At 68.1% G+C, this 56,583-nt stretch carries 55 protein-coding genes and 2 pseudogenes (1 of these 57 only partly in view); 24 read left to right on the top strand and 33 right to left on the bottom strand.

The genetic code is table 11. The features are described from left to right. The 5 genes and pseudogenes from EET13_RS04135 to EET13_RS04115 form a co-directional block, all read right to left on the bottom strand. Positions 1-270: the 5' portion of a DUF3592 domain-containing protein gene (locus EET13_RS04135; RefSeq protein ID WP_122441098.1), read on the bottom strand. It extends 243 nt beyond the left edge of the window; only the first 270 of its 513 coding nucleotides appear in the window; its start codon is at positions 268-270; its stop codon lies off the left edge, out of view. Next, positions 267-1,901 (bottom strand): 2-succinyl-5-enolpyruvyl-6-hydroxy-3-cyclohexene-1-carboxylic-acid synthase, encoded by a 1,635-nt coding sequence (gene menD / locus EET13_RS04130; protein WP_122441097.1) that lies wholly within the window; start codon positions 1,899-1,901, stop codon positions 267-269. Before menD ends, EET13_RS04135 begins: the two co-directional genes overlap by 4 nt. Before the next feature lie 34 nt (positions 1,902-1,935). Then, on the bottom strand, positions 1,936-2,724 hold the full coding sequence (locus EET13_RS04125; protein WP_122441096.1) for an alpha/beta fold hydrolase: 789 nt from the start codon (positions 2,722-2,724) through the stop codon (positions 1,936-1,938). After that, positions 2,721-3,637 (bottom strand): annotated as a pseudogene (locus EET13_RS04120) (o-succinylbenzoate synthase). Before EET13_RS04120 ends, EET13_RS04125 begins: the two are co-directional and overlap by 4 nt. 50 nt (positions 3,638-3,687) lie before the next feature. Next, complete coding sequence (locus tag EET13_RS04115; RefSeq protein ID WP_122441094.1) at positions 3,688-5,292, bottom strand: amidohydrolase; 1,605 nt, start codon at positions 5,290-5,292, stop codon at positions 3,688-3,690. 77 nt (positions 5,293-5,369) lie between these two features. Between EET13_RS04115 and fadD8 the strand changes: the two genes are divergently transcribed. From fadD8 to EET13_RS04055, 12 genes are all read left to right on the top strand, one after another. Further along, complete coding sequence (gene fadD8 / locus EET13_RS04110; RefSeq protein ID WP_122441093.1) at positions 5,370-6,971, top strand: fatty-acid--CoA ligase FadD8; 1,602 nt, start codon at positions 5,370-5,372, stop codon at positions 6,969-6,971. A 99-nt stretch (positions 6,972-7,070) separates the two neighbouring features. After that, the gene (locus EET13_RS04105) at positions 7,071-7,523 is read left to right on the top strand and encodes a nitroreductase family deazaflavin-dependent oxidoreductase (protein ID WP_122441112.1); all 453 of its coding nucleotides are present in this window, start codon (positions 7,071-7,073) and stop codon (positions 7,521-7,523) included. Positions 7,524-7,541: 18 nt separating this feature from the next. Further along, positions 7,542-8,444 carry a 1,4-dihydroxy-2-naphthoyl-CoA synthase gene (locus EET13_RS04100; RefSeq protein WP_122441092.1) on the top strand — a complete coding sequence of 301 codons (903 nt, stop codon included), beginning with the start codon at positions 7,542-7,544 and terminating at the stop codon, positions 8,442-8,444. Positions 8,445-8,512: 68 nt separating this feature from the next. Further along, entirely contained in the window at positions 8,513-9,400 is an 888-nt protein-coding gene (locus tag EET13_RS04095; RefSeq protein WP_122441091.1) for an SDR family oxidoreductase, read from the top strand. A 14-nt stretch (positions 9,401-9,414) separates the two neighbouring features. Continuing rightward, a complete protein-coding gene (locus EET13_RS04090) occupies positions 9,415-10,044 on the top strand; it encodes a maleylpyruvate isomerase family mycothiol-dependent enzyme (RefSeq protein WP_122441090.1) in 630 nt (209 codons plus the stop codon). 21 nt (positions 10,045-10,065) lie between these two features. Then, positions 10,066-10,473 (top strand): VOC family protein, encoded by a 408-nt coding sequence (locus EET13_RS04085; RefSeq protein ID WP_122441089.1) that lies wholly within the window; start codon positions 10,066-10,068, stop codon positions 10,471-10,473. Positions 10,474-10,570: 97 nt separating this feature from the next. Beyond that, positions 10,571-11,842 (top strand): inorganic phosphate transporter, encoded by a 1,272-nt coding sequence (locus EET13_RS04080; RefSeq protein WP_122441088.1) that lies wholly within the window; start codon positions 10,571-10,573, stop codon positions 11,840-11,842. Then, entirely contained in the window at positions 11,839-12,123 is a 285-nt protein-coding gene (locus EET13_RS04075) for a hypothetical protein (protein WP_122441087.1), read from the top strand. Before EET13_RS04080 ends, EET13_RS04075 begins: the two co-directional genes overlap by 4 nt. Positions 12,124-12,175: 52 nt before the next feature. After that, the gene (locus EET13_RS04070) at positions 12,176-12,472 is read left to right on the top strand and encodes a DUF3349 domain-containing protein (RefSeq protein ID WP_122441086.1); all 297 of its coding nucleotides are present in this window, start codon (positions 12,176-12,178) and stop codon (positions 12,470-12,472) included. 44 nt (positions 12,473-12,516) lie between these two features. Then, the gene (gene menE, locus EET13_RS04065) at positions 12,517-13,638 is read left to right on the top strand and encodes an o-succinylbenzoate--CoA ligase (protein WP_122441085.1); all 1,122 of its coding nucleotides are present in this window, start codon (positions 12,517-12,519) and stop codon (positions 13,636-13,638) included. Further along, the gene (locus tag EET13_RS04060) at positions 13,635-14,987 is read left to right on the top strand and encodes a hypothetical protein (protein ID WP_122441084.1); all 1,353 of its coding nucleotides are present in this window, start codon (positions 13,635-13,637) and stop codon (positions 14,985-14,987) included. The genes menE and EET13_RS04060 overlap by 4 nt, the downstream gene beginning before the upstream one ends. 8 nt (positions 14,988-14,995) lie before the next feature. Then, entirely contained in the window at positions 14,996-16,243 is a 1,248-nt protein-coding gene (locus EET13_RS04055; RefSeq protein WP_122441083.1) for an APC family permease, read from the top strand. Positions 16,244-16,246: 3 nt separating this feature from the next. Here EET13_RS04055 and EET13_RS04050 read toward each other — a convergent pair whose 3' ends face one another. The 3 genes from EET13_RS04050 to EET13_RS04040 are packed head-to-tail and all read right to left on the bottom strand — an operon-like array spanning position 16,247 to position 19,398. After that, positions 16,247-16,909, bottom strand: a complete 663-nt coding sequence (locus EET13_RS04050) for a TIGR04282 family arsenosugar biosynthesis glycosyltransferase (RefSeq protein WP_122441082.1) — start codon at positions 16,907-16,909, stop codon at positions 16,247-16,249. Next, a complete protein-coding gene (locus tag EET13_RS04045; RefSeq protein WP_211186344.1) occupies positions 16,906-17,562 on the bottom strand; it encodes a glycosyltransferase family 2 protein in 657 nt (218 codons plus the stop codon). Before EET13_RS04045 ends, EET13_RS04050 begins: the two co-directional genes overlap by 4 nt. Before the next feature lie 33 nt (positions 17,563-17,595). Further along, complete coding sequence (locus EET13_RS04040) at positions 17,596-19,398, bottom strand: DUF7159 family protein (protein WP_122441081.1); 1,803 nt, start codon at positions 19,396-19,398, stop codon at positions 17,596-17,598. A gap of 313 nt (positions 19,399-19,711) precedes the next feature. On the opposite strand from EET13_RS04040, the gene EET13_RS04035 reads away from it, so the two are divergent. Beyond that, complete coding sequence (locus EET13_RS04035; RefSeq protein WP_122441110.1) at positions 19,712-21,298, top strand: DUF7937 domain-containing protein; 1,587 nt, start codon at positions 19,712-19,714, stop codon at positions 21,296-21,298. 3 nt (positions 21,299-21,301) lie between these two features. Here EET13_RS04035 and EET13_RS04030 read toward each other — a convergent pair whose 3' ends face one another. After that, positions 21,302-22,339 carry an NAD-dependent epimerase/dehydratase family protein gene (locus EET13_RS04030; protein WP_122441080.1) on the bottom strand — a complete coding sequence of 346 codons (1,038 nt, stop codon included), beginning with the start codon at positions 22,337-22,339 and terminating at the stop codon, positions 21,302-21,304. Further along, positions 22,336-23,112 carry an S-methyl-5'-thioadenosine phosphorylase gene (locus tag EET13_RS04025; protein WP_211186343.1) on the bottom strand — a complete coding sequence of 259 codons (777 nt, stop codon included), beginning with the start codon at positions 23,110-23,112 and terminating at the stop codon, positions 22,336-22,338. The genes EET13_RS04030 and EET13_RS04025 overlap by 4 nt, the downstream gene beginning before the upstream one ends. 64 nt (positions 23,113-23,176) lie before the next feature. Between EET13_RS04025 and EET13_RS04020 the strand changes: the two genes are divergently transcribed. Both EET13_RS04020 and fabH read left to right on the top strand, forming a co-directional pair. Next, positions 23,177-24,049: a 1,4-dihydroxy-2-naphthoate polyprenyltransferase gene (locus EET13_RS04020; protein ID WP_122441108.1), complete on the top strand. Its 873-nt coding sequence runs from the start codon at positions 23,177-23,179 to the stop codon at positions 24,047-24,049. Positions 24,050-24,152: 103 nt separating this feature from the next. Continuing rightward, on the top strand, positions 24,153-25,169 hold the full coding sequence (gene fabH, locus EET13_RS04015) for a beta-ketoacyl-ACP synthase III (protein ID WP_122441079.1): 1,017 nt from the start codon (positions 24,153-24,155) through the stop codon (positions 25,167-25,169). A gap of 8 nt (positions 25,170-25,177) precedes the next feature. Here the strand turns inward: fabH and EET13_RS04010 are convergent, their stop codons facing one another. Beyond that, the gene (locus tag EET13_RS04010; protein WP_122441078.1) at positions 25,178-25,528 is read right to left on the bottom strand and encodes a DUF4229 domain-containing protein; all 351 of its coding nucleotides are present in this window, start codon (positions 25,526-25,528) and stop codon (positions 25,178-25,180) included. Positions 25,529-25,583: 55 nt separating this feature from the next. Here EET13_RS04010 and EET13_RS04005 point away from each other — a divergent pair, with 55 nt between their 5' ends. Further along, the gene (locus tag EET13_RS04005) at positions 25,584-25,730 is read left to right on the top strand and encodes a hypothetical protein (RefSeq protein ID WP_122441077.1); all 147 of its coding nucleotides are present in this window, start codon (positions 25,584-25,586) and stop codon (positions 25,728-25,730) included. A 16-nt stretch (positions 25,731-25,746) separates the two neighbouring features. Here EET13_RS04005 and EET13_RS04000 read toward each other — a convergent pair whose 3' ends face one another. The 7 genes from EET13_RS04000 to hemL all read right to left on the bottom strand — a co-directional run bounded on the left by EET13_RS04000 (position 25,747) and on the right by hemL (position 33,028). Continuing rightward, the gene (locus EET13_RS04000; protein WP_122441076.1) at positions 25,747-27,036 is read right to left on the bottom strand and encodes a MinD/ParA family ATP-binding protein; all 1,290 of its coding nucleotides are present in this window, start codon (positions 27,034-27,036) and stop codon (positions 25,747-25,749) included. A gap of 48 nt (positions 27,037-27,084) precedes the next feature. After that, positions 27,085-28,059 carry a c-type cytochrome biogenesis protein CcsB gene (gene ccsB / locus EET13_RS03995; protein WP_122441075.1) on the bottom strand — a complete coding sequence of 325 codons (975 nt, stop codon included), beginning with the start codon at positions 28,057-28,059 and terminating at the stop codon, positions 27,085-27,087. Next, positions 28,056-29,600 carry a cytochrome c biogenesis protein ResB gene (locus tag EET13_RS03990; protein WP_122441074.1) on the bottom strand — a complete coding sequence of 515 codons (1,545 nt, stop codon included), beginning with the start codon at positions 29,598-29,600 and terminating at the stop codon, positions 28,056-28,058. Before EET13_RS03990 ends, ccsB begins: the two co-directional genes overlap by 4 nt. 113 nt (positions 29,601-29,713) lie before the next feature. Further along, the gene (locus EET13_RS03985; protein ID WP_122441073.1) at positions 29,714-30,493 is read right to left on the bottom strand and encodes a cytochrome c biogenesis CcdA family protein; all 780 of its coding nucleotides are present in this window, start codon (positions 30,491-30,493) and stop codon (positions 29,714-29,716) included. Then, positions 30,490-31,092, bottom strand: coding sequence for a TlpA disulfide reductase family protein (locus EET13_RS03980; protein WP_244603750.1), 603 nt, complete (start codon positions 31,090-31,092; stop codon positions 30,490-30,492). Before EET13_RS03980 ends, EET13_RS03985 begins: the two co-directional genes overlap by 4 nt. Continuing rightward, positions 31,089-31,697 carry a histidine phosphatase family protein gene (locus EET13_RS03975; protein WP_122441072.1) on the bottom strand — a complete coding sequence of 203 codons (609 nt, stop codon included), beginning with the start codon at positions 31,695-31,697 and terminating at the stop codon, positions 31,089-31,091. Before EET13_RS03975 ends, EET13_RS03980 begins: the two co-directional genes overlap by 4 nt. Continuing rightward, on the bottom strand, positions 31,697-33,028 hold the full coding sequence (gene hemL / locus EET13_RS03970) for a glutamate-1-semialdehyde 2,1-aminomutase (RefSeq protein WP_122441071.1): 1,332 nt from the start codon (positions 33,026-33,028) through the stop codon (positions 31,697-31,699). The genes EET13_RS03975 and hemL overlap by 1 nt, the downstream gene beginning before the upstream one ends. A 744-nt stretch (positions 33,029-33,772) precedes the next feature. On the opposite strand from hemL, the gene EET13_RS03960 reads away from it, so the two are divergent. Genes EET13_RS03960 through EET13_RS03950 form a run of 3 tightly spaced genes read left to right on the top strand, consistent with a single transcriptional unit; the run spans position 33,773 to position 35,194 of the window. Next, positions 33,773-34,264, top strand: coding sequence for a YflT domain-containing protein (locus EET13_RS03960; protein ID WP_122441069.1), 492 nt, complete (start codon positions 33,773-33,775; stop codon positions 34,262-34,264). A 38-nt stretch (positions 34,265-34,302) separates the two neighbouring features. Then, positions 34,303-34,869 (top strand): peroxiredoxin-like family protein, encoded by a 567-nt coding sequence (locus tag EET13_RS03955; protein ID WP_122441068.1) that lies wholly within the window; start codon positions 34,303-34,305, stop codon positions 34,867-34,869. Between the two features lie 4 nt (positions 34,870-34,873). Further along, positions 34,874-35,194 carry a glutaredoxin family protein gene (locus EET13_RS03950; RefSeq protein ID WP_122441067.1) on the top strand — a complete coding sequence of 107 codons (321 nt, stop codon included), beginning with the start codon at positions 34,874-34,876 and terminating at the stop codon, positions 35,192-35,194. Here EET13_RS03950 and EET13_RS03945 read toward each other — a convergent pair. Beyond that, positions 35,191-35,484 (bottom strand): DUF427 domain-containing protein, encoded by a 294-nt coding sequence (locus EET13_RS03945; RefSeq protein WP_122441066.1) that lies wholly within the window; start codon positions 35,482-35,484, stop codon positions 35,191-35,193. The genes EET13_RS03950 and EET13_RS03945 overlap by 4 nt on opposite strands. Before the next feature lie 102 nt (positions 35,485-35,586). On the opposite strand from EET13_RS03945, the gene EET13_RS03940 reads away from it, so the two are divergent. Together EET13_RS03940 and EET13_RS03935 are read left to right on the top strand one after the other, a co-directional pair. After that, entirely contained in the window at positions 35,587-35,982 is a 396-nt protein-coding gene (locus EET13_RS03940; RefSeq protein WP_122441106.1) for a nitroreductase family deazaflavin-dependent oxidoreductase, read from the top strand. Positions 35,983-35,991: 9 nt separating this feature from the next. After that, positions 35,992-36,488: pseudogene (locus tag EET13_RS03935) on the top strand (enolase-like domain-containing protein); the annotation flags it as partial. 138 nt (positions 36,489-36,626) lie between these two features. On the opposite strand, the gene EET13_RS03930 reads toward EET13_RS03935, so the two are convergent. The 9 genes from EET13_RS03930 to EET13_RS03890 all read right to left on the bottom strand — a co-directional run bounded on the left by EET13_RS03930 (position 36,627) and on the right by EET13_RS03890 (position 48,246). After that, positions 36,627-37,622 carry an Rv1681 family radical SAM protein gene (locus EET13_RS03930; RefSeq protein WP_122441105.1) on the bottom strand — a complete coding sequence of 332 codons (996 nt, stop codon included), beginning with the start codon at positions 37,620-37,622 and terminating at the stop codon, positions 36,627-36,629. Beyond that, complete coding sequence (locus EET13_RS03925; RefSeq protein WP_122441065.1) at positions 37,619-38,443, bottom strand: Rv1680 family SBP-like protein; 825 nt, start codon at positions 38,441-38,443, stop codon at positions 37,619-37,621. Before EET13_RS03925 ends, EET13_RS03930 begins: the two co-directional genes overlap by 4 nt. Positions 38,444-38,451: 8 nt before the next feature. Beyond that, positions 38,452-39,573: an Rv1679 family acyl-CoA dehydrogenase gene (gene fadE16 / locus EET13_RS03920; protein ID WP_122441064.1), complete on the bottom strand. Its 1,122-nt coding sequence runs from the start codon at positions 39,571-39,573 to the stop codon at positions 38,452-38,454. Further along, positions 39,573-40,481: an Rv1678 family membrane protein gene (locus EET13_RS03915; RefSeq protein ID WP_122441104.1), complete on the bottom strand. Its 909-nt coding sequence runs from the start codon at positions 40,479-40,481 to the stop codon at positions 39,573-39,575. The genes fadE16 and EET13_RS03915 overlap by 1 nt, the downstream gene beginning before the upstream one ends. A gap of 36 nt (positions 40,482-40,517) precedes the next feature. Then, on the bottom strand, positions 40,518-41,945 hold the full coding sequence (locus EET13_RS03910; protein WP_122441063.1) for an amino acid permease: 1,428 nt from the start codon (positions 41,943-41,945) through the stop codon (positions 40,518-40,520). Between the two features lie 112 nt (positions 41,946-42,057). Next, complete coding sequence (locus tag EET13_RS03905; protein ID WP_425294222.1) at positions 42,058-44,772, bottom strand: cation-transporting P-type ATPase; 2,715 nt, start codon at positions 44,770-44,772, stop codon at positions 42,058-42,060. Between the two features lie 101 nt (positions 44,773-44,873). After that, positions 44,874-45,752 carry a universal stress protein gene (locus EET13_RS03900; RefSeq protein ID WP_122441062.1) on the bottom strand — a complete coding sequence of 293 codons (879 nt, stop codon included), beginning with the start codon at positions 45,750-45,752 and terminating at the stop codon, positions 44,874-44,876. Positions 45,753-45,954: 202 nt separating this feature from the next. Further along, positions 45,955-46,698, bottom strand: coding sequence for a class I SAM-dependent methyltransferase (locus EET13_RS03895; RefSeq protein WP_122441061.1), 744 nt, complete (start codon positions 46,696-46,698; stop codon positions 45,955-45,957). A 405-nt stretch (positions 46,699-47,103) separates the two neighbouring features. Then, a complete protein-coding gene (locus EET13_RS03890; RefSeq protein ID WP_122441060.1) occupies positions 47,104-48,246 on the bottom strand; it encodes an LLM class flavin-dependent oxidoreductase in 1,143 nt (380 codons plus the stop codon). Positions 48,247-48,576: 330 nt separating this feature from the next. Between EET13_RS03890 and EET13_RS03885 the strand changes: the two genes are divergently transcribed. Both EET13_RS03885 and EET13_RS03880 read left to right on the top strand, forming a co-directional pair. Then, positions 48,577-49,437, top strand: coding sequence for an alpha/beta hydrolase (locus EET13_RS03885; protein WP_211189023.1), 861 nt, complete (start codon positions 48,577-48,579; stop codon positions 49,435-49,437). A 7-nt stretch (positions 49,438-49,444) separates the two neighbouring features. Further along, positions 49,445-51,622 carry an acyltransferase family protein gene (locus tag EET13_RS03880; RefSeq protein ID WP_122441059.1) on the top strand — a complete coding sequence of 726 codons (2,178 nt, stop codon included), beginning with the start codon at positions 49,445-49,447 and terminating at the stop codon, positions 51,620-51,622. Positions 51,623-51,886: 264 nt separating this feature from the next. On the opposite strand, the gene EET13_RS03875 is transcribed toward EET13_RS03880, so the two are convergent. Both EET13_RS03875 and EET13_RS03870 read right to left on the bottom strand, forming a co-directional pair. Next, on the bottom strand, positions 51,887-52,546 hold the full coding sequence (locus EET13_RS03875; protein ID WP_425294221.1) for an Rv0518 family GDSL lipase: 660 nt from the start codon (positions 52,544-52,546) through the stop codon (positions 51,887-51,889). Positions 52,547-52,638: 92 nt separating this feature from the next. Then, the gene (locus tag EET13_RS03870; protein ID WP_122441057.1) at positions 52,639-53,919 is read right to left on the bottom strand and encodes an acyltransferase family protein; all 1,281 of its coding nucleotides are present in this window, start codon (positions 53,917-53,919) and stop codon (positions 52,639-52,641) included. A 374-nt stretch (positions 53,920-54,293) separates the two neighbouring features. On the opposite strand from EET13_RS03870, the gene EET13_RS03865 reads away from it, so the two are divergent. Then, positions 54,294-54,743, top strand: coding sequence for an STAS domain-containing protein (locus EET13_RS03865; protein WP_122441056.1), 450 nt, complete (start codon positions 54,294-54,296; stop codon positions 54,741-54,743). Here the strand turns inward: EET13_RS03865 and EET13_RS03860 are convergent. From EET13_RS03860 to hemB, 3 genes are read right to left on the bottom strand one after another with little or no spacing between them, the layout of a single operon-like run. Next, positions 54,727-55,020: a hypothetical protein gene (locus EET13_RS03860; RefSeq protein WP_122441055.1), complete on the bottom strand. Its 294-nt coding sequence runs from the start codon at positions 55,018-55,020 to the stop codon at positions 54,727-54,729. The two genes, EET13_RS03865 and EET13_RS03860, sit on opposite strands and share 17 nt — an antisense overlap. After that, positions 55,017-55,556: a DUF3093 domain-containing protein gene (locus tag EET13_RS03855; protein WP_122441054.1), complete on the bottom strand. Its 540-nt coding sequence runs from the start codon at positions 55,554-55,556 to the stop codon at positions 55,017-55,019. Before EET13_RS03855 ends, EET13_RS03860 begins: the two co-directional genes overlap by 4 nt. An 11-nt stretch (positions 55,557-55,567) precedes the next feature. Continuing rightward, positions 55,568-56,548: a porphobilinogen synthase gene (hemB, locus tag EET13_RS03850; protein WP_122441101.1), complete on the bottom strand. Its 981-nt coding sequence runs from the start codon at positions 56,546-56,548 to the stop codon at positions 55,568-55,570. Positions 56,549-56,583: the final 35 nt, after the last annotated feature.

The raw sequence follows: 56,583 nt of genomic DNA, 5'->3' as shown, positions 1-56,583 counted from the left end.
GGTGATCCGCTCGGGTGTGACGAACTCGATGGTGGACCGGCGCGGGCCGGCACTGAGCACCTCGGCCTGTGCGACGCCCATGTTGCGTTCGATGGCCAGGTCGTTGCGCCAGGCACCGGCCACCAGCAGCACCGACTGCAGGGTGACCAAGGCGGTGATGATCAGGACGGTGATGCGGACCCACCGCACCACCCGTCGCGGCCAGGTGTCCGGCAGGTCTTCGCTGGTGCCGTGGATCAGGATGCGCAGCAAGATCTTTGGCGAAATCACAGGGCCGCCTTGATGGCGGCGTGCAATTGCCGCAGGGACGATCGGTCGGCCTTGACCTCGAGGACCCGCAGGCCCGGGTTGGGGTCGTCCAGCGCGGCCCCAAGCTGTTCGGCTTCGATCTGGCGGCTTTCCACGTGGTAGGCGCGACACAGCGCGCCCACGTCGACGTCGTGTGGGGTGCCGAAGATGCGCGACGACACGTCGGAGAACCGCGGGTCACCCTGCTCCAGCAGTTCGAAGATGCCGCCGCCGTTGTCGTTGGACACCACGATCGTCAGGCGCTGCGGTGCCGGTTCGGTGGGGCCGATCAGCAGCCCGGAGCTGTCGTGGACGAAGGTCAGGTCTCCGATGAGAGCGATGGTGCGACCTTTGTGTGCGGTCTCGTGAGCTAGGGCCGCGCCGATGGCCGTGGAGACGGTGCCGTCGATACCGGCGACGCCGCGGTTGGACCGGACCCGGATGCCCCGGGTGTTCAGCCCGACCAGGGCCGCGTCGCGCACCGGGTTGGACGCGCCGAGAACCAGCTGGTCACCCGGTCGCAACGCCTCGGCCACAGCAGCGGCGACGTGCAGGCCGGTGGTCAGCGGATGTGCCGCCAACTGTTCGCGCACCGCGGCGAGCGCGTGGCGGTTCAGGTCCGCACAGCGGCGCAGCCACTTCGGGTTGGGTGTGCCGGTGACGACCGCCCGGGTGCCGGTGGCCTGCGAGTTGCCCGAGACGTCCGGCCAGCGCGGCCCGGTGGTCAACGCGTAGACCGGCACTTCGGGATTGGCCAGCAAGGCCGAGACCGGGCGATGCAGCGTCGGGCGGCCCAGCATGATCACCTGCTGGGGACGCAGCAGCGGCAGTGTGAGTGGATGCAGGGGGTTGGGCGCGTAGGGCGCCGTCGGCTCGGCGACGGTGGGCAACTCGGCCAGATTGGGGTGCACCCCGGCGCCATGTCCGGCGATGACGACGGTGTCTGCCGACACATCGATGTCCAGCGGCTGATCGAAGGTGACCGGCGGTGTGTAGGTCCACGGTTTGCCCTCCGGTCGCCCCGGCGGCACGGCGCCGTGGGGCTCCGGGTCGGGAACCAGCGGTTCGCGCAACGGGATGTCGAAATGCACCGGTCCGGCGTTGGCGGTACGAGAACCTTTGGCGGCCACCAATACTCGGCAGGTCGCTGATCGCCACGTCGCGTTGAGGGCCGGTAGGCGCTCCGGCGCATCCTCGGCCAGACCCAGGCTGATGGTGGCACGGACCTGGGTGCCGAAGTAGCCCAACTGCTCCATGGTCTGATTGGCCCCGGTACCCAGCAACTCATAGGGTCGGTTGGCCGACAGCACGATCAGCGGCACCCGGGCGTAGTTGGCCTCCACCACGGCCGGGCCGAGGTTCGCGACGGCCGTGCCCGACGTCATCGCCACACAGACCGGCGCGCCTGCCCCGGTCGCCAGTCCGATCGCTAGATAGCCCGCGGTGCGTTCGTCGATGCGCACATGCAACCGGACCCGGCCGGACCGGTCGGCGTCCTGCAGCGCGAATGCCAGCGGCGCATTTCGCGACCCCGGACAAAGAACCACGTCGCGAACACCGCCGCGAATCAGCTCGTCGACGACCACGCGGGCCTGGGTCGTCGAGGGGTTCACCAGTACAGGGTGTCACAACCGGCGGTCAAGGCGTTCAGGCCTTGACGCTGGCGAAGAACTTCAGCACCGCGGCGTTGACGGGCTCCGGCCGCTCGAAGAAGCCGAGGTGTCCCGCGTCGGGGATCTGCAGGTACCGGCCGTTGGGCAGGGCGTCGGCAACCTCTCGTCCCAGATGCGGCGGCGTGACGATGTCGTCGGCGAAGCCGATCACCAGTACCGGCGCGGCGATGTTGCGGTAGGCGGGCAGCCGGTTGGTCTGCGGCGAGCAGTCGAGTTGGCAGCGAAGCCCCGGGGTTGGCTTGACCGGCCACATGGAGAACATCGCGATCCAATCCGCCACGGCCGTGTCGTCGTTGAGCGTCTTGCGCGAAAAGCTTTCCAGCAGGCGAGCTCTCGCATCGTAGGCGGGCGGCAACCGGGTGCCCGAGTCATACAGTTCGGCCTCGGAGCTGCGAAAGAATTCGCGTGCGCGGTCCAGGCGGCCACGGGTGGCCATCAACACCGCGGAGCTGACCAGCTCGGGCCGCACCACCATCAGCTCCTGAGCGATGTAAGCGCCCATGGACACCCCGACAATGCGCACCGGGGCGATGCCCAGCGATTCGATGAGCGCCGCGGTGTCGTTGACCATGGTCTGCGTGGTGAAACCCTCGGCGTTTTCGGTGGCGCCGATGCCCCGGTTGTCGAAGGTGATGCACCGATAGCCGGCGGCCAGAAATGCCGGGACTTGATGGGGATGCCAGGTGCGTCCGGCGCCGCCACGACCGGCGATAAAAAGGACCGGCTCACCGGTCCCTTTGTCGTCGTAAGCCAGGTTGATCACCCGAACGACGGTACAGCAGCGGGTAGCAGGCCTTGATCCGATCGATCCACCACTGCCGCCGCTGCGATGGCGCTGCCAGGGCATGCAGGCGTGCCGGGTCGGGCGCGACCGGCCCGACGGCCAGGGTGCCGTCGACGGGTCTGACGGTCTCGGCGACATCCTCGACGAACAGCCCCCCGGTGCCCAGCCCGCACGCGTGCTGAAGTTGCGGTAGCGCCCCGGCGGCGATGAGCCCGGTGCCTATGCCCACGGCCGAATCCAGCGCGCTGGAGATCACCACCGGGATGTCGATCTGCCCGGCGATGTCCAGTAATGCCGAAACCCCGCCCAGCGGAGCAACTTTGAGCACCGCGATATCGGCTGCACCGGAGCGGACGACGGCCAGCGGGTCGTCGGCCTTGCGGATGGATTCATCGGCGGCGATGGGCACCTCGACCCGCCGGCGCAGCTCAGCAAGCTCGGCGACGGTGGCGCAGGGCTGTTCGAGGTATTCCAGCGGCCCGTCGGCGGTCAGTGCGGCAGCCGCCTCGACGGCCTGGGCGACGCTCCAGCCGCCGTTGGCGTCCACTCGCACCGTCGGGACCAGCTGCCGCACCGCGTTGACCCGCTCGACGTCGTCGGCCAGGGTCTGCCCGGGCTCGGCGACCTTCACCTTGGCGGTGCCGGCGCCGGGGAACCGGGCCAGCACCGGGGGCACCTCGGCGGCGGCGACGGCCGGCACAGTGGCGTTGATGGGGACGCGGTCGCGCCGCACCGGCGGCGGCTCGCGATAGCCCGCCTCTAGGGCCGCGGCCAACCAGGCGACGGCTTCCGGGGGCTGGTACTCGACAAAAGCGCCGAATTCGCCCCAGCCGGCCGGGCCGTCGATCAACGCTACTTCGCGGGTGGTGAGGCCGCGAAAGCGCACCCGCATGGGCAGCGCCACGACGTGAACGCGGTCCAGCACGTCCGCCAGCGCGGGCGTCACTGCCGATAGACCTGCCGGCCCGCCAGAAACGTGGCCCGCACCTCGAGATCGGCTATCTCCTCGGGCGGCACCGTCCGCGGATCGGCCGACAGCACCACTAGGTCGGCGTATTTGCCCACCTCCAGGGAGCCGACGACGTCGTCGGCGAACATCTGCCAGGCGGGATCGATGGTCTGCGCACGGATCGCCTGCTCGACCGTCAAACACTCCTCGGGGCCCACCACCCGGCCGCTTGGCGCCACCCGGGTCGCGGCCACGCTGATGTTGCGCAGCGGTTCTTCCGGGGTGACCGGCGGGTCGTTGTGCAGCGAGATCCGCATGCCGGTGGCCACCGCGGACCCGGCCGGCATCCAGCGGGATCCGCGTTCCGGCCCGAACAGGCCGTCGACCACCACGTCACCCCAGTAGTGGATCTGATCGACGAAGATGCTGCACGTGACGCCAAGTGCCGCCGCCCGCCGCAGCTGGTCGGGCCGGATGGCGCCGACGTGCTCAAGCCGCAGCCGGTGATCCTCGCGCGGGTGCGCGCGCAGGACGCCTTCGTAGACGTCGAGGATGGTGTCCACGCCGGCGTCGCCCTGCACGTGGCAGGCCATCTGCCAGCCCTTGGGGAAATAGGCGTGCACGATTTCGGTGAGCTGTTCGCGGGTGTAGTTGGCGCAGCCGCACGAACCGGGTGGCACACCGATGGTGCGGGTGGCGGCGGTGTCCAGGTAGGGAAAAGACAGGTCGATGTTGCCAACATAGGGCGAGCCGTCCACCCAGATCTTGATTCCCACCTGACGCAAGATGTCGTCGCCCTGGCCGGGCGTGGCGTCGGTGGACATCCGCGCATTGGACATCTCGTAGGTACGCAACCGCACCGTCAGGTCGTTGCGCAGCTGCTCGACCAGCGGCCCGAACTCGGGATCGAAGGCCATTTCCGAGCACATGGTCAGCCCGGCGCGGTTGAGCCGGGCGCATTCGGCGCGCAGCATTCCCGGGTAGTCGCTGGGCTTGATCGCGTCGCCGAGCAGGGAAAACACTGCCCCGATCTCCACGGCGGTGCCGTCGAGCTCACCGTCGGCGTCGTGGCCGTAGCTCGAGCCCTTGGGATCGGGAGTGTCGCGCGTCAGCCCGTTGACGCGGGCGGCATGCGAATTGAAGAAGGCCTTGTGGCCGGAGTTGTGGATGATCACCAGCGGCCCGTCGGGGGCGGTGGCGTCGAGCCAGGCCAGCGTCGGCTCCGGGAGTCCCGACTGCAGCAGCGGGTCCCAGCCATTGAAGTAGGCGCCGCCGGCGCCGCGCCGGGCGACCTCGGCGCGGATCGCGTCGACGACGCCGTCCGCCCTGCCGATGGTGACCGGGCGGATGTCGACGAACCGATCCGACAGAGCGAGTGCCTCCATCAGCGGATGACCATGTGCCTCGACGAAACCCGGCATGACACAGCCCGAACCCAGATCGATGGTGCGAGTGTCGGGACCGATCAGCTCGTTGATCTCGGACCGGTTGCCGACGGCGACGATCCGGCCGTTGGCGACGGCGAGCGCTTCGGCGGTAGGCCGCGCCTCATCGACGGTGAGCACGGTTCCGGTGATGACGAGATCTGCGGGGGCCATGAGCGGCGATCCTAGTAATAGGTGAGGCCGGCGAGGGTGCGGTAAGCCCGAATTGCAACACGTTCTAGTCTTGCCACATGAGTGACGATTCGTTGCGCAACCCGGTCCACAACGGCCATCTGCTGGCCGGCGCGCTCAAGCGCCACACGAACAAGCCGGTGTTGTTCCTGGGCGACACCACCCTGACCGGCGGCCAGCTGGCCGACCGGATCAGCCAGTACATCCAGGCGTTCGAGGCGCTGGGCGCCGGTACCGGCGTAGCCGTCGGCCTGCTGTCACTCAACCGACCCGAAGTGCTGATGATCATCGGCGCCGGCCAGACCCGCGGCTACCGGCGCACCGCGCTGCACCCGCTGGGATCGCTGGACGACCACGCCTACGTGCTCTCCGACGCCGGGATCAGCTCGCTGATCATCGACCCCAACCCGATGTTCGTCGAGCGCGCGCTGGGGCTGCTGGAGAAGGTAGCGTCGCTGAAGCAGATTCTGACCATCGGGCCGGTGCCGGACGCCTTGAAAGAGGTGGCTGTCGACTTGTCCGCGGAGGCAGCCAAGTACCAGCCGAAGCCGCTGGTGCCCGCCGACCTGCCGCCGGATCAGGTCATCGGGCTGACCTACACCGGGGGCACCACGGGAAAGCCCAAGGGCGTGATGGGGACCGCGCAGTCGATTGTCACCATGACATCGATTCAGCTCGCCGAATGGGAATGGCCGGAAAACCCGCGGTTTCTGATGTGCACGCCGTTATCGCACGCCGGTGCAGCGTTTTTCACCCCGACGGTGATTAAGGGCGGCGAAATGGTGGTGCTGGCCAAGTTTGATCCGGCCGAGGTATTGAAAGTCATTGAGGAGCAACGCATTACGGCCACCATGTTGGTGCCTTCGATGCTGTATGCACTGCTAGACCACCCGGATTCGCGCACCCGCGACCTGTCGTCGCTGCAGACGGTCTATTACGGCGCCTCGGCGATCAACCCGGTGCGGCTGGCGGAGGCGATCGCGCGGTTCGGGCCGATCTTCGCCCAGTATTACGGCCAATCCGAGGCGCCGATGGTGATCACCTACCTGGCCAAGGGCGATCACGACGAGAAGCGGCTGACCTCCTGCGGACGGCCGACCCTGTTCGCGCGGGTGGCGCTGCTGGGCGAGAACGGCAAGCCGGTGCCGCAGGGTGAGCCGGGCGAAATCTGCGTCAGCGGACCGCTGCTGGCCGGTGGCTACTGGAACCTTCCCGAAGCCACGGCCGAGACGTTCAAAGACGGCTGGCTGCACACCGGCGATATGGCCCGCGAAGATTCCGACGGCTTCTACTACATCGTGGACCGGGTCAAGGACATGATCGTCACCGGCGGGTTCAACGTGTTCCCCCGCGAGGTCGAAGATGTGATCGCCGAGCATGCTTGCGTTGCCCAGGTGTGTGTGGTCGGTACGCCCGACGAGAAGTGGGGCGAGGCCGTCACGGCGGTGGTGGTACTGCGGGCCGACGCCCCCCGCGACGAGGCGGCCATCGAGGCGATGACCGTCGAAATCCAGACCGCGGTCAAGGAACGCAAGGGCTCGGTGCAGTCGCCGAAGCGGGTGGTGGTTGTCGGCTCGCTGCCGTTGACCGGGCTGGGCAAGCCGGACAAGAAGGCGGTGCGGGCGCGATTCTGGGAGGGTGCGGGCCGCGCCGTCGGCTGATGCTGGGCTGGTGCGGCGCCGAGCGTGACGCTGCAGGCGCGTTCGCGGTCGGGCGTGACTGTGGCGTCACGCTCGGGCGTGGTGACTACTGTGGCAGCCATGACTGGTGACCGGGTCCGCCCGCCGTGGTGGCTGAGGGCGATCAACAAGGTCATGATGGCCGTGTCACGCCTGGGCCTGGCTTACGGCAAGGAAGGCCCGGCGGTGTTGACGGTGCCCGGCCGCAAGTCCGGCATCCCGCGATCTACCCCCGTCACGCCGATGACGGTCGACGGGACCAGTTATGTCGTGGCCGGCTTCCCGGGCGCCGACTGGGTCGAAAACGTCCGTGCCGCAGGCCAAGTCACTCTGACCCGCGGCCGCAGCTCCGAGCGTCTGCGGCTGGTGGAGCTGCCGCCCGACCAGGCCCGTCCGATCCTGCGCGCCTTCCCGGCCCACGTGCCCACCGGCGTGCGGGTGATGAAGCAATGCGGCCTGATCAGCCAGGGCAGCCCCGACGAACTCGAGGCAATGGCCGGGCGCTTCGTCGTCTTCCGGTTCGAGCCCGCGTGAGAACGGAGTCCACAAGACTTGAGCGACAACCCCTTTGACCCTCACGTATGGGGGCCGGCCGGCGGATTCGACGACCTGACCGACATCACCTACCACCGCCATGTCAGCGATGCCACGGTGCGGGTGGCGTTCAACCGGCCCGAGGTGCGCAACGCCTTTCGGCCGCACACCGTCGACGAGCTGTACCGGGTGCTCGACCACGCGCGGATGTCCCCCGACGTCGGCGTGGTGCTGTTGACCGGCAACGGACCGTCCCCGAAAGACGGCGGCTGGGCGTTCTGCTCCGGCGGCGACCAACGCATTCGCGGGCGCAGCGGCTATCAATACGCCTCCGGCGAAACCGCGGACACCGTTGACATCGCGCGCGCCGGCCGGTTGCACATCCTCGAGGTGCAGCGGCTGATCCGGTTCATGCCCAAGGTGGTCATCTGCCTGGTCAATGGCTGGGCCGCCGGCGGCGGGCACAGCCTGCACGTGGTGTGCGACCTCACCCTGGCCAGCCGTGAACATGCCCGCTTCAAGCAGACCGACGCCGACGTCGGCAGCTTCGACGGCGGTTACGGCAGCGCATATCTGGCGCGCCAGGTGGGCCAGAAGTTCGCCCGCGAGATCTTCTTCTTGGGCCGGCCCTACACCGCCGAGCAGATGCACCACATGGGTGCGGTCAACGAAGTCGTCAACCACGCCGAGCTGGAGACGGTGGGCATCCAGTGGGCGTCCGAGATCAACGCCAAATCGCCTCAGGCGCAACGGATGCTGAAGTTCGCGTTCAATCTGCTCGACGACGGGCTGGTGGGCCAGCAACTGTTCGCCGGCGAGGCCACCCGGCTGGCCTACATGACCGACGAGGCCGTCGAGGGCCGTGACGCGTTTTTGCAGAAGCGCCCCCCGGATTGGAGCCCCTTCCCGCGCTACTTCTAAGGGTGCAGCGTGGGGGGCAGGCTGACGTCGAGGTCGGCCAGGCGGCGCGCCCGCCTAGACTCCCCACGGTGAGCAAGAGCCCGCTGCGCCGGTTGGCCGAACAGATCTCGCTGGCCACCATGCGGCCGCCGGCGTCACCGCAAGTGCTGGTCAACCGGCCCGCGATCAAACCGGTCAACCTCGACGGCAAGCGGATTCTGATCACGGGCGCCTCCTCAGGCATCGGCGAGGCCGCGGCCGAGCTGTTCGCCCGCCGCGGCGCCACCGTGGCCGTCGTCGCCCGCCGCAAGGATTTGCTGGACGCCGTGGCGGACCGCATCACCACGTCCGGCGGAGCCGCGATGTCGATGCCTTGCAACCTATCCGACCTGGAGGCCGTCGACGCCCTGGTGGCCGAGGTGCAACGGCGCATGGGCGGTGTCGACATCCTGATTAACAACGCCGGGCGGTCCATCCGGCGCCCGCTGGACGAATCGCTGCAGCGCTGGCACGACGTCGAGCGGACGATCGCGCTGAACTACTACGCCCCGCTGCGGCTGATCCGGGGTCTAGCGCCGGGGATGCGCGAGCGCGGCGACGGCCACATCATCAACGTCGCGACGTGGGGCGTGTTGTCGGAGGCGACGCCACTGTTCTCGGTGTACAACGCCTCCAAGGCGGCACTGTCGGCGGTGAGCCGAACCATCGAGACCGAATGGGGGCGATACGGGGTGCATTCCACGACGCTCTACTACCCTTTGGTGTCGACTCCGATGATCGCACCGACGAAGGCCTATGACGGCGTGCCCGCCCTGACTGCGCGGGAAGCGGCCGAGTGGATGGTGACCGCCGCGCGGACCCGGCCGGTGCGGATCGCGCCGCGGATCGCGCTGGCGGCCAAGGCGCTCAACACCATCGGGCCACGCTGGGTCAATGCCCTTATGCAGCAACGCAACAATCAACTCGACGGCGACTAACCCGGGAGTGTGCCATGGGCGATATCTGGACCACCATCGCGGCCGAGCGCGGCGCGCTCGCCGACCACCTCGCCACCCTGACGCCGAAGCAGTGGGACACGCCGTCGCTGTGTGCCGGATGGACCGTGCGCGACGTCGTCGCGCACCTGTCGGCGACCGCCGCCCTCAACCCGGCCACCTTCTTCGTCGCACTGGCCCGGGCCGGGTTTGACTTCGGCAAATTCGCCGACGGCCAGATCGTCAAGCGCCGCGGCCCCGACGCGGCCGCCACCCTCAACCAATTCCGCAGTCTGCAGCAGTCCACCTCCGCCCCGCCCGGGCCGAAGACGTCCTGGCTCGGGGAGGTCATTGTCCACGGCGAGGACGTCCGCCGCCCGCTGGGCATCTCGCACTCGTACCCGCCCGATGCGGTGCGGCAGGTGATCGACTTCTACAAGGGCTCCAACATGCTCATCGGCTCCAAGAGCCGCATATCGGGGCTGGCATTACAGGCCACCGATCAGGACTGGCGGCACGGGCAGGGCGCGGAGGTCAACGGCCCACTGCTGTCGCTGCTGCTGGCGATGACAGGCCGGGGTGCCGCGTGTGCGGACCTCACGGGTCCCGGCGTGCCGACCCTACGAAGCCGGTGCACCCCCGACTGACGACGTGATAGACACGACATCATGGAAATCTTGGCCAGTCGGATGCTGCTGCGGCCGGCCGACTATCAGCGGTCGCTGAGCTTCTACCGGGATCAGGTAGGGCTGGCGATCGCCCGTGAATACCCTTCTGGCACCGTATTTTTCGCCGGCCAGTCGCTACTCGAGCTGGCCGGCTTCGGCGAGTCTGACCACTCCCGCGGACCCTTTCCTGGGGCGCTGTGGCTGCAGGTGCGCGACTTGGACGCGACGCGCGGCGAGCTGGCGGGCCGAGGGGTGTCGATCGCCCGCGAGCCGCAGCGCGAACCGTGGGGACTCTACGAGATGCACGTGATCGACCCGGACGGCATCACGTTGATCTTCGTAGAGATTCCTCCGGGGCACCCGCTGCGCAAAGACACCCGAGGTGAACGCAGCGGAACTACAGGTTAACGGCTAAGTAATATCTGGCAACGAATCATCGCGCACCCGCGTTTCGGGTACCTCCTTATTCGACAACGGATTAGCCCGGATACCAGAATCATGAGCCGTGACCCTAGACTTCTTCCTGTTGGTGATTGTCGTGATCACAGCGTTGGCGTTCGATTTCACCAACGGCTTCCACGACACTGGCAATGCGATGGCCACCTCCATCGCCAGCGGCGCATTGGCGCCCAAAACTGCAGTCATTCTTTCGGCGGTGCTGAACCTGGTGGGCGCATTCTTGTCCACCGCCGTCGCGGCCACGATCGCCAAAGGGCTGATCGACGCCAACCTGGTGACGCTGGAGTTGGTGTTCGCCGGGCTGGTCGGCGGAATCGTGTGGAACCTGCTGACCTGGCTGCTCGGCATCCCGTCGAGTTCTTCGCACGCCTTGATCGGCGGCATCGTGGGCGCCACGATCGCCGCGGTGGGCGGTCGTGGCGTCATCTGGAGCGGTGTGGTGTCCAAGGTGATCGTACCGGCCGTGGTGGCGGCGCTGCTGGCCACGCTCGTCGCGGCGGCCGGCACCTGGCTGGTGTACCGGGTCATCCGCGGCCTGCCGGGCAAGCGGACCGAAAACGGGTTTCGGCAAGGTCAGATCGGCTCGGCGTCGCTGGTCTCGTTGGCGCATGGCACCAACGACGCCCAGAAGACGATGGGCGTGATCTTTCTGGCGCTGATGTCCTACGGCGCGGTCAGCAAATCCGCGACGATGCCGCCGCTGTGGGTCATCGTGTCCTGTGCGGTGGCGATGGCCGGGGGCACCTACCTGGGTGGCTGGCGCATTATCCGAACCCTGGGCAAGGGACTGGTCGAGATCAAGCCGCCACAGGGCATGGCCGCCGAGTCGGCGTCGGCCGCGGTGATTCTGCTGTCGGCGCATTTTGGCTACGCGTTGTCGACCACCCAGGTGGCTACCGGATCGGTGCTGGGCAGCGGCGTGGGCAAGCCCGGCGCCGAAGTCCGCTGGGGGGTCGCCGGCCGGATGGTGGCCGCATGGCTGATCACGCTTCCGTTGGCCGGCCTGGTCGGAGCGGTCACCTACGAGCTGGTGCACGTCATCGGCGGATACCCGGGCGCATTGGTCGGTTTCGGCCTGTTGTGCCTGGTCGCCGTCGCCATCTGGCGGCAGTCCCGGAAAGCACGAGTGGACCACACCAACGTCAACGCCGACTGGGAAGGCAGCCTGACGGCCGGGCTCGACGGGGCCGGGAGGCCTGCCGCACAGCCGCCTTCTCCGCCGGCACCTCCCCTGGCACCTCCACCGGGAGCGCAAACCAATGGTCCCCTCGCGGAGTTCGGCGCCGACGACGCACTCAAGGCGGGTAACGCTTCATGAATCACTGGTTCAACTACGAGGCCACGGCGAAGATCCTGGTATTCAGCTTGGTGCTGGGCGCCGGGCTGCCGGCGCTGTTCGCGCTCGGGGTGCGGCTGCAGGCCGCCGGGGCGGGCCTCATCGCGGACCACGCCACGGCGCGGCGCCCGGTGCTGGTCGTGCTCGGCTGGGCGATCTTCGCCCTGGTGCTGGCGGTGGTCGTCATCGGTGTGCTTTACATCGCCCGCGACTTCATCGCGCATCACCTCGGCTGGTGCATCCTCGGAGCCAAACGCGCGTAGCGTCGGATAAGTCCTGACATCATTTGACGGGCCAACCGGAAGCTGTATCAGCGTGAACCGATTTCTCACCTCGATCGTGTCGTGGCTGCGGGCGGGCTATCCCGAGGGAATTCCACCGACCGACTCCTTCGCCGTCCTCGCCCTGCTGGCCCGACGACTGACCAACGACGAAGTGCAGGCCGTCGCCAGCGAGCTCATGCGGCGCGGCGAGTTCGACCAGATCGACATCGGGGTGGTGATCACCCAATTCACCGATGACCTGCCGTCACCGGATGATGTCGAGCGGGTCCGCGCCCGGCTGGCCGCCAACGGCTGGCCGCTCGACGACACCCGCGAGGACCGGGCATAGCCGTCCTGCGGGGGCTGAGCGTCCCGCCGGGCTGCGCTGTCTCGTTGTTGGTGCCCGCCTTGCAGCGGCTTCTCGAGGGCCGTGACCCGGCGCTGGTGGTGACACGGGAAGGCACTGAGTCTACTTGGGCCGCTTTGCGAGTGGGCGACGAGATCGACGACGACGTGGCCCTGGTGGTGACGACATCGGGAACCACCGGTGCGCCCAAGGGCGCGTTGCTGACGGCCGCCGCGTTGACCGCCAGCGGGTCGGCGACCCACCACCGCCTCGGCGGACCGGGCAGCTGGCTGCTGGCCGTGCCGCCGTATCACATCGCCGGCCTGCAGGTGCTGGTGCGCAGCGTGCTGGCCGGTTTTCCGCCGGTCGAGCTGGAAGTCTCCGCGGGCTTCGACCTCACCCGATTGGCCGGCGCGGTAAGGCAATTGGCGCCCGGCCGCCGATACACGTCGCTGGTCGCCGCGCAGCTGGCCAAGGTGCTTACCGATCCGGCTGCGACAGCAGCGCTGGCCGAACTCGATGCCGTGCTGATCGGTGGCGGACCGGCGCCGCGGCCCGTCCTGGACGCCGCAGCGGCGGCCGGCATCAGGGTGGTTCGCAGCTACGGCATGAGCGAGACCGCGGGCGGCTGCGTGTACGACGGTGTCCCGCTCGACGGGGTCCTGCTACGGATCTTGGCCGACGGCCGGATCGCCCTGGGCGGCCCAACCCTGGCCAAGGGCTATCGCAACCGCGTGGATCCCGACCCGTTTGCCGAACCGGGCTGGTTCCACACCGATGACCTTGGCGCCGTCGATGATTCGGGCGTGCTGCGGGTACTGGGGCGGGTGGACGACGCGATCAGCACGGGCGGTTTGACCGTGCTGCCCGGACCGGTCGAGGCGGCATTGGGCAGCCATCCCGCGGTGGCGGACTGCGCGGTGTTCGGCCTGGCCGACGACCGACTGGGACAGCGGGTGGCGGCCGCGATCGTGGTCCGCGTCGGCTGTGCCGCGCCGACGCTGGAGGCGGTGCGCACCCATGTCGCTCACGCCCTGGATCCCACGGCCGCGCCCCGCGAACTGCATATCGTCGACGAACTACCGCGCCGCGGCATCGGCAAAATCGACCGGACGCAGTTGGTGCGCCGGTTCGCCTGCGCCGGCGCCCAAGAAGCTGGGCGCTCGTGAGGATCGCCCGCCGGGAAACATCAGCCGTCGCGGTCGGGGCCGTCCTGGTGGCAGCGGCCTTCGTGTTGCCGCGGATGAACCTAGGGGTCAAACCCCGCCGCGACATCGGCCTGGAGCGTTTTGCCTCCCGCGCCGGCGCCGCGCCGATCTTCGGTTACTGGGATGTTCACGCCAGCTGGGGGACGTGGGCCGCGATCGTGATTGCGCTGGCCGTCGTGGTGTGGGGTCCGGTTGTGACGCAACGTCTTTCGTGGCGGGTGCTGGTCCTGGGCAGCTGGGTCACCGCCTGCGGCTGGGCGTTTTCGCTGGCGATGATCGACGGCTGGCAGCTCGGCTTTGCCGGGCGCTTGACCACCAAAGACGAGTACCTTTCCGAAGTTCCCCGCGTCACCGACATCCCGGCCACGGTGCGCACCTTCGCCAGCCGGATTGTCGACTTCCAGCCGAACTCCTGGACCACCCACGTTTCCGGGCATCCCCCGGCTGCGCTGCTGTCGTTTGTGTGGCTGGACCGGCTCGGCCTGCACGGTGGCGCGTGGGCCGGGCTGCTGTGCCTGCTGGTCGGTTCCAGTGCCGCCGCGGCGGTGGTGATCGCGGTCCGCGCATTGGCCGGCGAGCACACCGCGCGGCGCGCCGCCCCTTTTGTCGCGGTGGCGCCGACGGCGATCTGGGTTGCGGTGTCGGCCGACGGATATTTCGCTGGCGTCGTGGCGTGGGGTATCGCGCTGCTGGCGGTTGGCGTGCACGCGCGAACGCGCTTTCCCGGGCTGACGGCCGCCGGGGCGGGCCTACTGCTGGGCTGGGGCGTATTCCTGAGCTACGGCCTGCTGCTGATGGGGCTGCCCGCATTGGCGGTGCTGGTGTCTTCCAAGGACTGGCGAGCGGCCCTGCGGGTGCTGGGGCCGGCCGTCTTGGCCGCGGCGGCGGTGGCGGTGGCCTTCGCGGTTGCGGGGTTTTCCTGGTTCGAGGGCTATACGCTTGTGCAGCAACGCTATTGGCAGGGTATCGCCCACGACCGGCCGTTTCAGTACTGGAGCTGGGCCAACCTGGCATGCGTGGTCTGCGCGATCGGGCTGGGCAGCGTCGCGGGGATCAGCCGGGTGTTCGACCGTGACGCGATCCGCCGGCGCGCCGGGTTCTATCTGCTGCTACTGGGCGTGCTGGCCGCTGTCGTCTGCGCCGACCTGAGCATGCTGAGCAAGGCCGAGACGGAACGGATCTGGCTGCCGTTCACCATCTGGCTGACCGCCGCGCCGGCCCTGCTGCCGGAGCGATCGGTCCGGCTGTGGCTGGCGGTCAACGCCGCCGGCGCCCTGCTGCTGAACAGCATCATCTTCACCAACTGGTAGGCGGACACATGGAAGAGTCGGCACTGGCGCGTCGGCTCGGGACCACCGATGCGGTGGTGATCGGGCTGGGATCGATGATCGGCGCCGGAGTGTTCGCGGCGTTCGGCCCGGCCGCCCGGGCCGCGGGCGTCGGGCTGTTGATCGGGCTGGCGCTGGCCGCGGCGGTCGCCTACTGCAACGCGATCGCCTCGGCCCGGCTGGCCGCGCGGTATCCGGTTTCCGGCGGCACCTACGTCTACGGGCGGGAACGCCTAGGGCCGTGGTGGGGCTTCGTCGCGGGTTGGGGCTTCGTGATCGGCAAGAGCGCCTCGTGTGCGGCGATGGCGTTGACCGTCGCCTCCTACACCGTCGCCGAATCGGGGTGGGCGCAGCGCGCCGTAGCGGTCGCCGCCGTGGCCGCGTTGGCCGCACTGAACTATCGCGGCATCACCAAGACCGCGATGCTGGCCCGAATTTTGGTGGCGTGCACCTTCATTGCGCTCGCCGTCGTGGTGATCGGCATTGCCGCGGCCAGACCCGGATCCGCCCATCTGGTCCAGTCCTGGTCTGTCGTGACGCCCTACGGGGTGCTGCAGTCGGCGGGACTGCTGTTCTTTGCGTTCGCCGGTTATGCGCGCATCGCCACGATGGGCGAAGAGGTTCGTGACCCGGCCCGCACCATCCCGAAGGCGATAACCGTCGCGCTGACGATCACCGTGGCGACCTATCTGGTGGTCGGGGTGGCGGTGCTGTTGGCCGCCGGCCCGCAGCGGCTAGCCGGTGCCGCGGCTCCGCTGGCCGAGGCGCTGCGCGCCGCCAACGCCGCACGCTTGGTGCCGGTCGTGGCGGTTGGCGGTGCGCTGGCCTCACTCGGTGCGCTGCTGGCACTGATCGCCGGGGTGGGGCGCACCGCGCTGGCGATGGCCCGTCATCGGGACTTGCCCGGCTGGCTGGCCGCGGTCCATCCGCGCTATCAGGTACCGCATCACGCCGAGATCGCGCTGGCGGTGATGGTGTGCATCCTGGTGCTGACCGTCGATCTGCGGGGGATGATCGGTTTCTCGTCGTTCGGGGTGCTGATCTACTACGCGATTGCCAACGCCGCCGCCTATACCTTGCCCGGCCGCAGCCGGATGCGGGTGCGCAGCGTCGCCGGACTTGTCGGTTGCCTGGTGCTGGTCGTCACGCTGCCGTGGCAGTCGGTGGTCGCCGGGCTGGGCGTGTTCGCCGTAGGGATCGTCGGTCGCCTGATCGTGCTGCGGCGAAGGGCGCTGTAGTGGTCACAGCCCGGCCGCGCGGGTGACCCGCGCGAAGCGACTTGCCGGTCCGCAGCCGTCGCGTATCGCTGCGACGTCGCCGACTACGTCGACGTCGGCCAGGCTCGACACGGTAACGACGTCAATGCCGTCGTCGCGCAAAGCCTTTAGCGTTCGCTCACCAGTATCTGTCTGTGACATCGGGACGTCGCGCAGACACTCGGCCGCGGCCGGGGTGTGCACCCCAAGCACCCACCAGCCACCATCGAGCGCCAATCCCAGCACCGCTGGCGCCTCGAGCAGCCGTTGTGCGCACTCGGTCAGCAGCCCGGCGCTGACCTGGGGAGTGTCCATGCCGATTTGCAGCACGGGATACCCGTCTGCGGCGTCGGCGTGTGCATTGGCGAGGCGGTCGGCGAAGCCGTCGCCACGTTGCTCGACCACGGTAAACGATCGCAGTCGCTGCCGGATCTCGGCGGCGTCGGCGGCGTTGTCCAGATCCCCGGTGAGCGCTACCACCCGCGCGGCCACCGGCGCCGCAGCGACCGCATCGAGCGTGTCCAGCAGCGCTGCGGCGGCGATGTCGGCCGCCGCCCGGTCACCAACCGTCGCGGCCAGCCGGGTTTTGGCCAGGCCGGGCACCGGCGCCTTCGCGACCACCAGCACCGTGACCGGTAGCACGTTCACGAGATCACCTTCCAGAAATCCAGAATCGCGATCACGCTGCCGCGCAGGGAACCACTGACCTTCGACTTGCCACCCGCGCGCGGACCGTAGCTGACGTCGAGTTCGACCACCCGCCAGCCGGCTGCCGCGGCGCGAACCAAGAGCTCCAGCGGATACCCCGACCGTCGATCAGCGACCCCCAGAGCCAGCAGCGCCTCCCGCCGAGCCACCCGCATGGGCGCAATGTCGTGCACCGGCAACCCGTGGCGGGTCCGCAGTCGCCAGCTCATCACCACCGTGCCCACCCGCGCCACCCAGGGCCAGCGCAATCCGGGCACCGGACGCCGTCGGCCCGTCACCAGATCAGCGCCCCGCTCCAGTTCGGCTACCAGCCTGGGCAGGTCACCAGGATCCATCGAACCGTCAGCGTCGATGACGGCCACCACGGGAGTTGTCGCGGCCGCCACACCCGCGTGCACCGCGGCGCCATAGCCCGGACGTGGCTCGGAAACCACCTGGGCACCGTGTCGGCGCGCCACCGCCACGGTGTTGTCGGTGCAGTTGTTGTCCACCACCAACGCCCGATAGCCGGCGGGAATTGCGCCCAGCACCGCCGGCAGCGACTCTTCCTCATCAAGACAGGGCAGCACCACCGTCACCACATCGCCGGGCATGCCCATCGACCTTAGGCGAAGCCGCGACCCGGATCAGTGGCCGCCGGAGTGGCCACCGCTGCTGCTGCCACTGCCGCCGCTACTACCGCCGCTACTACCGCCGCTGCCGCTGCCCCCGCCGCTACTACCGCCGCTACTACCGCCGCTGCCCCCGCCGCTACTGCCGCCGCTGCCGCTGCCCCCGCCACCGATTGGCGGCTGCGGAGCCGGGGCCACCGTCTGCGGCGCCGGCGGAGCCACAGTTTGCTGTTGGGTCGGTACCTGTTGGGTCGGTACCTGTTGGGTCGGCACCTGTTGAGTCGGCGCTTGCGTGGGCTCCTGAGTCGGCTGCTGGGTCGGCTGGGGAGCAACGGTGGTCGGAGCGACCGTGGTAGGAGGAACGGTAGTCGGAACGACCGTCGTGGTCACCGGGGCCATGGTCGTCGGCGGCGTGGTGACCTGCGTCGTCGGCGGCGTCGTCACCGGTGTCGTCGGCGGTGTCGTCACCGGTGTCGTCGGCGGCGTCGTTACCGGGGTCGTCGGTGGTGTGGTCGGCGGCGTTGTCACCGGAGTGGTCGGCGGAGTCGTCACTCCCGGCGACCAACCCGGCCACGGCGGAATGATGATTGGAACCGGGATCGGGATGGGTGCGGGCACGACGCCGGGAAGCGCCGGAGCCGGGGCAACCGGCTCCCCGCCGGTGACAGGCGGCGTTTGCTGCCGAGGAACGACACCCTGGACTGCGGGGACAGTGCCTCCTTGGAAACCTGCGGTGGGGTTGTCGACAGGTGGCGGCGGGACCGGCGCCTGCTGCTCCGTGGGCAACAACGGCATGAACTTACCCGGCTGGGCATTCTGGTAGCCCTGGACCGGCTCCGAAGCCGCGGTCGGCCGGATGGCGACCGCCACCGCTACCGCCAGCGAGGCGAATCCGATGACCATGAATGCGACAACGGCATTGCTGATCACCAACGACCGGGCATTGAGCCGCTGACGGCCCGCGGCGGCCGCATCGTCGTCTGCATAGTCGTCGGAGTCGCCCGCATAGTCGTCGTACTCGCCAAAGTCGTCCGCATAGTCGTCATAGTCGCCGGCCTCTGAGTACGCCAGCTGGGCGTCCTCCGCCTCGCCCATCGCCGCGGCCGGCGGCAGGTAAGTCGTCGCGTCTACGTCTCCGTCTGGGGCCACGGCCGGCTGAGCCATCGTCGAACTGAACGCCCCGACGGCCGCCCCGGCAACCAAAGCCGCGCCGCGGGCCAGGGCGAACGTCGGATCGTCGGGAACTTGGACCCGCATCGTCGCGGCGGCCTGCAACTGGTCGGCCAGCACCGCGGTCTGCTCGGCAGAAGTGCCGACCAGCAAAACTTCACCCGGGGCGCCGGACTGCTCGCCGAGTCGCGCCATCAGCGTGTCGAATGCCACCGTGGCGTCACCCTCCACCGGCGCGGCAGCTAACACGGTCGGCGGCGTGTCGCCCGCACCGGCGACCGACAAGCTGGCCGTCTGATCGCCGACCAGCAACACGGCCGAGTCCGAGGCCTGCGCGCCCAACAACGCGGTGGCAGCCTCCGACTCCGACAGCACATCGACGTCGTGAACGCCGGAATCGACCAGGGCCTGCCGTAGTTCGTCGGCTTTGCCATGATCAGCCCAGCACAGCCGGGTAGCGATCAACCGGTGGCCCTCGTCGGCCAGCAACCGGTCGGTGCCGGCCACGGTCTCGGTCAACACCGAAATCGGCTCTTGGGCCACGTCGACTGAGGATTGATCGATCACGGCGGTACCCCCGGAGCCCGCCCCGACAAGCGCCAGCCGCGCGACCGGACCCGCGACCGCGACCCCCAACACGACGTCCATTTACGGTCTCCTTCGGCTGGCGGCCCCACGGCCAGCAATGTCCGGCATCATTAGACTGCGATACGGTCGGCAGTATTCATCTTTTCAGGCGACAAACGCAGCGTAACCGGATTTCCGAAGGGCTGGGTCACACCCGGAACCCCGCTACCTGCCGAGTCGTCCGAATGGAGGATATGTTCGCAATCCAACAACGCCGAACGCCCGGCAGGGGGTTCCCTCGTCGCCGGGCCAACCCCGAGGCAGCCGCAACCGATCTCGATCCCAGGGAGGCATCGTGAGCCTGAGCAGCGACGACACGCCGACCGGCCCGATCATGGGCGCCCGGCCGCCGGCCCCGACCGGTCAGCCACGGGACTCGACACAAAGATGGGACGCCGCGCGGGATCTGACCGCCGGTGCACTTGTTGTCAGTGCGTTGTTCTTTCCATGGAATCTGTATTTCGGCTTCCGAATTCCGGGCAGCAGCAGAATTTTGTTCGGACTGCTGCTTGTGGTGACCCTGTTGTCGTTGACAGCGGCGGTCGTGCCGCATCTGGGCCAACCTCACCCCACTCGGGCGGCCCGGCTGCGGCTGGGTCTCAACATCCCGTATCTGCTGCTCGTGCTGGCGTTCATCGTCTACGACGCATTCCAGACGATCCGCTTCGGTGGCACGGTCAACGTGCCCGGCGGTGTGGGGCCGGGCGGTTGGCTGGGAACCGCCGGCGCGATGCTCAGCGCGCAACCGTTGATCGCCCCCGTCGCCGACGACGACAAGCACCGCAGCTGGTTGTTGGCCGCGCGGATCATCGGCTACGCGTCGATGTTCGGCGCAGCCCTCAGCGCCGGTTTCAACCTCGTGTGGCGGGTGCGATACGCGCTGCATCCCGCGGGGGCCGCCTCCGGTTTCGGCAAGCAGAACATCGTGGTGATCGACACGGCGGTGGTCTACGGCATCGTCGCGCTGATTGCGGTCCTGGTCGCATCCCGGTGGATGCTGAAGGGCACCGAAGACTACCGGTTGTCCACAATCGCGCTGGGCGCCTCGGCGCTGGTCGCGGGAGTCATCGTGTGGATCCTGCCCGTCGGCCGCGAGATCGACGCATTCCACGGCATCGCGCAAAACACCTCGACGGCCGGAGTCGGATACGAGGGTTATCTGGCCTGGGTGGCCGGCGCTGCCATCTTCGCGCCACTGACCGTCGTCCGGTCCCCGGGCGCACGGCCGATAGCCAGGAGTGTCTGGCGGGCAGCGGCCCGAAACGGATTGCTGCTGATCGCCGCGTGGTGTCTGGGCTCGGTGGTGATGAGGCTGACCGACCTCACTACAGCGGTGCTGTTGAATTACCCCTACTCCCGCTACGACACCATGACGCTGGCGGCCTTCGACCTGGCCACCGGGGTACTTGCCATCTGGCTTCGGCTCAACGTGACAAACGATGCGCTGCCCGCCCGGCTGATCTCGTCGCTGTCCGGATTCCTGTTGGCGCTCAGCGTTTCTCGCGTCATCCTTGGCGTCGTTTTGGCCCCGCGCTTTGCAACTCCCCCGGGCGCCCCGGCCAACCCGGTGTACGGCAACAATCTGGCCCAGCAGATCACCAGCACCTTCGACCTGACACTGTGCGGCCTGGCGCTAGGCATCCTGGCCGCCGACCTCATCGCACGGCGGCAACACCCACCGCGGCGAACCCGACCGCACCCGCGACGCCCCCGGTCCGCGAAGCGGCCCATCCCGTCCGGCGCGCGGTCCGCGCTGCCCTCGGAAGCCGAGACGACGCAGTTCCGGGCAGCGGATGCCGGCCATGACGTGCCCACCACCGTCCTGTCCGGACCAGGACCGTCCCCCCGGATCTTCCGGTCGGCCGAGACGACCGGGCCGGTGCGCCCGAAGATCTACCGTCCGCCGGGCGATTCGCAGTAGCGCTCAACGCAGCGCTGCGAACGCGAACTCGCGCAGCCCCTCGACCGGGGCCACGGCCGCACGGAAACCCAGCACGTCGGCGGCGCGCGCCGGATCGGCGACGATGTGGCGCACATCGCCACTGCGGTACTGCCCGGTGATCACCGGAGCCATCGAGTCGCCCCGGGCCTCGCATAGCGCGGTCGCCACCTGCAGGATCGAGATCGGCCGGCCCGAGCACACGTTGACCGCGGTGAACCCACCGCCGTCCGCCGTCAGATTCGCGGCGGCCAGGTTGGCCGCGGCGACGTCGTCGACGTGGACGAAGTCACGCATCTGACCGCCGTCTTCGAAAACCCTTGGCGGCTCGCCCTTTTCCAGTGACGAGCGAAATATCGCCGCCACCCCGGAATACGGGGTGTCGCGGGGCATGCCGGGACCGTAGACGTTGTGGTAGCGCAAGGCCACCACCGAGCCGCCCGTCGACTCCGCCCACGCCAGCGCATAGTGCTCCTGCGCCGTCTTGCTGGCCGCATACAGGCTGCGCGGCCGCAGCGCGGCGTCTTCGTCGACCAGGCGCCAGCCGACCGGCTCACCGCACACCGGGCAGCGATGCTCGAAAACGCCAGCGTCCAGATCGGCCCGCCGCCGCGGCAACGGGTGCACCGATCCATGCTCGGCGCAGTGATAATGCCCCTGCCCATAGACCACCATCGAGGACGCCAGCACCAAGCGACGCACCCCGGCCGCGAACATCTGGGCCAGCAGCACCGTGGTGGCCAGGTCGTTGTGGGCGCCGTATTCGGGCGCGTCGGCGGCATTTACCCCGGCACCCACCATCGCCGCCTGGTGGCACACCAGGTCTATCCCGGCCAGCCACGGAGCCAGGGCGTCGGCATCACGGACGTCCAGCCGGTGACAGCCCGGCGGTAGCTGCGCGTCGGGCCCGTGTGCGGCCGGCAGCAAGGCGTCGACGCCGACCACCTCATAACCCGCGGTACGCAGCGCGACGGCCACCCGCGATCCGATGAAACCGGCCGCACCGGTCAGCAGCACCTTCACGGCAACTCGAACGGCAACGCGACACCGGCATGCAGCAGGCACAAGGTGCAGGTGCGCTTCGGGGCGACCCGGCCGATCGCCGCCCGCATCAGCTGCTTGAGCATCTCGATGTTCTCCCCAAAGTTGGCGAACACGTCGGCCGCTGTAACTCCCTCCCCGACGCCGACACCCGCGTCGATATCAGTAACCAAAGCGATTGCGGCATAGCATAATTCCAGCTCTCTGGCGAGGACGGCCTCAGGGTAGCCGGTCATGTTGACCAGGCTGAACCCCGCTGCGGCAAACCACTGACTTTCCGCGCGAGTTGAAAACCGCGGACCCTGGACCACTACCAGGGTGCCGCCGTCGACCACATCGGGCAGGCCGGTGACCGCGCCGCGCAGCGCCGGACAGTACGGATCGGCGAAGGTGGCATGCACACCGCCGGAGTCGAAGTAGGTGTCGGCCCGGCTCCGGGTGCGATCGACCAGCTGGTCGGGCACCACCACGGCGCCGGGCCCGAGCCGCGGAGTCAAGCTACCCACGGCACAGGGGGCGAACACCCGTCGCACCCCGAGGGCACGCAGCGCCCACATGTTGGCCCGGTATGGCACGGTGTGCGCCGAGTACTGGTGCTGCAGGCCATGGCGCGGCAGGAATGCGACGTCGTGGTCGCCGACGGTGCCTATCGTGATCGGGCCGCTGGGCCGGCCGTACGGGGTGTCCGGCTCGACGGTGCGCGCATCGGAACCGAAGAAGGTGTAGAACCCGGTACCGCCGATCACTGCGAGCATCCGATCATTGTGGTCTATGGCCCGCAGGTTGATCGCGGGTGCAGGGCACCGGCAGGATGCCTTTGTGGCCAGTTTCGCGCAGTGGATCGCCGGCGCTCGCCCGCGAACCCTGCCGAACGCGGTGGCGCCCGTCGTCGCCGGCACCGGCGCCGCGGCCGGGCTGCACGCCGCCGTGTGGTGGAAAGCCCTGCTGGCACTGGTGGTCGCGGTTGCGCTGACCGTCGGCGTCAACTACGCCAACGACTATTCCGACGGCATCCGGGGCACCGACGACGAACGAGCCGGCCCGGTGCGGCTGGTCGGCTCCCGGCTCGCGGCCCCGCGATCGGTGTTGACCGCCGCAATGGCCAGTCTGGCGGTCTCCGCGGTGGCCGGACTGGCGCTGGCGCTGGTGAGCCAGCCGTGGCTGATCGCGGTCGGCGCCGCCTGCATCGCCGGGGCCTGGCTGTACACCGGCGGAGCGAAACCCTACGGCTACTCCGGCTTCGGCGAGGTCGGGGTGTTCGTGTTCTTCGGCCTGATAGCCGTGCTCGGTACCCAGTACACGCAGGCCTTGCGGGTGGACTGGGTGGGGTTGGCGCTGGCCGTCGCGACAGGGTCGCTGTCGTCGTCGGTGCTGGTGGCCAACAACCTGCGCGACATCCCGACCGACACGGTGGCCAACAAGATCACCCTGGCGGTGCGGCTGGGCGACGCCCGCACCCGAGTCCTGTACCAGGCGCTGCTGATCGCGGCCGGAGCATTGACCCTGCTATTGATGATCGCGACGCCATGGTGTGCCCTGGGCCTGGTGGCCACGCCGCTGGTCCTGCGGGCGGCCGCGCCGGTGCGATCCGGCCGCCGCGGCCCCGAGCTGATCCCGGTGCTGCGTGATACCGGACTGGCGATGTTGGTGTGGGCTGTCACGGTGGCCGCGGCATTGGCGGTGGCCGCGTGAGCCGGTGCGACGGGGACCGGCCCGCGTTCGGGACGGGCGCCCGCGCTGCGCAGCGACCCTGGGCGCACACTCGACATGTGGATAACAGCTATCGAGGACGGGTATGACGGAGATCGCCACAGCCAGCGGGAACAGGAACATCGGGTTGCTCAGCGTGGGGGCGTACCGGCCCGTGCGGGTGGTCACCAACGACGAGATATGCCAGCACATCGACTCATCCGATGAATGGATCTACACCCGAACCGGTATCAAGACCCGCCGGTTCGCCGCCGCCGACGAATCCGCCGCGTCAATGGCCATCGAAGCAAGCCGACGGGCAATAGACAGCGCCTGCATCGCGGGAAGCGACATCGACGGCGTCATTGTCGCGACCAGCACCCACTTTCTGCAAACCCCCGCCTGTGCCCCGATAGTCGCTGCGGCGCTGGACACCCAAAGCGTCCCCGCTTTCGACATCTCGGCGGGATGCGCGGGTTTCGGATACGCGGTGGGGGTGGCGGCCGACATGATCCGCGGCGGCAGCGCCGGCACGGTGCTGGTGGTCGGCACCGAGAAACTGTCGCCTACGGTTGACATGAAGGACAGGAGCAACTGCTTCATCTTCGCCGACGGCGCCGCCGCGGTGGTGGTCGGCCAGACGCCCAGCCAAGGTATCGGACCGACCGTTTGGGGTAGCGACGGCGAACAGGCCACGGCGATACGGCAGGACATCGACTGGATCACCCACGCGGAGAACCCAACGGGGCCAAGGCCTTTCCTGCGCCTGGAAGGTACCGCGGTCTTTCGGTGGGCGGCATTCGAGATGGGCAAAGTCGGTCAGCGCGCCCTGGACGCGGCCGGCGTCAGCCCCGACGAGATCGATGTGTTCATTCCGCATCAAGCCAACAGCCGGATCAACGAACTGCTCGCCAAGACGCTGCAACTACGACCGGATGCGGTGGTGGCCAACGACATCGAGCACACCGGCAACACCTCGGCCGCGTCCATTCCGCTGGCGATGGCCGAACTCCTGGAGACCGAGGCCGCCAAACCCGGCGATTTGGCGTTGCTCATCGGCTACGGCGCCGGCCTCAGCTATGCCGCGCAGGTAGTCCGAATGCCCCAGGCGCCGAAGGCATAACCGAGACTTCAGCTTTCGCCGGCATCCGCATCGGGTTTCTGATCATCGGGATTTTCGCCGCGCAACCGGGCCCGCAACCGTTCGCGTTCGGCGCGCCGGCGCTCCCCCGCGGCCGCCAGGGCCGCGGTGGCACGCCGGCGCAGCGGAGTAAACACCCACATACCCAAAGGCATCGCGATGATCAGGCCGAACAGCAGGGCAACGATCACCGGGAATTCGGCGATGCCGGCCAGGCGCGCCGCCCCGTAGATCACCCCCGTCACCGCCACAGCGAGCAGCAACCGGGCGGTGGCGTAGAACGCCACGTCGACGAGACCACGGCTGCCGGCGGTTTTCTCGGCGCTGTTGGCGTCAGGCACTGTTGACACAGCCTGAGCCTACGGCGCGGGTATATTCGCTCACAGGAGGTGTCGAGTGCTTTACCTGCTCGTCGTCCTGGTATTGGGGACGCTGATCTACATCGGCTGGCGTGCGGCACGTTCGCAGGCACACCGGCCCAAGACTCGCGTTATCGGACCCGACGACGACCCAGAGTTCTTGCGCCGGCTGGGACAAGGGTGACCGGCGCCAGGTCAACCTAGATAAAGGCCGGGTTGGTTCGGCGCTGATCGTTAGGAAAACCGTCGGCGACAACCGCGGCTAACTCCATGAGCGCCTCCCGAGTCTCCCGCTTCAACCGCTCGACGCGGATCTCGGCGCCCTCTTCGAGATGCGGGTCGAACGGCACCAGCCGCACGGCACGGCACCGCCGTGAGAAGTGATCGACCACCTTTTGCATGTCGACCTTGCCGGACCGCGGCCGAACGGCATTGATCACCGCGACCGAGCCGCGTACCAGCTCGTCGTAACCGTGGGCGTCCAGCCAGTCCAATGTGGCTGAGGCGCTGCGGGCGCCATCGATGGATGCCGAGCTGACCACGATCAGCACGTCGGCCTTGGCCAATACCGCCGACATGGCCGAATGCAGCAACCCGGTTCCGCAGTCGGTGAGCACCAGGCCGTAGAACCGCTCAAGGATCTCGAGGGTGCGGGCGTAATCGTCGGCGCTGAACGCCTCCGAGACCGCCGGATCGCTTTCCGAGGCCAGCACTTCCAGCCTGCTCGGTCCCACCGAGGTGTAGCTGCGGACGTCGCTGTAGCGCTCGATGCCGTCGACGTCGCGCAGTAGATGGCGCACGGTGGCCGGCGTCTCCAACGGCACCTTCTGGCTCAGCGTTCCCCGGTCCGGGTTGGCGTCCACCGCCACCACCCGGTCACCGCGGATGGAGGCGAAGGTGCCGCCCAGGGTGGCGGTGATGGTGGTCTTGCCGACGCCGCCTTTCAGGGAGAGCAGCGCGATCCGATAGCAGCCGCGCAACGGCCGGTTGACCGCAACCACCAGGTCGTTGTAACGGTCGACCCGCGGGCTTTCCCCCAGGTTGATCAGCTTGCCGGACGCCATGTAGAGCCAGCGGCGCCAGCCCTCCGACGGCGGCGGTTTGACCTGCCGCAACAGTGTGCTCGTAGACAGTTCCGGATAAGGCGCCGACGGCGGGCACGCCGGCCGCTGGGCCGTCTCCCCGGAATCGGCCGGCCGGCCACCAAAGTAGCCGTAGGGCTGCGAATCCGTTATCGGCGGCAGTCCCTTGGCCGGGGTGGTGGCCGCCCATGCGCGCGGCTCGGCCCGGGTGGGCGGCGGCGGCACGGCATGCGTCTCCGATTCGGCGAACCGTCGCTCGGTGCGAAATCCGGCGAAGGCCCGGGTGGGCGCCTCGCTGGAGTCGCCGCCCGGCTCGCCGGCCGGCAACTGGGTCGTCGGGCGATCGGCTTCCGGGCGCTCCCGCCCGAGTGGCGCCCCCACGCCGCCCTCCGTCGGATGGTCAGACACGTACCCGTCCCCTCGTCGCAGTACTCGGTCTATGTACCCGCTGCCTGGTCAGCCCACACCGGCATAGGAGTGCAAACCGACGGTAACCAGGTTAACGAAGAACAAGTTGAAGACCATGGCCACGAAGCCGACGACGTTGACCCAGGCCGCCTTCCGGTCCCGCCAACCCGCGGTTGACCTGGCATGAAGGTATGCGGCATACACCACCCACGCGACGAAGGACACGGTTTCCTTGGGGTCCCAGCCCCAGTAGCGGCCCCAGGCTTCCTCGGCCCAGATAGCGCCGAAGATGACCCCGAAGCCGAACACCGGAAAGGCGAAGATCGTGGTGCGGTAGGCGATCCGGTCCAGCGTTTGGGCGTCGGGGAACCGCTGTACCAGACGCGCCAACGCACCCTCGGTTTCGGGCTCACCCAGGCGCGAAGTCCGCAGCAAGAACAAGATGCTGGCGATACCCGCGACCAGGAACACCCCCGAGCCGAGGCTGACCACCGACACGTGAATGGGCAGCCAGTACGACTGCAGTGCCGGCATCACCGGGGCGGCGTTGGCGTAGAGCCAGCGCCCGGACACCGTCAGCAGGATCAAAACCGGCACCAGCAGGAAGACCCACAACGGCCGGTATTGCGGGCGGCGCAACACCACCGCACCGGCGATCAGCCCGGACATGCAGGTGAGGTTGATGAACTCGTACATGTTTCCCCAGGGCACCCGCATGGTGGCCAGGCCGCGCAGCACGATGCAGGCCGCAAGCAGCCCGATGCCCAGGTAGAGCACGGCCAGCCCGGCTCGCCCGACACGTTCGTCGAACGGCCGCTGCGGACCGTCGGCCACGATGCCCGGGGTGGCGCTGTCGACGGCGACCGGTCCGGCGCCCACCGCGACCGGTTCGAGCTTGCGGCCGCGCACATAGGCCAGCTCGAAGGCCAGCAGCAGCAGCGCCACCACCAGCGCCACCACCGCCGAGGTGAACGCCCAGTCGGAGTAGCGGGCCAGGCCGATATTGATGTGCGCGGTATTCATGTGACGTCCTGCGGGCTCCTTCTGGCGGGCGCCGTTTCGGCAAGTCCGGCCAATAACTGCTCGGTCAACCGCTCGAACTCGTCACCCCAGCCGGAGTTGTCGGTCCGCGCCAGGCCGCCCAGCTCGACGTTCACCGTACCTGCCGCGGGCGTCAGCCGAATCCACACCCGGCGGCGGCGCACCAGCAGCGACACCAGCAGCCCGGCCATCATCATGACGGCGAACACCAGCACCCACGTCTGGCCGGGATCGTGGGAGACCTGCAGGTTGACGAACGGCACCGCACCGTCGAAGCGCACGGTGGTGCCGTCCTGATCGAGGCGGACCTGTTCACCGGCGCGCAGGTTGATCCGTTTTTGCTTGGTTAGCCGGCCCTGTTCGATCAGCCGGTGGTCCAGAGTGAACAGCGACTGGGGCCGCCCGGTGTCCAGGCCGGTGTCGCCGCGGTAGATGTCGATGGCCACCGCGGGGGCGTCCAAAGCCGGGAAGCGTGATGACAACAGGGTGCCGTCGAGCTGCTCCGTCGGCGCCAGCAGGCCCTGGATCGCGATTTGGTGTTGACGACGCTGGTTGGCGTCGGGGTAGCTGCCGGCCGGCGGGTCGATGCGGATCACGCCCGACGACAGCAGGGTCTGCGGGTTGTCGGGTCGCCATTGCACAGTCGACGTGCGGGTTTGCCCGTCGGGGAAGGTCACGGTGAAGGTGGGCGCGTAGCCGTGGCCCTGCAGGTAGACCCGGTCGCCGCCGACCCGCAGCGGGTGGTTGACCTCCAGCCGGTAGGGCCGCCAGATGTTGGCCGACAGATCGTCTCCGGCTTGATAAGCGATGTCCGCAGCAAACGACGTCGCCTGGCCGGACGGCTGGTAGTGCGCCTGGAAGTCGTGGACCCGGATACAGATGGGATGCAGCGACGTGCCGTCGACGGTGTTGCCGGCGCGAAACGAGTCGAACGCCGCCGGTGAGGCCGAACAGAAGCCGGGGCCGCCGTCGGCGATGACGATGACGTTGCCCTCGTAGCCGAACAGCTTGCCGGCGGCCACCGCGACCAGCAGGCCCAGCAGCGAGAAGTGGAACACGATATTGCCGAATTCGCGCACGTAGCCCTTCTCGGCGGAAACCTCGACGGTTTCGGGGGCCGCCTGGTCGTTGTGGCGGACGGCGGTGCGCCAACCACGCAGCCTGGCCGCGACGGTCGCGGCCAGGATTTCGGGGTCCCCGGCGAGCTGGGAACTGGCGTGCTTGGGCAGCCGCGCCAGGTTGCGCGGAGCGGCCACCGGAGCGGCCCGCAGGCCGCGGGCGTGCTCGATCATCCGCGGGGTTAGGCAACCGACCAGCGACACGAACAGCAGCACGTAGATGGCGGTGAACCAGAAGCTGGAGAACACGTCGAAGGCCTGCAGCTCGTTGAGCCACGGGCCGACCACGGGGTGGGCTTTGAGATAGTCGTCGACTTTGCCGGCGTTGAGGCTGCGCTGCGGCAGCAGCGCCCCGGGAATGGCCCCAAGCGCCAGCAGAAACAGCAGCACCAGCGCGGTGCCCATCGACGTCAACGACCGCCAGGTGTTACGCGCCTTCCCCGCGAGCAGCCGCAAAAGCCCCCCAAAACCGCCGGTTTTGGGGGCTTTTGCGGCTGCTCGCCCACCTACTCGTGCCGTCAAATCGGCAACCTCACGTCGGAAACGAAGGCGTCGCGCAGCCAGGACACGACGTCGTTCCAGACGCCGGTGACCAGCGCCAGGCCGACGCTGATCAGCAACACACCGCCGAAGACCTGGATAGCCCTGGTGTGCCGGCGCAGCCAGCCAAGGCCCGCAACCGCCCCCGCCGAACCGAACGCCAGCAAGATAAACGGAATACCCAGCCCCAGGCAGTAGGCGATCACCAACGCGATGCCGCGCGCCACGCTGGCGCCGTCGGTGGCCGAGGCAACGGTGATCACCCCCGTCAGCGTCGGCCCCAGGCACGGCGTCCAGCCCAGCGCGAACACCGCACCCAGCAGGGGCGCGCCGCCCACCGTCGTCAACAGCCGCGGACTGACCTTGACCTGACGCTGCAGGGCCGGGATGAGCCCCACGAACGCCAGCCCCATCACAACCGTCACCACCCCGCCGATCCGCTGCAGCAGCACCTGGTTGCTGATCAGCGTGGTCGTCATGCCCAGCACGGCGACCGTGCCCAGCACGAACACCGTGGTGAACCCGGCGACGAACAGCGCCGCAGATCCGGCGACCCGCCACCGGGCCGCGGGCGGCGCCTTGAGCGCCCCGGGCAGTGGCTCCTCGTTGACGCCGACCACACCCGCCAGATACGAGAGATAGCCCGGCACCAACGGCACCACGCAGGGCGAGGCGAACGACACCAGCCCGGCCAACACGCATACGCCGAGCGCCAGCAGCAGCGGGCCGGCGGCGGCGACCTCGGTGAAACCGGTCATTGCCGTCCCGGCGAGGATTCTTCGGCCGCTACCCGCTGCACCACGGGTTGCAGGTCCTCGGCCAGCAACTCGCGCAGAAACACCGCCGCGACCCGGTGCTGGCGATCCAGCACCAGAGTGGACGGGATGACGGTCGTCGGATACTTGCCGCCGAACGCGATCAGGGTGCGCATCGCCGGGTCGTAGATGGACGGGAACGTGACGTGCCGGTCGTTGACGAAATCCAGTGCGGCGTCGCGGCTGTTGTCGCGCACGTCGATGCCGAGGAAGGACACTCCGGCACCGTGCGTGGCGTCATACACCCGCTGCAGCTGGGTGATCTCGGCGCGGCACGGCCCGCACCACTGACCCCAGACGTTGACGACGACGACCTGCCCGGGGAAGTCGTCGAGCGACAGCGTGCGCGCCGGGTCGCGCAGGTCCGGCCCGGACAGCGTGCCCGGCCGGCCGCGGCCGGCCGGCGGGTCGTAGAAGATGTCGGTCTTGCCTCCGGGGGAGACGAATTCGAAGGTGCCGCCCTGGGCGACGGCATCGCGTCCGGAGCAGGCGCTCAGCATGGCTGCCACCGCCAGCGCAACCGCGAGCCGCCGCACGCTCAGCCGCCTGCCGGTTCGGAGTACACCACGTCGATCAGCCGGTCGCCGTCGTACACCAGGGAGGTCACCGACGCCAGCGAGCACTCCCGGCGCCGCGGGTCGTGCCAGAGCCGCCTGCCGGTCATATGTAGCCGCAGCGTCCACACCGGCAGCTGGTGGCTGACGCACACCACCTCGTGGCCGGCGGCCCGCACTCGCGCCTTGTCCACCGCGGTGGACATCCGCTGCGCGATCTGGGTGTACGGCTCACCCCACGATGGGGTGAACGGGTTGCGGAATTGCCACCAGACCCGCAGGTCACGCCAGGCGCCGTTACCGAGGCCGACGTGGCGGCCCTCGAAGAAATTCGCCGATTCGATCAGGTCGTGGTCGGTGTCCACCGGCAGCTCGTGTCGGGCGGCGATGGGCGCGGCGGTCTCCTGAGCGCGTTGCAGCGGAGAGGCGATCACCGCGACCACGTCGCGGCCGGCCAGGAACTCGGCGACGGCCGCCGCCTGCGCCTGGCCGGCTTCGGACAGCCGGAAGCCGGGCAGCCGGCCGTAGAGCACGCCACTGGGGTTGTGCACCTCGCCGTGGCGCACCACATGGACCCGGGTTTCTTCGGCCATCAAGCTGTGTCCTCTCGGGCGGCAGCAGCGGCCCGACGGGCCGCACCAGGCAGCGCGTCGGCGATCCGCTCGAACGCGGCGGCATCGAGGGCGGCCGAGACGAACCACGCCTCGAAGGCGCTGCACGGCGGGTAGACACCCGCGTCCAGCAGGGCATGAAAGAACGGGGGATAACGCCAGGTCTGGCTGGCTCGCGCCGACGCGAAGTCGGTCACCGGCCGGTCGGTGAAGAACACGCTGAGCATGTTGCCGGCCCGTGGAATCTGATGCGGCACCCCGGCCTCGGTCAGCGCCTCGGCCAGCAGCCGGGCCAGCCGGTCGGCGTTGGCGTCCAGCGCCGCATACACCACGTCGTCGGCGGTCCGCAGCGTGGCCAGCCCGGCGGCCACCGCCACCGGGTTGCCCGACAGCGTCCCGGCTTGATACACCGGCCCCAGCGGCGCCAGCTTCTGCATCACCTCGGCCCGGCCGCCGAACGCGGCGGCGGGCAGCCCGCCGCTCATCACCTTGCCGAAGGTGAACAGGTCGGCGGCCACCGGGTCAAGGCCGTACCAGCCACTTCGGCTGACCCGGAAACCGGTCATCACTTCGTCGACGATCAGCAGCGCGCCGTGCTCGGCGGTGATCGAGCGCAGCGCGGCGTTGTAGCCGGGCCCGGGCGCGACGACGCCCATATTGCCCGGGCTGGCCTCGGTGATCACCGCGGCGATCTGCTCGCCGTAACGCGCAAAACTCTCCCGGACGGCGTCGATGTCGTTGTAAGGCAACACGATGGTGTCGGCCGCCGCGGCGCCGGTGACCCCCGGCGACGACGGCAGGCCGAGCGTGGCCACGCCCGAGCCCGCATCAGCCAGCAGCGCGTCGACGTGGCCGTGATAGCAGCCGGAGAACTTGATGATCTTGGCGCGGCCGGTGTAGCCGCGCGCCAGCCGGACCGCGCTCATGGTGGCTTCGGTGCCAGAATTGACCAGCCGTATCCGCTCGACGGGTGCCACCCGGGCGATGATCTCGGCGGCGAGCTCCGTCTCGGCCGGCGTGGGCGCCCCGAACGACAGGCCGTTCGCTGCAGCTGAGGCGACAGCGTCGACGACGGCGGGATGGGCATGGCCGAGAATCATCGGGCCCCAGGAGCAGACCAGGTCGACGTAGTGGTTGCCGTCGGCGTCGGTGAGCCGGCAGCCGTGCGCTTGGGTGATGAACCGAGGAGTGCCGCCGACCGCGGTGAACGCGCGCACCGGAGAGTTGACTCCGCCGGGGATCACCCCGCAGGCGTCGGCGAACAGCTGCGCGGAAACCCCTGTTCGCGCGCTCACCTGGTCAGTGCTGCTCATGACGACTAGTGTCCCAGCCGCCGCGGCCCGGTCAACTACAGGGTGTAAGAGTCCGCCGGTAGCCGCGGGTGTAAGCACGCCCAAGCCAGCCAGAGTGGGCGTGGCATCCGCGGGCCTGGTGACGGCAGTACTCACCGGCGGCCGCGGCAGCGACAACCCGGTGATCGACTCGTCCAACCGCGGCTCGGACTCCCACACCACGGACACGACTGTCCAGAACGCCTACATCGTGCCCCGCTTTCGACCCGGGTCGTGTGCGATACAGGTGGGTGACGCCGCGGCGCTGGCTTTCACGGCCACCAACAATCGCAGTACCGAATCGGAACACCTGCGCTCGATCGCCACCGACGCGGCCGATGCCGTGCACATCGTCCCGGCCGCGCCACTGCAAATCCCCCCTCAGTCGTCGATCGCCGCCGGCCAACCGATCGAACAGGTCGGTCGGGGCGCTTCCGGCCAACCGTTCGCCGTCAGCATCTACGGCCTGCGGGAATCCGCCAGGCCGGGTACGTCGGTGGCTGTGACCCCGGTATTCGACGGTTTTCGACAACTACGGCGACCTGACCATGCAGGTGTCCATCGAGGCGTGTCCCACCCAGCAGCGATGGTGCGCTTGAAACTACCTGGGGGTCAACCCTTTTCAGTCTTATACGCCGCAGCGTGCATATGGCCAGCCGGCAGGGGGTACCCCAGTGCCGACAACCAGTGACAGATCAAGACACGAACCGGGAGGAATGAGAACTGATGACCGACCCCGCCGCGGAACGCACCACATCGAGCACCGGACAGCGGCTGGTCGCATCGTTTGACACCTACGACGCGGCGCAGGAACTGGTGGATCGCATGTCCGACGGGGGATTTCCCGTCGAGCACGTTCGCATCGTCGGCGACGGGCTGCGCACGGTCGAACAGGTCACAGGACGGATGACCAAGGGCAAAGCAGCCCTCGCGGGTGCGGCCAGCGGCGCCTGGATCGGTGCGCTGATTGGTCTACTGTTCCTGCTCTTTGCCGTCAGTCCGCTATGGCTATGGGTGTGGGTGCTGCTGCTACCGATTGCTTTCGGCGCGCTGTGGGGAGCCGTCTTCGGCTTCGCGGCGCATGCGTCGACGGGCGGAAAGCGAGACTTCACCAGCGAGCAGACCCTGCTGGCGCGCCGGTACCACGTCTCTGTCACCGCCGAGTATGCCGACCACGCCGCCCACTTCCTGCCGGCGGCGCACGGCGCCGCTCGTTGAGAGTTGGCAGAGCCGAGCCGGCGCGGTGTACTACGTGTATGACGGCCGGCAGATTATCGACGGGCGCGATCATCCCCGCGCGGGAGTTGCAAACCGTCACCGGCCGGTCCGTGTCGGTGCCCGCACCGCAGGGCCGAACGCATCTGCAGTTCCGCCGGTTTGCCGGATGCCCGATCTGCAGTCTGCATTTGCACAGCTTTGCCGAGCGCCACGCGGAGCTCACCGATGCCGGTATCACCGAAGTGGTGTTCTTCCACTCGCCGCCGGACGCGCTGCACGGATACCAGACCGTGCTGCCATTCGCCGTGGTCGCCGACCCGGATAAGGTGCACTACCGCCGGTTCGGGGTGGAGAGGGGCTGGCGCGCCCTGGCCAGTCCACGAGCCTGGACGGCGGCTGTCCGCGGCTACCGCGCCGCGCTGCGGCACCGCCGGGACCCGGCTTACGCCGGCGTCGGGTCTACCGACGGCACAACACATTTGGGGTTGCCCGCGGATTTTCTCATCAATCCGGACGGCAGGCTCGTCGCGGTGCATTACGGGCGTCACGCTGACGATCAATGGTCGGTCGACCAGCTGCTGAGTATCGATCGGTCACCGGGGTAACGCGATGGTGGCCAGCGAAGTGGTGGTCTATTGGCGGCCCGGCTGCCCCTACTGTTGGCGCCTGCGCAGGGCGCTCCGGCAGCGCCGGCTGCCCACCCGGGAGGTCAACATCTGGACCGACCCGGACGCGGCCGCGGTGGTCCGCTCGATCGCCGATGGCAACGAGACCGTGCCCACCGTGGTCGTCGGCGACGTCGCGATGGTCAACCCGACGCCCGCCCAGGTCATCGGCGCGGTTCGCCAGCAGGCTCCGCAGCTTCTGGCCCAGGTCGCGTCCACTCGATGGCCGTGGACATTTCGAGGGCCAAAGCTCAGGCGCCGTTAGCCCGGCTCGCCTTCGACGCTCACACCCCGCCAGAACGCCACGTGGTTCTTGATCTCACTGGCCCGCGGGGTGGGGTTCGGGTAATACCACGCAGCATCGGGGTTGGACTGGCCGTCCACCACGACGGTGTAGTAGTTGGCCACCCCCTTCCACGGGCATACCGACGTGGTCGGGCTGTCGATCAAATACTCCCGGTGTACCGATTCCGGCGGGAAGTAGTGATTGCCCTCCACTTTGACGGTCTGCGGCACTTCTGCGAGCACGGTCCCGTTCCATACGGCGCGAATCATCGGCCCACCTCCCTGTCGGTTTCGATAGTGCACGTTTTCGACGACCGGCGCGGCCGATTGCCGGCCTTGAGATGTGCCGCCGGAAGCGAGTTGGATAGTGGTATGCAATTTCCGCAACGGCTCGCCCGGTTCAACCGACATGTCACCAATCCCATTCAGCGGATGTGGGCCGGCTGGCTGCCCCCGTTCGCGATCATCGAGCACGTCGGACGACGCTCCGGCAAGCCGTACCGCACGCCGGTCAACGCCTTCGACGCCGCCGTCGACGGCAAGCCCGGCGTGGCAATCGTGCTCACCTACGGCCCGGAACGGGATTGGCTGAAAAACCTCACGGCGGCGGGCGGCGGGCGAATGCGCCGGCGCGCAAAGACTTTCGGCATCACCGATCCGCGTGTGGTGAGCATGACCGAGGCAGCCTCGCACGTGACCCGCGGCTGGCGGCCAGTTTTCGCGCGGCTGCCGTTCGACGACGCCGTGCTGTTTATCCGGACCTCCTGACTCCGGGCGATGCGACTCACCGCGATCCGGGAACACCCGGTCGCACTGCACGGCGGCCCCGCCAACGCCGTCGTCAACTTCGCCCACCACAGGTGTCGCTGGTCGCAGTGGTCGCCGACGTGGTCCGGCACGGAAAGCCGGTCACGGGGTGGCATTCACCTCGATCGGACGATTCGCCCAGAGCGGGATCCTGCATGACCGGATGATCCCCCGGGTGCTGGCCGCACCCTGGACGCCCTGCTGGATCAATGCGGCCGGATCGGCCCGGCCGCCGTCTTGGCAACTGCGCTGACCGACGAGAAACCGGGGGGCACGACGAACGGGCGGCCGCGGCCGCCGCGATGGAACTGGTGTGCTGGGACCTTAACGCCCAAGCTCGGCAGTAAGGTGCCAGAACCCGCCTACGTGAGCATCGCGCGTCACTTCGGGTGACCCCCGCGCCCGCGGTCGCGGTGGATGCCGCCGGCGGCTACTACTACCCCGGACACGGCCCGGCCGAGCTGCGCGACGCGATATGACGACGTCATCAACGGCGCGGTCCCACGGCACGGCGCGCGGGTCGGCGCGGCCGCCGATGAATGCGACCTTGACCGCGGTGGTCAAGTCGCTGGAAAGGCATTGGGGCGGTGGCTGATCGCCCGCTTTTACGCGCAGGGGAACAGCGCGACCGCCTCGGCGGCGCGCGCCCACTGCTCGGCGAACAGCCGGCTGACCGCGTCCAGTGCCGGGGTTAGCGGTTCGATGGTTCGCGACACCAGAGCGCGTTCATCGATAGCCGCCACCGGGTGCCAGTACACGCCGTCTGCGGTGACGGTCACCTCCGGAACCAGCGATTCGCGGCGCAGCGCCAGCCCTTCGGACGCAACACCTTCCAAGGCGATCGGCCGCACCAGCTGGTCGTCGCGGACAATGCCGACGTCGTCGAGGAAGGCATGAAACGCCGCCAGCTCACCGGGCCCGGGATCGGCGACCGTCGCGGCCACGCGTACCCGGAAGCCAAGAGATAGCGCCAAAAGTATTCCCGCTACGGCCTTTTCCCACGTTCCGGAACCGCGGTGCGAGTTATGCAGTTCCGGTGTAGCCGAGTCCAAGCTGATTTGCAGGGCAAGCCCTTCCCTGGGCAGGGATTCCAGCGCGCGGCGCGCCCGGCCTGTGAACACCATGCCGTTGGTGAGGACCGTGGTGGGCAGTGTCTCGGCACAGGCCGAGATGATCGCGCCGATGTCGGGCAGCAGGAACGGCTCACCGCCGGTGAGGAACAATTCCCGCACCCCCCAGCGCGCCGCTTCACCGACAATGCGGCCTATTCGCTGCGCCCCCAATTCGCGGCGGGCAGCCTGCGGCGACGAGGAGACGCAGCAGTAGTCGCAGGACAAGTTGCAGTGAAAGTTGGTATAGAGCCACAGCCGGACGCCGGGTAGCCGGTCAGCGCCCAGAATTTCGGTGGGATCTGGCAGATGACCGCGCCGCACCACTAGGGCGCCGGCTCCCGCCTCATCGACATCCGCGCGTACCAAGGTGTTTCCGGTTCGAGCGCACCACTTTTCGGCGAGTTCACGGTCGTGGTGAGTGGTGACGGCGACCTCGGCGGTGGCGCCTTGAGCGAGGCCACCGACCTGGCGCATCAAGTCCAGGATCACCATCGTGGGTCGATGCCCTGCTCCTCGACAGCTTCGAACAACGGCTGATATCCGTCCAGATGCGGAGCCACCCAACGTCGTAAACCCTCGAGCTCCAAGATCTTTCGATGTTCGGGGTTATCCCAGCTCATTGCCAGCAATCGGTCCAGCCACGACTGGTACCGCTCGGCGGGCAGGGTGTCCAGCGCGGTGAACATGCAATGGCAGTAGCCCTCGGTGCGCCACACCTCGGCCAGCGATTCCCCCATCAGCTCCGCGGCGCCCATCGCCGCCCACGTCGAGCTGCCGATGGCCGCCACATCGGCCTCACCGGCCAGCACGGCCTGCACCGCGTCGAGTTCGCTGCGGCCGGTATCGCCGTGCTTGCCGATGTCGGTGTTGAACCGGACGACCTGCACGTCCGATTCGGCTATCCCCGCTCGCTTCAGATAGTAGAGCGGCAGGATCGCCGCGTGCGCGGAGTCGGCCGACCCGAGCGCCAGGCGTTTTCCGGCAAGATCCCCCAGCCCCTGCAGCGCGCTGCCGGCGCGCCCGACGAACACGGTGGTGTAGTCCACGTCGGTGTCGCGCTGGGCCAGCGCCGTGCAGCGCCCGCCCGTCTGCAGCACCGTCCGCACATAGGCCAGGTTGGTGTTCCAGGCGATGTCGATATGCCCAGCGATCAGCGAGTCGACCAGCCGCCCGTAGTTGGAGTAGAGGACGAAATCCATTGCCGCATCCGTGTTTTCGGAATCCTGGAAGTAACTGCGGATTCCTTCCCAGATCGGCACCACATTGGGCGTGTAGGCCACTGCCCCGACAACAAGCGGTTCGCCCGGCATATCCCCTCCTAAAACAGCGGCAACCCGGTAACGGCGCGGCCGTAGAAGTCGTACAGTACGTCGGCGGTCGGCGCCATCACCGCCCCTGCCCGAGCGTCGCGGAACGCACGCTCGATCGGCAGGTGCTTGGAGAATGCCGCGCCGCCACACACCCGCATCGCCGACTCGGTGATGGCCAGCGCGGCGTCGTTGACCGACGCCTTGACCGCCAGCACGTGCGTCAGCATGCTGTCGTCAGGGGCGCTCAACCGCTCGGCGACCTGCGTCAGATACGCCTCCTGCGCCGCCAGCCCGGTGCCCATCCGGGCGATCTGGGCGCGGATCGTCGGCAACTCGGCCAGGCTACCGCCCAGATGCTCCAGCCGGGCGCTGGTGACATGCTTTACCGCGGCGCTGGTGGCCGCCGTCGCCAAACCCAGTGACACAGCGGCGTTTCCGATATTGAACCAGGGCAGCACCGTCTGCATTATCATGCCGAACCCACCGCCCGCCGCACCGACGCGATGGGAGGCGGGGATGCGAATGTCGACCGACATCGGTGCCGAGGCATTGCCGCGCAGGCCCATCCCGGTGAAGGTGCCGGTCACTACCAAGCCCGGCGTGTCCGCCGGAACGGCGTAGAGGTCGACGTCTCCGGCGACACCGGTCGCCGAACCGGTAGAGACGACGTAGACGTCGGCGAACCCCGCCGACGTCACCCAGCTTTTGTCGGCCCGCACGACAACGCCATCACCGTCGGCCGTCGATGTGGATACCGGCGCCCAGAAGTGCGACCGGGAGCCCTTCTCGCTGAATGCCAACGTGCCGAGTTTCTTCCCGGAGGCCATGTCAGCCAACAGATCCGGCAGGCCCGGCGGGGGTGCTGCGGCGACCGTGACCGCGGCGGCCACGTGCATCAGGTAAATCATGGCGGTGGATCCGCAGGCGGCCGAAAGTTGCGCCACCACTTGGGTGAATTCTTTTGGGCTTGCGGCCATTCCGCCCACCTCGACCGGCAGCACCAGACCAAGGAGCCCGCTGGCACGCAGGGCATCCACCGACTCGGCCGGAAAGGTACAGTCGGTGTCCACCCGCTCGGCGTGCTCGGCGGCGACGGCAACGACTTGCGGCACAACGTCCGGTGCGGTCATCACACCCCTTCCCCCCGTCCGATCTTGGACCCTGCTGCCACACTCACCACTACTGCGCAGACGAAAATCGCTGCGGTGGTGTTGGTTCCGCCGAGCCACACTGCGGTCCCGCCTACTTGGACGTAAATGGAAGCCGCGGCTAGCGCTGCTACCGCGGCGGCCGCGATCGCGATCATGCGCTGGCCGGCCGTGGCTGCTGCCAGCATCGCCACCGCGACCGCGACCAGCACCACGGCGCCGCGCAGGTTGTATTGGCCGAGTGAGAATTCCAGCGGTCGTATGCCGACGTAGGCGGGCCAACGCCCGGCAAGACCGCGCCACAGCGCGATCAGCCCGATCAGCAACAGCACGATTGCCCAACCAGCCAGCAGCCGTTGCGCTCTCGACCGGACTGCCGTGGGCGAGGTGGCCGCGCGCACGGCGTCGACGGCGGCATACTGGGTCGACGCCGCAAACAGCAGAACGACATGAATCCCCAGCAGCATGGCGTATGCCCACGGCCATTCCCCTGGCGACTCGGCAACCGAGAGGCCTATCGCAAGCGACTGTCCGATGCCGATTAGGGCAGCCAGCCGCACCGCCGTCCCGGTGAGCAGGAGCACCGCGAGCGCGGACTCGGCGACCAACACGGCCCACCCGAATGCGGTGAAGTACGGCAGCACAAGATGCTCGACGGCCCAGCTGAACGGCGTGAACACCGGATGTTCGAGCGCCAGATGGGTGAAGTGGTACAGCCCGCTGTTGCTGCGCTGCCCGAAGTCCGGCGGCACCTTCCACACGACGTTGTAGAGCCAGATCAGCCCGGCCAGCAGGCGCAGACCGGCCAGAGCTATCAGGCCGCCGGTCGCCGGCGGCGCGGCGGGAGAAAACAACAGATCTGCTCCACGACGAACACCGGCCGTCTTCATGCGATGCAGTATCACACGCGGCGCAAGGGGTGGTGCTCAGTTGCGGGCCGGACGTGGCCGCGTGGCAACCTTGGTCACGAAGTACACCGCGACGACTACCGCCCAGGAAAGCAGGCTGAGCCACAGCTGGGTTCGCGCGGTGTGGTCGAAGGCCATTTGCACCAGCACGGCGAAGATTCCAGCCACCGTCAGGATGGACAGCACCGGAAAGAACCACATCTTGACCTGCAGCCTCGCCGCGGGGGTGCGGCGGCGCAGCACCAACTGCGACAGGGCGATCAGCAAGTAGACAAACAAGATCACCGCACCCGACGAGTTCAACAGAAACAGGAACACCGTGGCGGGAGCGAGCCAGGCCATGACGACGCAACCAAAGCCCACCGCTGACGAGCACATGATGGCGATGTGGGGCACCCCTCGCCGGCTGACTCTGACCAGCCTGGCCGGGGCTTCGCGCCGGTCGGCAAGCACGAACAGCATGCGCGAGGCGGTATACAGGCCGGAGTTGAGGCAGGAGAGCACTGCGGTGAGCACCACCGCATTCATGATCTGGTCCGCGCCGGCAAGACCCATGTGTTTGAACGCCGCGACGTACGGTGAATCACCGAGTTCCACCGCGTCCCAAGGCAAAATCACGACCAACAGAAAAACCGAACCGACGAAGAAGATCGCGATGCGCGCCACCACCGAGTTGGTCGCCCGCTGTATCGCGCGCAGGGGGTCCCGACTTTCGGCCGCGGCAATCGTGACCACCTCGGCGCCGACCATGGAAAAGATCACCACCACGATGGCGGCGAAGACCGCCCCGACACCCTTCGGGAAAAGTCCGCCGTGCGCGCTGAGGTTGGCGAAATTGAGGTCGTGCCCCGGCAAGAAGCCAAGCACGAAAGCCGTACCGACGCCGAGAAAGATCATGATGGTGGCGACTTTGATTCCGGCGAACCAGAATTCGAACTCACCAAACGACGTCACCGAGGACAGGTTGGTGGCCGTCATCAGCACCATCAGGAATAGCGACAACAGCCACAGCGGCGCATGAAACCAGTAGGCGAGCACCTTGCCGCCGGCCACTGCCTCGAAACCGACCACGATCACCCAGAAGTACCAATACAGCCAGCCGACCGAGAATCCCGCCCAGCCGCCCAATGCCTTGGCCGCATAATCGGCAAACGAACCGGTGGACGGGTTCGCGGTGGCCATCTCCCCGAGCATTCGCATCACCAGAATGACCAGCACACCGCAGACCGCGTAAGTGAGGAAAGCCGCGGGCCCGGTCGCCTGGATCACCACTCCGGATCCGACGAATAAGCCGGCGCCGATCACCCCGCCGAGGGCAATCATGTTGAGCTGTCGCTGCGACAGTCCTTGGCGCAGTTGGGAAGCCGTAGTCGAAGCCGGGCGGTCCGGCCCGCCCGCGGTATTCGTGAGAGCCACGCGCTGCGCTCGGTGCTGCGTCCGCCGCATCACCGGACGCTAGCAGTAGTTGTGGGGACCACCGCCAGATGGCCCGTAGACAACCACGCGCCACCGGCGAAACCAGCGCATCGGTCGCGGCGCCTCGCGAGCGGTCGTCGTCTCATGAGCGGTGCGCGCAGCGGCCGCTTCGCAGCAGCTTGTCGACGGCCACGACAAGGCTGACAGCCGTGGCGACGGCGAAGATCCGCGTCAAGGCGGGCGCCCCGATCGGTGCCGTACCGAACACGGTGTTCATCGCGGGTAGGTAGGTGATGGCAAGTTGAGCGACAGCTTGCACCATCACGCCCACGACGATCCAGCGGTTGGAGAAGATGCCGATCCGGAAGGCGGAGTGAGTCAGCGACCGGCAGCTGAACAGATAAAAAGCCTCAACCACGACAAAGAGATTCAGCGCCGCGGTCCGGGCTGCTTCGACGCTGGCGCCCTTGCCGATTTCCCATTCGAACAGCCACCAGGCAGTGGCGACCAGCATGGTGGCGACCAGCAGAATCCGTGCCACCAGCCCGCGGGTCAACAGCGGTTGGTCCGGGTCGCGCGGCGGACGAGTCATGATCCCAGCTTCCTTGGGCTCGAAGGCGAGCATGAGGCCGAGCGCGATCGCGGTGGTCATGTTGATCCACAGAATCTGGGTCGGCAGTATCGGCAGGGTGGCGCCGGCTGCGATCGCAACCAGGATCACCAGTCCCTCACCGATGTTGGTGGGCAGCGTCCAGGTGATGAACTTCGTCAGATTGTCGAAGACCCCGCGGCCCTCTTCGACCGCGGCCTCGATGGTGGCGAAGTCGTCGTCGGTCAACACCATGTCGGCGGCGTCCTTGGCGACCTCGGTGCCGCCGAGGCCCATCGCGACGCCGATGTTGGCCTGGCGCAAGGCCGGTGCGTCGTTGACGCCGTCGCCGGTCATGGCGACCACGTGCCCCCTGGCCTGCAACGCCTGTACTAGCCGCAGCTTCTGCTCCGGCGAGACCCTGGCGAACAGCGCGGCCCGGTCCACGGCGTCGGGATAGTCGTCGCCGCTCAGGGCAGCCAACTCGGCACCGGTAAGCACCGCGCCTGCGGCCGGTTCCGCGTCGTCGAGCAGCCCGACCTTGGCCCCGATTGCTGCGGCGGTACCGGCGTGGTCACCGGTGATCATCTTGACCGCGATACCGGCGGTGTGACAGGCCGCCACGGCAGACGACGCGGCGCCTCGAGGAGGATCAAGCATTGCCTGCAGCCCGGTGAACGCCAGCGTGCCTGCCAGCGCATCGTCGTCGAACTCGGCGGGGTCGCTTCCGGCACGGACGGCGGTGGCCAGTACCCGCAGACCCCGGGCGCTGAGAAGGTCGGCGGCCCGCAACACCGTCGCGCGGTCCAGCGGACACAGCACGCCGTCGGCATCCAGCTGGGTGCTGCTCAACTCGAGCATCCGCTCCACCGCGCCCTTGGCCAGCACCACCTGGTCAGCGCCGTCACGATGCAAGGTGGCCATGTACTGGCGCTCGGAGCTGAACGGGATGACCGCCACCCGCGGCATGCCCGCGGCGAGGCGCTCCGCGTCGAGCCCGGCCTTGGCCGCGACAACCAGCATGGCGCCCTCGGTCGGGTCGCCGACAACACTCCAGTGTCCATCATCGTGGCTCAGTGCCGCGTCGTTGCAGCACGCACCGGCGATCAGTGACCAGCGCAGTGCCGCATGGGCATTCACCGGGGCGGGGCCGCCGTCGCGATCCTGCAGAACACCGTCGGGCGCATAGCCCGTTCCGGTCACCTCGACCATGCCGTCGGGGGTCCAGATCATCTGGACGGTCATCTGGTTCTCGGTCAGCGTTCCGGTCTTGTCGCTGCAGATGACCGTGGTGCTGCCCAGTGTCTCCACCGCCGGCAGTCGCCGAATCACCGCGCGGCGCTTGGCCATTCGGGCCACACCGATAGCCAGCGTGATGGTGACGGCGGCCGGCAGGCCCTCGGGGATGGCCCCGACCGCGAGGGCGATCGCGGCGGTGAAAGTTTCGACGGCATCCTGGCGGCGCAGCAATCCCGCGGCGAAGGTGGCGGCCGCCAGACCGAGGATGGCGATGGTCAGGACCTTGCTGAACCAGGCGAGCTTCGCGGTCAGCGGCGTCATCAGGGTTTCCGCGGCGCCGACCAGCCGATGAATTTCACCCAGTTCCGTCTCGGCGCCGGTAGCGACGGCGATACCGGCCCCGTGGCCCGCGGTCACCAGGGTGCCGGAATAGACCATGTTGCGGCGATCCGCGACCGGAGTGGCTTCCGGTAGCACGACCGCGTCCTTATGGACCGGCACCGACTCTCCGGTGAGCGCTGATTCGTTGACGCGCAGCTCGGTTACCCGCACCAGCCGCAGGTCGGCCGGCGCCTTGTCGCCGCTCTCCAGCAGCACCAGGTCCCCGGGAACCAGGTCCTCCGACGGCACGGTGTGCTCGTGGCCGCCACGAATCACCTTGGCCTGGGTGCGCACCATGGACCGCAACCCCTCCAGCGCGGTCTCGGCCTTGGATTCTTGGATGAAACCCACGACGGCGTTCACGACCACCACGCCGAAGATCACCGCGGAATCGACGTATTCCTGTAGTCCCGCGGTGACCAGCCCAGCTGCGAGCAGGACGTAGATCAGCGGATGGTGAAACTGTCGCAGAACGCGCAGCAGCAAACCGCCCCCCGCAGCCACCGGCAAGGTGTTGGGCCCGAAACGCTGCAATCGTTCCGCCGCCTCACCGCCGGACAGCCCGCGGTGTGGATCGGTCTCCAAGAGCAGCACCACTTCATGGGCTGCCAGACCGTGGTGAGTCGCAGATTCCGACAACCACTTCACTCCTGACGACCCCTCACGGCCCTTGCGCACCGGCCAGCCATTGGTTTGTTTCACAGCGCCGACGCTGGCCGCGCGAACCGCCGACGGCCCAGTCCGGCCGATCATGATCCGGCGGCGACCTCCCATCCGCCCGGGACGACCATCACCGGTCGATGGGAGTGGTGCACGGTTCCCACGGCGACGCTGCCCAGGACGACATCGCGAGCACCGGAGCGGCCTCGCGAGCCGACGACCACCAGAGCCGCATTGTGGTCGTCGGCGGCCGCAACCAGCGCTTCCGAGACGGCACGGGCGCGAAACCCATGACCGCGGTTGATGGTCAACCGAAGCACGTCTGCGGCTGCCGCTCCTGACGGACCGACCGGCGGTCCGGGCGCTGGGCCGTCGCCGACAGATATCAGCAACACATCTCGCTGCGGGCACAGTCGCTTGGCGGCTGCCAACGCCGTTGCCGCACCGCCCGAGCCGTCCCAGCCCACGAGAACAGGGCCGTTGGCGAGCGCTTCGTACTCGGCCGACAGCATCGGATGCGGCACCACGACCACCGGCTTCGGGCAGTAATGCAGCACCATGTCGGATACGCTGCCCAGCGCTGCTTGGGCCCCTCCGAGCCCGCGAGCACCGACAACCACCACGTCCGCCTGCGCGTCGTCGACAGCTTGAGCGATTCGCAGGCCCTCGGAACCCCACGTTCGCTTTAGCAGCGGCTCGGCACGCCACCCGGCGGCGCTGGCCAGCGTCACGCCCATCTCGACGATTCGTTGGGCCTCGCGCTCACCCTCCCGCTCGATCATTTCAGCCAGCTCGTTCGCATCACGAGCCATGGGGCGCAGCCGGCGACGCACCTTGTCACTCGCGAATGGCGGAACCCATAGATAGGTGATCCATCCATGCGCCCCGGGAAACAACAATGCACCGACAGCTAGTGCGGCACTCGCCCCCGGCGAACCGTCGTATCCCACAATCGCATCTACCGGCACCGGCGCACCTCCTGACCACGACGTTAGGCAGCCTCGGCCCCGGCGTCAGGAGGCATTGGTCCCTAATCGTGTGGTCGACGGTCATACGTCGATCATGCGACGGCCGTCAGCGCACCTTGTCCTCGCCGGCGGCACGAAAACCGTTGAACTCATGATGGTTTGGCTACCAACGCGGTGGCCTCAGTTCTGGTAGCCGTGCGCGTCAGTCCAGGCGGGTGGCCACCACGGCCCACACCGGAATGTGTACCCGGTGCTCTTCCAGCAGCGGCCCCAGCACACTCAGCTGTTGCATCAGCGGCTGAATGCGCTCGAGCATGTCGTCTTGAATTTGTGAAGTCACCTCTGTCATGGCAGCGAAAGTCCGTGGCAAGACACGTGCTTGATAGGTGGTGCCACCCAGGTAATCCACGCGCCAGCCGCTTGCGCCCAGCACCCGGTCGAAGTTGTCCGCCGGGATGCCGGCCCATTGGATGCCGTTGACGTTGTGCGGGCTGAACTCGAACATGTATAACCGCGCCCCGGGCTTGGTGGCCCGGTGCAGCGCCTGCGCATAGCGCGTCTGGGTGGCCTCGTCACCCAGGAAGACGTGATAGAAAGCGCTGTCCACCACGGTGTCGAAGCGGCCCTCGAAGCCGTCCAGCCGGGTGGCGTCGGCCACCTGGAAGTCGACGTGCACGCCGGCGCGTTCCGCGTTCCGTTTGGCCCGCTCGATAGCCGAGGGCGACCCGTCAATCCCGGTGGCCGAAAAGCCTTGCAACGCATATTGGATCGCGTGGTAGCCGGGGCCGGTACCGGGGTCGAGCACCTCGCCGCGGATGGCGCCATGGGCGACCAGCTGCTCCACCACGGGCTGCGGTCCACCGATGTCCCACGGGATCAGTTCCTCGGCCAGTTCCGCGTCACCGTACAAGGGCTCGAACCCGGCAACGTTGGTCTCGATCGTCATGTTCTTCTCGCTTCCTTCTCCGACGGGGAACGATGCACTTTGTATACGCTATCGTTCACTAAATCCGCAGCCTAGCCGATTCACACAGGGAACGCAATCGTCTACAACTGGGGTGAGAGGAGGCGGTGCTCGGCAAAGTGATGCGCCGGAGGAAAATCGGCGCTCACCTGATCAACGGTCGGCTGCGCCTGGTCGGTGGCAGGAGCTTCGCCATCCCACAAGCGCCGACACGGCACCTAAATCGCCCAGCAGACCGCCAGACGGCACTGCAGATTCCATGCGCAGCCACCGCCGCCGTTGGGCCGCCCCGCCCAGCCGGGCGCCAAATCCACGCGCGACGCGCACACCAGATCCACTGACCAAACCGCCAAATCAACTGGCGGGAAAGGTAACAGCGATACAGCGCTAGTGCGCCGAGACAACCGCCAACGGCACGGGACCCGGTGCTGGCTGGCCGTTCGGCCGGGCCCACAGACCCCTGCGCTCGAGGACCGGCAACACACCTTCGCCGAACGAGTAGGCCTCTTCCAGGTGCGGATATCCCGACAGGATGAAGTGGGTGATGCCCAATTGCGCATACTCGGCCAGCCGGTCGGCGACCTCGTCGTGCGACCCGACCAGCGCGGTGCCCGCCCCGCCGCGCACCAGCCCGACCCCGGCCCATAGGTTCGGCGCGACCACGAGTTGATTGCCGCTGCCGCCGTGCAGGTCCACCATGCGGCGCTGTCCCTCCGATTCGCTGCGCGCCAGGCTGGCCTGCACCCGTTTCACGTCGCCCGGGTCGATACCGGCCAATAGCCGATCGGCCTCCGCCCACGCCTGCGCGGAGGTGTCCCGGCTGATCACGTGAATACGCAAGCCGTACTGCAACATTCGGCCATGATCGACTGCCAGGCCACGAATCCAATCCAGCTTCTTGGCTACCGCCGCCACCGGTTCGCCCCAGGTGAGGTAGACGTCGGAATACTTCGCCGCTATCGGCCCGGCAGAGCCCGAGGAGCCGCCGAAGAATACCGGAGGGACCGGGTCGGGCCGGTTGTTGAGCGCCGCCTCGTCGACCCGGATGTGGTCTCCGGCGAACGTCACCGGCTCAGTCGACGTCCACAGGTGCCGCACGACGCGCAAGAACTCGCCGGTGCGGGCATACCGGGACTGCTTGTCCAAGAAGTCGCCGAAGGCACGCTGCTCATGCGATTCACCGCCGGTAACGACGTTGAGCAGCAGCCGCCCACCGGACTGGCGCTGGAACGTCGCGGCCATCTGGGCCGCCAGGGTCGGGCTCATCAACCCGGGGCGAAGCGCGACCAGAAACTTCAACGTCTCGGTACGTTCCACCAGCATTGCCGTCGTCAGCCAGGCGTCCTCGCACCACAACCCGGTCGGCGTGAGCACCGCCTCGAAACCGTTGGTCTCGGCGGCTGCACAGATCTGGTGCAGGTACTTCAGCGTCGCGGGCCGGTCACCATGCATTGCCGTTCCATGCCCGCCGGCGACCAGATTGCGGGAATCACCATACGTCGGCAAAAACCAATGAAAAGTCAGGCTCATTCGGGTCCTCTTTCGCTTTCCACGTTCCCCAGGTGATGTCCGGACGGTGACCCGGCCGACGAGGGTTGTGCTGTGCTGCCGATACCGAGTGCTCTCCATGATCGAGGCCGCAGCACCGCCGCCCAAGGGCGAAACCTCCCCAATCCGGTCCCCGGGTGGTGCAAGAGTGTGCAGTGCGGTGTGCGGCCAGCGCCTTGGATTCGGGCGGTCGCAGCGAAACCGCGCGGCACCCAAGTCCGTCCCCGGCTGCTGCGGTCAAGCATCACGATTGGGCCACCGATACGGCGTGGCTGGCAGGGAAATAGCCTGCCGGCGCGGCATTATGACCCCGTGGCCGACCTGACCCGTCGCGCGGTGCTGCGCATCGGCGCCGGCGCCGGCGCCGGAGCCGTCGGCGCGTGGGCATTGAGCGCCCTGCTGGATCCGCTCAAGCCGCAGGCGGCGCCGCCGCAGGCGCCCGCCCCGTTCGAACCTCCGGCTGCCGGAAGCAGCTTGCCGACCAGGCTTTCCGGCTCGTTCATCTCGGCGGCTCGCGGCGGTGTGAAGACGAATTGGGTGATCGCACTGCCGCCGGGCCAGACCCAGATGTTGCGGCCGGTGATCGCCCTGCACGGCAAGGATGGCAACGCCGGCATGATGCTCGATCTCGGTGTCGAAGACGGCCTGGCTCAGCTCGCCAAAGCGGGCAAGCGGCCCTTTGCCGTGGTGGGTGTCGACGGCGGCAACACCTATTGGCATCGGCGGAGGTCGGGAGCGGACTCGGGCGCCATGGTGCTCGACGAGCTGTTGCCGATGCTGGACTCGATGGGGATGGACACCTCGCGGGTGGGATTCTTGGGATGGTCCATGGGCGGATACGGCGCACTGCTGCTGGGCGCTCGACTGGGACCGGCGCGGACCGCCGGAATCTGCGCGATCAGTCCCGCCCTGTACACCTCGTTCACCGGCAGCGCGCCCGGGGCGTTCGACAGCTACGACGATTGGGTCGCCCACAGCGTGCTGGGTTTGCCTGCGCTGAACCAGATTCCCCTGCGCGTGGACTGCGGTACCGGTGACCGCTTCTATTTCGCGACCCGCCAATTCGTCCACCAACTGAAGGCACCCCCGTCGGGCAGCTTCTCACCCGGCGGCCACGACGCGCAGTATTGGCGCGAACAGCTGCCCGGCGAACTGGACTGGATGGCGTCCTAAGAGGCCGATGACAGTCCCGCAGGAAGACACCCCGAACCCGCCCAGCGCAAGAGCGCGGCCCCAACCCCGCAATCGGGGAACCGGTTTCCGCCCCGACATCGAAGGCTTGCGCGCCGTGGCGATCCTCGCGGTCGTGCTGTACCACACGGGCATCCCGGGCATCAGCGGCGGCTACATCGGTGTCGACGTCTTCTTCGTCATCTCCGGCTTCCTCATCACCGGATTGCTGTGGCGCGAGGCGACAACCACCAAAACCGTTGGACTGGGCCGCTTTTACGGCGCGAGGGCACGTCGGTTGCTGCCGGCCGCGGCCGCCGTCGGCGTGGTTACCGCGATCGGCGCCGCCGTCTTGCTGCCGCCGCTGCAGGCGCGGCGAGTCTTCGTCGACGGCATTGCCAGCGCCCTGTATGTCGGCAATTACCGGTTCGCTGTCCAGGGCACCGACTACCTGAATGCCGACCTCGCGCCCTCGCCATTCCAGCACTACTGGTCACTGGGCGTCGAGGAGCAGTTCTACCTGGTCTGGCCGGCCCTGATCATTGGTACCGCCTGGCTGCTGCGACGTACGGCCCGCGCCACCGTCGCGCGGACCGCGCCCTACGCGATAGTCCTCGGCCTGGTCGCCGCGGCGTCGCTGGCCGGCGCCGCGATCTGGACCCGGACGTCACCGCCATGGGCGTTCTTCTCGCTGCCCACCCGCGCCTGGGAGCTGGCCGTCGGCGGGCTCGTGGCCCTGTCGATCGACCGATGGCGGCGGCTGCCGCTGACGCCCGCGACGATCGTCGGCTGGGGTGGCCTGGCCTTGATTCTGCTGACCTGCACCCAACTGGGTCCCAGCACGCCATACCCGGGCACCGCCGCCCTGCTGCCGGTCCTGGGCACCGCACTGGTGATCGGCGGCGGCTGCGTCACCGGCGGCATGGGAGTCGGCCGTCTGCTGTGCCGGCCGGCGATGCGGGCGATCGGGCGGGTGTCGTATTCGTGGTATCTGTGGCACTGGCCGCTGCTGTTGCTGATGCCGCCGCTGCTGGGCAATGCCGCCGGCCTGCCGGCCCGGCTGGCCGCGACCATCGTCTCCGCCGGGCTCGCGGTGATCACGCTGCATCTGGTCGAGAATCCCGGCCGGTTCGCCGCGGCGTTGCGCCGGTCCGCCAAAGCAAGCCTCGCCCTGGCCGGTGCGGCCAGCGGCGTCGCGGCATGCGCATGCGCGGTGTTGCTAACGGCAGTGCCCGCCCCCGCCGGCCACGGAGCTGCCGCGCCGCAGGCCAAGATCGCCGCATTACCCCCGAGCGCCCCTGACGCGGGAGCCCTCAGTCCGCAGGAGGCGGCCGTGGGCACCCTGCTCGCCCAAGTCCGCGACGCGGTCGCGGCCTCCGCCGGCGTGCAGGCGGTGCCGTCCAACATCGACCCACCGCTGGCGGCGGCGCCCGGTGACAAGGCGCCGGTCTTCGTCAACGGCTGCCTGCGCTCCTGGCGCGAAGTCGGCCAGAACGAGTGCGCTTCCGGCGACACCGCCTCGCCGACCACAATCACGTTGGTCGGCGACTCCCATGCCGCCATGTGGGAACCGGCGCTTCAGCAGACCGCCGGGCAGCGGCACTGGCGACTGGAGACGTTGGCCAAGGTGACCTGCCCACTGCTGGACCTGCCGATCGTCAGCCCGTATCTGGGCCGCACGTACACCGAGTGTGAACAGTGGCGCACCGAGATCGTGAACCGGCTGCGAGCCGAGCGCCCGCGGCTGGTGGTGCTGGGCATGAGCCGGCGCTACCACGCGGACTTCGGCTTCGCGGCCTACGACCCGGCGTGGCTGGATGCGCTGACCCGGACGGTGGCGCAGCTTCGCAGCTTCGGTTCGGCCGTGCTGGTATTGGGACCGGTCGCCGATCCGCAGTCCTCGGTGCCGACGTGCCTGTCGGCGCACCTGGACGACGCAGGCGCCTGCGCGCCGCAGCGGTCCCTGGCCACCAACGCTGCCGGCGTCGCCGCCGAGGAGGCGGCCACCGCAGCCGGCGGCGGGCAGTATGTGGACCTGACCGAGCTGTTCTGCGCCGCTGATCGTTGTCCGGTGATCGTCGGCAACACGCTGGTGTTCCGCGACGACAACCACGTCACCACCGAGTACTCCCAGATGTTGGCGCCGGTGCTGGGTGCGCTGGTCGACCGGACCCTGGCGGGGGCGTGAAGTTTGATTGACGACACCGATGAATTTCTTTGCGGATGAACCACATAACGACGCCGAACGTGTTATCACTGAAGCAGTCTTGGAGGTTTCGAGATGAGTCCGTTGATGCTCGTATTTGTGACGGCGCTCGCGCCGGTCGCGGGGCTCGGTCTCGTGCAATTGCAAGCGCGCCTTGAGCGTTGGGACTACGAAAGGCACGCAGAAGACTGAATGGCGACGATTAACTCCTTGTGCGGCTGACGATTTGGACGAAAATCGGCCGGCTCATCCAAGCAACTGCGCCCGAATCAGCGGTGCGATCTTGTCCGCCAGGTATTGATGTCCTGCGTCGTTGGGGTGCACGCCGTCGGCACCGATCAACTCCGGCCTGTCGACGAACCAACCGTCGCCGATCGGATCGACGAACGTCGCTCCCGCGGCGTGGGCCGCGGCGTTGAGGACGTCGCGAATCTGCAGCACCCAGTCGGGGACATCGGCCGTCGGCCACGGCGGCCCGATCACCAGAAACCTCGCCCCCGGTGCTAGGCGGCGCGCCAAATCGAAAGTCCCGCGGGCCTTTTCGGACAGGAGTTCGGGTTCGACGCCCTCGTCGTTGCGGGAGCCGAAGAACACCACCAGCACATCGTCGGGCTTGACGGCCCGAGCAGTCAGATCCTCGAAGATGCTGCCGTGGTCGCCGGGTACCCCGTAGCCAGCCCGGCCCTCGGCTGCCACCTCGGGTGCAACCCGCTCACCGCCTTTTGCCAGCTGCTGCCAGGCGCGTGCCGTCCATGACTTGGCGCCCAGACCGCCCTCGTCGGTGCCGGCGGTATAGGAGTCACCGATAACCGCCAGATGTGTGAGCCGAAAGTCCATCGTCAGTGGGCGGTAGCTCAAATGTCTGGGTACCAGGCCGACCATCAACGTGAGAACGATGATGAACATGGCAACCCGACTCACTACCAACCTCCGCTGGGAAACGGCGTCGTCATCGTATGAAAAATACGGGCGGACTCGCCGTCGACGCGCTGCAACCCTCACACCGCGCGGGCCGAAATCCCCTCCCGGACAGCGTCGACCGGATGAAGCTTGGCGCTGGTGGACCCAGCGGGTTCGCTTCGCCCGTGCGCTGCTCGCACATCTACCATCCTGCGCATCCAGCGGCGCGCGGGCTCCTCGACGACGTGATACAGCAGCATCGAGGCACCAACCGCGATCACGAGTAGGCCGATGATGTTCCACTTCCACGGGTTGCCCTGGGGCGTGAGACCGAATTGAAGCACCGCCCAGCCCCACCCGGTGTGCACCAGCTCGTGGACCATGTACAGGCAGAACGAGATCTGCCCGCCGTAGACCATCAGCCGCGTCGACAGCAGTCTGGGCAAGCTGCCCAGGCCGACCGCCAGCGTGACCACCAGTGGCACGAACAGCACGTCGACCACCCCGCTGCTGTCCAGGACTCCGGTGATGGGATGCGCGTCCAACCAGTACAGGATGCCCACCATGCCCACGATCAGCAGCAGGGACAGGTATCCGGCGAAGCGGCGAGCGCGATTGGAAAGCCGCAACCGGCGCACCGCGGCACAGGCCAGCGCGCCCGCAATGAACTGCGTGACGATGCGCGGCAGCCAACTCCACGGCGTGTAGAACTGACCGCTGGCCAACAACAGCAACACCGGCGGCAACGACGCGGCGAAAGCCAGCAGCATCAGGCTACGAGCCCGCGTGGCCCGCTCCATCCGCAAGATCACCAGGACCAGCAGCCCGAACAGCAGGTAGGCCAGCCATTCTGCACTGATCGACCAGGCCGGCCCGTCCCAACTGGACCCGTCGAAGAACGGCTGAAACCACAACTGCACCAACAGGATCTGCCGCACATAGCTGATCGCTGTGAGATCTCTCACTTCCGGCAGCGGCACATGGCCGACGTGCAGACTCAGGATCACCAAGAGCGCCGCCAGATGCATGGTGACCAGATAAACCGGCCATACCCGGGCCAGGCGAAGCCACAGGAAATGCAGGGTGGCCCGGGTCGACCAGGAGCGGCCCATGCGCTCGAGATAGTTCCAGGTCAGCACGAACCCGCTGAGGATGAAGAACAGGTCCACGCCCTGCGCCCCGCAGTTGAGCAGCGGCGCGAGGGCGGCACGGAAATCAGGTGATGCGTCGCCCAGCATCGGCCGGAAGTGAAACAGCACCACCCACACCGCGGCGACGATGCGCAAACCGGTCAGGGCCTTGATCTCCCCGCCGATCTGACCCGTGATGTCTGCGGTGCGCACGAGGTTCTTTCCGTCTGGACTCTGCTGTTTCTTCATCTGATTGCCCTGCCCGCAAGCTCCCCCGCGAGCGGGCGGTGCCCCGCCCCACGCCGCCGGGCGGCGCACATGCTCGTCAGGCGAATGCCTACTGGTTCGGCTGAACGGGCGGCCCGCCCGTTCTCCAGCCCGCCGACCGGCGATGGGCAGCCGTTGCAGCCTAACAGCGGGCCGGCCTCGACGACACCGGCGCACCCTGGAGCTTGCCATGGGCCATCACCCGCCGGGGGGCGACAGCGCCCCTGAACGACGTTGCTGGCAGCTCGGCCAATGTGGCGAAAATCCCTCTTAGCAAAGAGTTAGACGCGGCTTTCGATCTCCTTAGGTTTGCGGGCTAGCGTGGGCGCAGACTGCCACGGGGAGTGAGGCCGCTCATGACTATCGCCGACGTCGCTGATCGGACGAGTCGACAGGGAAACTGGACCTACGACTGCGCCGGCGCTCACATTCGCGCGCATTGTCGTCACCTGGCAACGGTGGTGACCGTCCGAGGCGACATCGACGCCGTCAACATCGATGAGGTCGGCAGGTACCTGCAGCGGTTCATCCTCGAGGATCATCCCGTGGTCCTCGACCTGAGCGAGGTTAACTACTTCTCTGGGGCCGCTATCTCGCTGTTGCACATGCTCGACGAGAACTGCCATGCTGCCGGCGTGCAGTGGTCGCTGGTGGCGAGCCCAGCCGTCCGCCAGCTGCTCGGTGACGACCGCGGCGATGCACTGTTTCCCCTCACCGGTTCCGTCCACGAAGCGCTTCGCGACTTGGCCGACGCCATCGTCAGCCGCCGTCAGCTGGTCCTGCCGCTGATCAGGAAGACGGCTTAGCGGTCGGCTCAGTAGTCGGCTCGGTCCCCGCCGATGGCCGGGCACTGCGCCGCAGCCGGGCCGCCCCCACCACCGTGAGAACTCCGGCGACCGTCGCCAGCAACAACGTCAGCACCAACAGCTGCGGGTGATAGACCACCGACACGGTGACCGGCTGCCCGTCGGCAACCGGCCCAACCACCACCGTCGACCTGGTATGCAGCCAGCTGGCCACCGTGGCCACCACCGCGGCCAAGGCCACGGTCAGCTCAGCCATCGCCCGGTAACGAGCGGTCACCGCGCCGACCCCGTGTCGTCGTCGTCGACGTCCACCTGAACGGGTTCGACACGTTCGGTGACCAGTGGAGTTAGCGCGGCGCGCAGATGACGATGCCGTCGCGCCCAGGCCTGGGCGGTGCGGCCTCCGGTGAGCTTCAGACCGACGCCCACCCGGCCTCGGGGTACCCCGACCAGTTCACCGAGTGCGCGTGCCGACTGCCACCCGGCCAACGGCTTGCCCGAAGCCACCGAGTTCTCCGGCTCGGGAAACACCTTCACGATCTCCGACACCAGAATGGTCTCGGTGCCCTGCCGTAACGCGTCTTCGGTCAGCTCCACCGAGGTGTGGATGCGCGCCGCCTTCACTTGCACCGCCACGAACGCCGACACCATCACCAGAAAAATCGCCGGCGTTACCAGCCCCACCCCGCCGCCGCTGGACATTTCGATCAAGATCATCGAAACCGCTGCGAACGGGCCGGCCAGCAACCAATACCAGCTGGCGCCGGGTTCGTAGAACAACGGCTTGGATCTGGTGTCCCGCGCTGATGTCATGGAAGCCTCCGTCACGAAAGCCAACCCGCCGCTTGGGCGGCCCAGTAGCTGAGCACGATATCGGCCCCGGCGCGCCGGATGCTGGTCAGCGATTCCAGCGCGGCGGCGCGTTCGTCGATCCAGTTGTGAGCCGCGGCCGCGCAAATCATCGCGTACTCCCCCGAGACCTGGTAAGCCGCCACCGGCACCGGCGAATTCGCGGCAGCCGCGGACACGATGTCGAGATACCCCATCGCCGGTTTGATCATCACGATGTCGGCGCCCTCGTCCAGATCCAGCTGGATCTCGCGCAGCGCCTCGCGCGCATTGCCCGGCTCCTGCTGGTAGGTCCGCCGGTCTCCGGAAAGGCTGCAGCTCACCGCCTCGCGAAAGGGGCCGTAGAACGCCGAGGCGAACTTCGCGGCGTAAGCCAGGATCGCCACGTCGGGATAACCGGCGGCGTCCAGGCCGTCGCGGATCGCGCCCACCTGGCCGTCCATCATTCCGCTCGGACCGACCACCTGTGCCCCTGACTGTGCTTGGGCCAGCGCCAATTCCACGTAGCGCTCCACGGTGGCGTCGTTGTCGACCCGGCCGCGCTCGTCCAGGACGCCGCAGTGCCCGTGGTCGGTGAACTCGTCGAGGCAGGTGTCGGCCATCAACACCGTCGCGTCGCCCAGATCCTTGGCCAGATCCCGAAGCGCGACGTTGAGGATGCCGTCCGGATCCGTGCCGGCCGAGCCGACGGCGTCCTTGTCGCGGTCACGGGGCACGCCGAACAGCATCAGCCCGCCGACGCCGGCAGCGACCGCGTCGGCGGCGGCGCTGCGCAGCGAATCACGGGTGTGCTGGACCACGCCCGGCATAGAACGGATGGGGCGCGGTTCCGATATACCGTCGGCGACGAACATCGGTAACACCAAATGCCTTGCCTGCAACGAGGTTTGCGCCACCAACCGGCGCATCGCGGGGGTTGAGCGGAGCCGGCGTGGCCGCTCCCGCGGCCAGCTCATGCGCGGCGGGTCGCCGCGCATGAGCTGGCCGCGGG

Origin of the sequence: Mycobacterium attenuatum (assembly GCF_900566085.1) — a bacterium.
Taxonomy (GTDB): domain Bacteria; phylum Actinomycetota; class Actinomycetes; order Mycobacteriales; family Mycobacteriaceae; genus Mycobacterium; species Mycobacterium attenuatum.
The sequence above is the reverse complement of the archived record's forward strand: the minus strand, read 5'-3'. Positions and strand labels throughout refer to the sequence as shown.

Excerpts from the sequence above, each read along its gene's own strand:
- EET13_RS03865 (WP_122441056.1), top strand. The coding sequence starts at position 54,294 with ATGACTATCGCCGACGTCGCTGATCGGACGAGTCGACAGGGAAACTGG.
- hemB (WP_122441101.1), bottom strand. The coding sequence starts at position 56,548 with ATGAGCTGGCCGCGGGAGCGGCCACGCCGGCTCCGCTCAACCCCCGCG.
- EET13_RS04055 (WP_122441083.1), top strand. The coding sequence starts at position 14,996 with ATGGAAGAGTCGGCACTGGCGCGTCGGCTCGGGACCACCGATGCGGTG.
- fabH (WP_122441079.1), top strand. The coding sequence starts at position 24,153 with ATGACGGAGATCGCCACAGCCAGCGGGAACAGGAACATCGGGTTGCTC.
- EET13_RS04035 (WP_122441110.1), top strand. The coding sequence starts at position 19,712 with ATGGGCGCCCGGCCGCCGGCCCCGACCGGTCAGCCACGGGACTCGACA.
- EET13_RS03945 (WP_122441066.1), bottom strand. The coding sequence starts at position 35,484 with ATGATTCGCGCCGTATGGAACGGGACCGTGCTCGCAGAAGTGCCGCAG.
- EET13_RS03925 (WP_122441065.1), bottom strand. The coding sequence starts at position 38,443 with ATGCCGGGCGAACCGCTTGTTGTCGGGGCAGTGGCCTACACGCCCAAT.
- EET13_RS04105 (WP_122441112.1), top strand. The coding sequence starts at position 7,071 with ATGACTGGTGACCGGGTCCGCCCGCCGTGGTGGCTGAGGGCGATCAAC.
- EET13_RS03855 (WP_122441054.1), bottom strand. The coding sequence starts at position 55,556 with ATGACATCAGCGCGGGACACCAGATCCAAGCCGTTGTTCTACGAACCC.
- EET13_RS04045 (WP_211186344.1), bottom strand. The coding sequence starts at position 17,562 with ATGCCCGGCGATGTGGTGACGGTGGTGCTGCCCTGTCTTGATGAGGAA.
- ccsB (WP_122441075.1), bottom strand. The coding sequence starts at position 28,059 with ATGAATACCGCGCACATCAATATCGGCCTGGCCCGCTACTCCGACTGG.
- hemL (WP_122441071.1), bottom strand. The coding sequence starts at position 33,028 with ATGAGCAGCACTGACCAGGTGAGCGCGCGAACAGGGGTTTCCGCGCAG.
- EET13_RS03975 (WP_122441072.1), bottom strand. The coding sequence starts at position 31,697 with ATGGCCGAAGAAACCCGGGTCCATGTGGTGCGCCACGGCGAGGTGCAC.
- EET13_RS03915 (WP_122441104.1), bottom strand. The coding sequence starts at position 40,481 with ATGAAGACGGCCGGTGTTCGTCGTGGAGCAGATCTGTTGTTTTCTCCC.
- EET13_RS04040 (WP_122441081.1), bottom strand. The coding sequence starts at position 19,398 with ATGGACGTCGTGTTGGGGGTCGCGGTCGCGGGTCCGGTCGCGCGGCTG.
- EET13_RS03880 (WP_122441059.1), top strand. The coding sequence starts at position 49,445 with ATGACAGTCCCGCAGGAAGACACCCCGAACCCGCCCAGCGCAAGAGCG.
- EET13_RS03955 (WP_122441068.1), top strand. The coding sequence starts at position 34,303 with ATGACGGCCGGCAGATTATCGACGGGCGCGATCATCCCCGCGCGGGAG.
- EET13_RS04085 (WP_122441089.1), top strand. The coding sequence starts at position 10,066 with ATGGAAATCTTGGCCAGTCGGATGCTGCTGCGGCCGGCCGACTATCAG.
- EET13_RS04025 (WP_211186343.1), bottom strand. The coding sequence starts at position 23,112 with ATGCTCGCAGTGATCGGCGGTACCGGGTTCTACACCTTCTTCGGTTCC.
- EET13_RS03895 (WP_122441061.1), bottom strand. The coding sequence starts at position 46,698 with ATGACGATCGAGACCAACGTTGCCGGGTTCGAGCCCTTGTACGGTGAC.
- EET13_RS03875 (WP_425294221.1), bottom strand. The coding sequence starts at position 52,546 with ATGTTCATCATCGTTCTCACGTTGATGGTCGGCCTGGTACCCAGACAT.
- EET13_RS03890 (WP_122441060.1), bottom strand. The coding sequence starts at position 48,246 with ATGAGCCTGACTTTTCATTGGTTTTTGCCGACGTATGGTGATTCCCGC.
- fadD8 (WP_122441093.1), top strand. The coding sequence starts at position 5,370 with ATGAGTGACGATTCGTTGCGCAACCCGGTCCACAACGGCCATCTGCTG.
- EET13_RS03870 (WP_122441057.1), bottom strand. The coding sequence starts at position 53,919 with ATGAAGAAACAGCAGAGTCCAGACGGAAAGAACCTCGTGCGCACCGCA.
- EET13_RS04075 (WP_122441087.1), top strand. The coding sequence starts at position 11,839 with ATGAATCACTGGTTCAACTACGAGGCCACGGCGAAGATCCTGGTATTC.
- fadE16 (WP_122441064.1), bottom strand. The coding sequence starts at position 39,573 with ATGACCGCACCGGACGTTGTGCCGCAAGTCGTTGCCGTCGCCGCCGAG.
- EET13_RS03940 (WP_122441106.1), top strand. The coding sequence starts at position 35,587 with ATGCAATTTCCGCAACGGCTCGCCCGGTTCAACCGACATGTCACCAAT.
- EET13_RS03985 (WP_122441073.1), bottom strand. The coding sequence starts at position 30,493 with ATGACCGGTTTCACCGAGGTCGCCGCCGCCGGCCCGCTGCTGCTGGCG.
- EET13_RS04115 (WP_122441094.1), bottom strand. The coding sequence starts at position 5,292 with ATGGCCCCCGCAGATCTCGTCATCACCGGAACCGTGCTCACCGTCGAT.
- EET13_RS03990 (WP_122441074.1), bottom strand. The coding sequence starts at position 29,600 with ATGGGCACCGCGCTGGTGCTGCTGTTTCTGCTGGCGCTTGGGGCCATT.
- EET13_RS03950 (WP_122441067.1), top strand. The coding sequence starts at position 34,874 with ATGGTGGCCAGCGAAGTGGTGGTCTATTGGCGGCCCGGCTGCCCCTAC.
- EET13_RS04090 (WP_122441090.1), top strand. The coding sequence starts at position 9,415 with ATGGGCGATATCTGGACCACCATCGCGGCCGAGCGCGGCGCGCTCGCC.
- EET13_RS03960 (WP_122441069.1), top strand. The coding sequence starts at position 33,773 with ATGACCGACCCCGCCGCGGAACGCACCACATCGAGCACCGGACAGCGG.
- EET13_RS03910 (WP_122441063.1), bottom strand. The coding sequence starts at position 41,945 with ATGCGGCGGACGCAGCACCGAGCGCAGCGCGTGGCTCTCACGAATACC.